The organism is Ruegeria spongiae (assembly GCF_023502395.1).
GTDB classification, from domain to species: domain Bacteria; phylum Pseudomonadota; class Alphaproteobacteria; order Rhodobacterales; family Rhodobacteraceae; genus Ruegeria_C; species Ruegeria_C spongiae.
This window is the reverse complement of record NZ_JAMFMB010000001.1, coordinates 56,432-111,741: the sequence shown is the minus strand read 5'-3', so window position 1 is coordinate 111,741 and position 55,310 is coordinate 56,432. Positions and strand designations below refer to the sequence as shown.

Sequence of the window (55,310 nt, the reverse complement as noted above, 5' to 3'; positions counted from 1 at the left end):
TCACGCCGTTGATCAGGAAAATTGTGACTGGAACTTTGGTTTTTCTTACATGGTTCAGGAAGGCATCCTGAAGATTCTGTCTGTCCGAAGCCATTAACTTTGTTCTCGCCTTTGTTCTTGCGACGCGCTGCGGACCAACGCGCTCCCTCTGGGTCAAGTATGGAGTGCCGGGAAGGGATATTCCAGACGAAAAATCAACAATGAGTGAGCCGTTGCAAAACTGTTCAATTGCGCCACAGGTCGGGTGTGATCAGCGCGATGATCGCCAGCGTCTCAAGCCGGCCAACCACCATGGCCAGACACATGATCAGCTTGGCCCAGCCGTTCAGTTCCACCAGCCGGATCGAGATTTCGCCGGACATGTCGATCAGCGGTCCAGTGGTGGACAGCGTGGCGATGCTCAGCACCAGCGCCTGATCGAAGCTGAGGCCAAAGGCCGCCAGCAAGGCGCTGACAACCGCCAGTGAGATGGCAAACAGCATGAAGAAAATCCAGGCGATAAACGCGCCATCGCGCCGGATACGACGGTTTCCCTTGTCGCCTGAATCGACCGAGGATGGATGAACCAGCTTCTCCATCTCTCTGTAACCATTGAGATAAAGTGCGTATACCCGCAACAGTTTCACGCCGCCTGCGGTGGTGGCCACGCCGCCCCCGATCAGGGCAAGGCCCAGCAGGATCAGCCCGGGATTGCCCAAGCCTGACCATTGCCGCGCCTCTTCCCAGTCGGCGCTGACAAATCCGGTTGTGGTCAGGTAGGACAGGACGGTAAACATCGACCCCCACAGCGAGCGCAGGGCAAATTCGAAGCTCTCGACCGCGTCGACCTCAAACGCCGCCAGCCAGTGCCGGACGAACAGCAGCAGCGGCAGGCCGATGACGATGGCCACGCCGATGCGGAACTCCGGGTCCTGATCCAGCCGCGCATACCCGCTGGTGGCGGTGTCGCTTGAAAAAGTCAGGCGTGACAGCGCAAAGAACATGAACAGGAATAGGATCGCCTCACCGGTGATGCCCGAGGTCGACCCGGCGATTCCCCCGACCGGAGATATCCCCGAAGTCGCCAGGATCGACATGGCGTGGCAGATGGCGGTCAGTTCGGCCTCGCCCGCGATCAGCAACAGCACGCAGACCACCGCCGTCAGACCCAGATAAACCGGCGCCAGCGTGCGGCAGATCCGCAGCAGCCGACCACGCGGATCGGCGCGTTCGGATTGCGCGGCGCCGGGCACGGCGCGGCCCGGCTGTCCCCGCGCGGTCACCTCGAAACCGCCCAGCGACAGCGGTGCCAGGATGGCAGCGGCGGAAATCCACATGACCAGCCCGCCCATCCACGCCACCAGCGCCCGCCACAAATGCAGCGAGGGCGCCAGCCGTCCGGGCTCGGTGAACAGGTTCGCGCCGGTGGTTGTGATCGCGCTGACCATGTCGAAATAAGCGTTCAGAAAACTCGTGGTGCGCAGCGCGTCGTGAAACGGCACCGCCAGAAACAGCGGCAGCAGGGCAAATGTCGCCATCAATGCCAGCAACTGCCCCAAGGTGCCACGCCGCGACCTACGGCCCTGCATCGCCAGCGAGATCATCGTGACCACCGTCAGACCAACGATGCCCGAATAGAAAAACGACCGCGAAACATCGTGATCATTTTGCACCAGAGCCATCACCGCCGGGACCCACATCAACAGCGAAGCAATGCCCCAGATCAGCAGAAACAGCGGCAATTGCCGCGCCAGGCTGATCTTCTGAGCGGTGCGCGCCATCAGAAAAAGTCGATCGAGACCTGCATCAGGCGTTCGACCTCCGGCACGTCCTTGGCCATGGCAAACAGCGCGATCGTGTCGCCCTCGTCAATGCGCATCCCGCCCGACGGGCGTACCACCTTGTCGCCCTTGCGCAGCGCACCCACAAGAACTCCTTCGGGAAAGTCGATGTCGCGCAGCTTCTGGCCCGCCATGGGCGAGGTCGACAGCACCTCGGCCTCGATCACTTCGGCCTCGGCATCGCCGATGGAATAGACCTGCCGCACCCGCCCGTGACGGATATGGCGCAGGATCGAGCTGACCGTTGTGGCGCGCGGGTTGATATAGGCGTCGATCCCCAGCGGCCCCATCAGCGGCACCAGCGTGGGGTCGTTGATCAGTGCGATGGCCAGCGGGCAGCCCTCGGCCTTGGCGCGCACGGCGGCCAGCAGGTTGGTCTTGTCATCATCGGTTACTGCCAGCATCGCGTCGGCACGGGCAATCCCGGCCTCGGCCAGCAGCGAGGCATCCAGCCCGTCACCGTTCAGAACGATGGTGCGCTCCAGCGCCTCGGCGGCCACTTCGGCGCATTTGCGGTCGCGCTCGATCACCTTGGCGCGGATGCGGGTCTTGTGCTGTTCCAGCGTGCTGGCGACCTCCAGCCCGACATTGCCACCGCCAACGATGACCACCCGGTCCTGCTTGCCATGGGTCTTGCCGAACACCTCCATCGTGCGTTCGACATCATCCACATGGGTAAAGACGTAGCACTCGTCGCCGGTAAAGATCTGGTCGCCCGGTTCCGGAGCAAACAGCGTGCCCTCACGCCGGATCCCGACCACCAGCGTGCGCAGGGTCGAAAACAGATCGGTCAACTGCCGCAGCGGCGTGTTCACGATCGGGCAGTCTTCGTCGATTGCAATGCCCAGCAACTGCGCGTCGCCTTCCATGAACAGTTCGGTATCGAAGGCGGCGGGAGCCGAGAGGCGGCGCATCGCGGCGGCAGCCACTTCGCGTTCGGGGCTGATCACCACGTCGATCGGCAGATGGTCGCGGCGATAAAGATCGGAATAGATCGCAGTCAGATAGGATTGCGACCGCAATCGCGCAATCTTGCGCTGGATGCCAAAGACCGAATGGGCCACCTGACAGGTCACCATGTTGACCTCGTCGGAATGGGTGGCGGCGATGATCATGTCTGCATCCCCGGCCCCGGCCCGATCCAGCACGTCCGGATAGCTGGCAAAGCCCGAGATACCCTGAACGTCCAGCGTTTCGGTGGCGCGCCGGACCAGATCGGGATTGTTGTCGACGACGGTCACGTCGTTCAACTCGCCTGACAGATGGCGGGCGATCTGCCAGCCCACCTGCCCGGCCCCACAAATGATGACCTTCATCGCACTGGTCCCTTGATGCCGGATTTCTGAATGACAGAAGCCCAAATCAGGGTCAATTGAATTGTCAGGCCCGCCACGCTGCGGCACAGTAAGCCTATGAAAACGCTGATCCGGATTACGCTGTTTGGGATGATGCTTGCAGGATGCGGGCCATTGTCACTCTACTACCAGCCCGGCGTTTCGGTCACCCGCCAGCAGAATGACACCACCCGTTGCGAAGTGCAGGCGCTGGAGGAGGTTCCCGTCAACACGCAGATCCGTCAGGGTCCACCGGTCTATTATCCCGGAAACCGCTACTGCAATCGCGGCCAGTGCTGGCGCGGAAACAGTTACTGGGCGCCCGGCCCGGTCTATAGCGTTGACGCGAACAAGCCGCTGCGGTCGAAGGTTCTGGATCTGTGCATGGCCAACAAGGGCTATCAGCTTGTCAGCATACCAGCCTGCAGCCAGTCGGTGACATCGCAGATTCCGCCGGGGCGCACGACGACCTTGCCGCAGCTATCCGGCAATTCCTGCTTCATCCGCAACGAGGATCAAACCTATCAGATCGTCACGCCCCAGATCGCCAGTACGGGCGGCTGAGTCCGGGCTGCAGCTTATTCCGCAGCCTCGGTCACCTCCTCATCCACATGGGCCACCCGGCTGCCTGCCTTGTTCGAGGTCACAACACCCAGTGATTTCAGCTTGCGGTGCAGCGCGCTGCGTTCCATGCCGACAAACGAGGCGGTGCGGCTGATATTGCCACCGAAACGGTTGATCTGGGTCAGCAGATATTCGCGTTCGAACGCCTCGCGCGCCTCGCGCAGGGGCAAGGTTGCCAGCGCACCGGACAGAACCACGCGGCCCTCTTCGCTTTCGCGTTCTTCCTCGTTGGGCAGTTCGCGCGCCTCGATGGGACCGGTGCTGTCGCCCAGGATCAGCACCCGTTCGATCAGGTTCTTGAGCTGGCGCACATTGCCGGGCCAGGCCATTGTCTGCATCAGCGCAATGGCTTCATCGCTGAGCGCACGCGGGGTCAGGCCTTGCGTCTCGTGGCACATTTCGATGAAATGCTCGGCCAGCAACGGAATATCCTCGCGCCGCTCTTCCAAAGGCGGCACGTCGATCGGAACCACGTTGAGACGGTGGAACAGCTCTTCGCGGAAGCGGTCGGCGCGGATTTCCTCTTCGAGGTCCTTGTTGGTCGACGAAATCACCCGCAGATCGACCCGCACCTTGTCCGATCCACCGACCCGTTGAAACTGCTGATCGACAAGCACCCGCAGAATCTTGGACTGGGTGCCCAGCGGCATGTCCGCCACCTCGTCGAAATAGACCACCCCGCCATGCGCCTCTTCCAGCAGACCCGGTTCAACCCCGCGCTCGGCGGTTTCGCGGCCGAACAGCACTTCTTCGACCCGCTCAGGCTCGACCCCGGCACAATTCACGGTCACGAAGGGGCCATTGGCGCGGTTCGACTGCGCATGTATGAAGCGCGCGGCGATCTCTTTACCCGATCCCGCCGGGCCGCTCAGCATCACGCGACCGTTGGACCGGGTGACCTTTTCAAGCTGTCCCAGCATCGACCGGAAGGCCGCCGAATTGCCGATCAAGTCGGCATTGGTCACTTCGCGGCGTTTGAGCGCGCTGTTCTCGCGGCGCAGGCGCGAGGTTTCCATCGCGCGCCGGATCACCACCATCAGCTGGTCGATGTTGAAGGGTTTCTCGATGAAGTCATAAGCACCCTGTTTGATGGCGGCGACCGCAATTTCGATATTGCCGTGGCCCGAGATGATGACCACCGGGATATCGGGGTTGTCGCGCTTGACCGCCTTGAGGATGTCGATCCCGTCCATCCGGCTGTCCTTGAGCCAGATATCCAGGATCAGCAGGCCCGGCGGTTCGGCATTGATGGCCGCCATGCAGTCATCCGAGTTGCCCGCCAGCCGGGTCGCATAGCCCTCATCCTCGAGAATATCGGACACCAGTTCGCGAATGTCGCGCTCGTCGTCAACGATCAGAATATCACTCATCTTGCTCCGCCTTCGTTTTTTGTGCTGTTTGTCTGGATGGCGCGGTATTGCGGACCGCCTCGGGCCCGGGAAGTCGGATCACGGCCATTGCGCCATAATGGTCCTGTCCTTGAAAGAGCGGCGCATCTTCCAGCGCCAGTGTGCCGCCATGTTCCTCGATGATCTTCTTGACGATGGGCAGGCCCAGCCCGGTGCCCTCGTCCCGGGTGGTCACGTAAGGTTCAAACAGCTGCGCGCGGTCTTCCGGCAGACCAATGCCATTGTCGGCAATGGTGATCTGATAGCCATCGCCCATATCGTCCAGCGTGACCTGAATTTCCGGCGCAAGGTTTTCTGGTGCGCCTTTTTTCTTCAGTGTTTCAATCGCTTCGCCCGCGTTCTTGATCAGATTTGTCAAGGCCTGACTCAGCATCGTGGAGTCCACATCGCTCATCACCGGTCCATCGGGCAGCGTCGCTGACACTTTCACATCCGGCTGACCGGTCTGTTGCAGCAGAACCGCGTCGCGCACGATCTGGGTCAGATCCTCTTCGCGGCGCACCGGTTCGGGCATCCGCGCGAATTTCGAAAACTCGTCGACGATGCGGCGCAGATCGTTGGTCTGGCGGACAATCACATCGGTCATCGACACCAGCGTGTCAGCATCGGCCTCGTCCAACTGCCGCGAGAATTTGCGCTTGATGCGCTCGGCGCTCAACTGGATCGGGGTCAGCGGGTTCTTGATCTCATGCGCGATACGCCGCGCCACGTCACCCCAGGCCGCCATTCTCTGGGCGCTGACCAGATCGGTGACATCATCAAAGGCGACCACATAGCCTTCCAGCCGGCCATCTTCGCCGCGCCGCGTTGCCATGCGCACCAGCAGGTTTTCGGCCCGGCCCTTTCGGGTGACCTTGACGGCGCCCTGCGCGGTCTCGTTGCCGCCATCCCTGAGCGCTTCGAACAGCGGCAGAAATTCGGGCACGGCCACGCCGATGGCCGGTTTCTGATCATCGCCCGACCAGTCCAGCAACCGTTCGGCGGACCGGTTCACGAAGGTCACGCAGCCATCGGGGTCCAGCCCGACAACACCCGAGGTCACCGAACTGAGCACCGAGTCAAACAGCCTGCGGCGGCTTTCGATCTGGCGGGTGTTTTCCAGCAACGTGTCGCGCTGGCCCTTGAGCTGCCGGGTCATCTGGTTGAAATAGCGCCCCAGCATGGCGATTTCGTCATCGCCCTTTTCCTCGACCACCTGCACGCCCAGATCACCTGCGCCGACCCGCTGCGCCGCCGTCGTCAACCGCCCCACCGGGCGCGACAGACGTTCGGCGAACCACAGTCCCAGCCAGACCGCCGCCAGGATCAGGATCAACGCAAAGCCCAGATAAAGCAGGCCAAACTCGAACAGCACCCTGCCCCGCTCACTCTCCAATTGCTGGTAAAGCCGCACGGTTTCCTTGGTGTCGTCCAGCAGGTTCAGAATCTCGCCATCCACAACGCGGCTGACATAGAGATAGCGGTCGAGATAGGCATAAAGCGGCACGATGGCGCGGAACTCGTTATTGTCCCAGTCCTGCACGATCACTTCGCCGTCGGTTTCGGATTGCGCCACCTGTTCGGGCGTTGGGCTCTCGAAATCGAACAGATACGAACGGTCGCCCCGCACCCGGATCTCGCCGGTGCCGTCGATGATATAGGCCTCTTTCAACCCGCGCTGAATCTGCGCCTGACCCTGCGCCAGCACTTCGCGCAATTCGCCATCATTGATGTAGAAATCGATCGAGCGGGCCTGATCCAGAAACCGCCCCAGCGCCTGCGCGTCCTGGGTCAGGTCTTCGCGATGCTCGGCCTCATAGGCTTCGGCTGCGGCGAGAGAATTGCCGACCACCTGCCGCACCCGGTCCGAGAACCAACCCTCAAGCCCGATATTCACCGTAAGCCCGGCAAAGATCGCCACCGTCACAGTGGGCACCAGCGCCAGAAAGGTAAACACGCCGATCAGCCGCAAATGCAGCCGTGAGCCTGCCGATTTCGCCCGCCGTGCCGCCACCAGCCGTCCGACCTGTGCCAGCACAAGGGCGGCCAGCACCAGAATATACACAAGATCGGTCAGTAGAATCAGCCGCAGGGTCGGCGCCGAGACATCCAACTCGAACGGGCCGATCACCAGATAGGTGGCAAGCGTCAGAACCGGGCCAAGCACAACAAGACCCAAGGTCCCGAAATTCCGGGCCCTTCGGGACTTTCTCCACTGACTCAGGGATGGAATTGGCCCGTGCTGTGACCAGGTTGCCACCTGCTACCCTCATTCTGATGTGCCGCCGAAGCGACGTACCGCCATATCTCGTGGTCGTTCCCAGGCCGAAACCCGATTGCCACGGTTTGTGTGGCGATATTACATCAGTTTGCGTCTGCGTGTCACCTTTATATCGAGATCCGAGATCTTTTTTCTCAGCGTATTCCGGTTGATTCCCAGGAGATCGGCGCATTTCGCCTGATTCCCACCGGTGGCATCCAGTGCGATTTCTATAAGCGGGCCCTCAACTTCGCGCAGAATCCTCTGGTAGAGGCCGGGTGGTGGCAGCATCCCGCCATGCAGGTCGAAATAACGCCGCAAATGCCGCCCGACCGAGGTCGAAAGCTTCTCGGAATCACCACCACCAAGGGCTGGCTCGGCCTCAGGCTGGCTGCCCAGCACCGACTCAACCTCGATACGGGTGATTTCATCGGCGCGGCTGGTCAGACCCAGCCGGCGCACCGCATTTTCCAATTGGCGCACGTTGCCGGGCCAGGAATAGACCCGGACCAGATCTTGGGCGTCTTCGCTCAGCCAGCGTTTGGGTGCGCCTTCGCGTTCGGCCCGACCCAGAAAATGCGCGGCCAGCAGCGGGATGTCATCGACCCGTTCGCGCAGCGCGGGCACCTGCACCGTCGCTCCGCTGAGCCGGTAATAGAGATCCTGCCGCACCCGCCCGCTCTCCATCGCCGAGGCCAGATCATCCTGGCTGGTCGCCATGAAGCGCGGCACATGATCGCCCGGCGCATCCATCATCCGTACGATCCTTGCCTGAATCTCATCCTCGATATCCGAGACCTCGTCGATCAGCAGCGTGCCGCCCTTGACCCGCGCCAGCACGCGGGCGGGACCTTCCAGATTCTGCAGGTCGGCGGCGGTGACCGTCACAAAGGGCAGCGTCCGCCGGTCCGAGAAATCGTGAATGGCCCGCGCGATCAGGGATTTGCCGGTACCGCTTTCGCCCGAGATCAGCACCGGCAGATCGGTGTTCATCACCCGCGCCACCAACCGGTACAGCGCCTGCATCGCCGGGGTCCGCCCGACCAGCGGCAATTCCTCGGGGCGCGCGCTGTCTTCGGTCGGAGCCTCAGAGGGACTGCGGCGACGCTCTTCCAGCGCCCGCGCGGTGCGTTTCATCAGGTCCGGCAGGTCGAACGGTTTGGGCAGGTAGTCGTACGCGTCGGCCTCGGCCGCCTGAATGGCCGTCATGATGGTGTTCTGCGCCGAGATCACGATCACCGGCAGGCCGGGCCGGTCCGCACTGATCTTGGGCAGCATCTCAAGCCCGTTGCCATCGGGCATGACCACATCCGAGATCACCAGATCGCCCTTGCCCTCGCCCACCCAGCGCATCAGCGTGGTCAGCGACGAGGTGGCATGCACCTTGCACCCCGCCCGGGTCAGTGCCTGGGTCAGAACCGTGCGGATCGTGCGGTCGTCGTCGGCGACAAGAACGGTGCCATCCATCAGGTCTTCTCCTCTAGGTCATAGCCGCGCGGCACCCGGGGCAGCGACAGCCTAAACACTGTCCGTCCCGGAACCGAGGTGACCGTAATCCATCCATTGTGGTCCGAGACGATCTTGCTCACCAGCGCCAGCCCCAGACCGGTGCCATTCTCGCGCCCCGACACAAACGGGTCGAACACATCGTTGCGGATGTCTTCAGGCAGGCCCGGACCGTCATCAATGATCTCGACCTGCAGCGGCAGGGATTGCCCGGTGCCATCGCTGCGGCGCAAGCGGAAGGAATGTTCGAAATAGCTGCGCAGCCGGATCGTGCCGCCCGAGGGCTCTGCCACCTCGGAAGCATTGCGCAACAGGTTCAGCACCACCTGCAACAATTGATCCGGGTCGCCAAAGGCCAGAGGCAGCGAGGGGTCGTAATCCTCGATGATCTTCATCTGCGCGCCAAACCCCAGCAGCGCCGAACGCCGCGCCCGATCCAGCACATCGTGGATGTTGACAGGGCGGAAGTCGGGCGGGCTGAGATTGCCGAACTGTTCCACCTGCTCCAGCAGTTTCACGATGCGGCGGCTTTCGGCGACGATCAGGTCGGTCAGTTCCAGATCCTCGGGCGCGAGGTTCATGCTGAGCAACTGCGCCGCGCCGGTGATCCCCGCCAGCGGGTTCTTGATTTCATGGGCCAGCATCTCGGCCATGCCGATGGCCGATTGCGCGGCGGATTTCACCGTATGGCTCTGGGTCATGCGCCCGGCCAGTTCGCGCGGCGAGATCAGCATCAGCATCTTGCCGGGCTGGCCCTGCACCGGCGCAATCTGCAGCGCGCATTGCAGCGGCGCGCGGCTGCCGGTGCCCACGTCGATATCGTTGACGAAAAGCGGCGTGCCATTGCTGCGGGCGCGATCGAAGGCCTCTTCTATGGGCGCGTCGATGGCAATCTGATCCCAGACCGGCACGCCCGCCACCGATTTGACCGAGGCATTCAGAAAGCCTTCACCGGCGGAATTGGCATCTTCGATCCGGTCGCGCGCGTCGATGACAAAAGCGGGTACCGGCAAAGAGGCCCAGATGGCTTGATCCATGCTCATGCGGCCTGTTCCCCCTGCCCGTCCAGCGCCGATGGCAGCAAGCGCAGCACCTCGCCCGGATCGCGGCTTGTCAGGGCCTGACGACGCAGCGCGGGCGGTGTGCCGGCCCGGTCCATGTACCAGCCCAGATGTTTGCGGGCGACGCGCAGGCCTAATTCAGCGCCGTAAAAGCCCAGCATCGCCTCGTAATGGGCGCAGACCATATCAGCCAGCGCATGGTCGGTTGGAATATCCGGATATGCCGACGCCCCAAGCGAGGCCGCGATTTCCGCCAGCAGCCAGGGCCGTCCCTGCGCGCCGCGCCCGACCATGACCCCGTCCGCACCAGACTGCTCAAGCGCGGTTCGGGCCGAGGCCAGGTCGACGATATCCCCGTTGGCGATCACCGGGATCGAGACCGCCTCTTTCACCGCGCGGATCGCCTGCCAATCGGCATGGCCCTTGTAGAACTGGCAGCGGGTGCGGCCATGGATGGTGATCATCCGCACCCCCGCCGCCTCGGCCCGCCGCGCGATCTCGGGTGCGTTCAGCAGAGCATCATCCCAGCCCAATCGGGTCTTGAGCGTCACCGGCACGTCGACCGCGCCCACCACCGCTTCGATCAGGGAAAGCGCATGATCCGGCGTCTTCATCAGGGCCGAGCCGGAATAGCCGCTGGTCACCTTCTTGGCCGGGCAGCCCATGTTGATGTCGATGATCCGCGCGCCGCGATCGGCCACCTGCCGCGCCGCCTCGGCCATCCAATCGGCGTCACGCCCCGCCAGCTGCACAGCGGTGTTTTCCACATCTGCGCCGATCTCGGCGCGTTCACGGACACCGGGCTTGGCCTGCACCATCTCCTGACTGGCGACCATCTCGCTAACCACCAGCCCGGCGCCAAAGCGCATGACCAGATCGCGGAAAGGGCGATCGGTGATTCCGGCCATCGGGGCCAGGATCACCGCGGGTGATATCTGTTTGTCCGCAAGATGCAGGGTCACTTTGCCCAATCCTTGTGCAGTTTCCTTCGTGGTATCGAAACCCTGTGAAATGCACAAGAAAACCGGGGTGTATTTGACCTGCTGCAATCGCGTCTGCACAATTTTTAGGCAGATGATCGGAGTGATTGCCCTTGGCCCTCTCTGGTCCTAAACAGAGCCCGACCCCAGCAGGAGCACATCGCCCATGACAATAGCCGCCATCATCGTTGCCGCCGGACGCGGACGCCGGGCCGGTGGCGGGTTGCCCAAGCAATGGCGACCGCTGGCGGGTCGGCGTGTGGTCGACTGGACACTGGATCGCTTCCGCCTGCCCGAGATCGCGCATCTGGTACTGGTCCTGCCGCCGGACAATGCCGAGGCCTGGGCCGAGTTCGGCGCCACCGATCTGCTGCTTGCCAAGGGGGGCGCCGAACGCGCCGACTCGGTGCGCAACGGGTTGCGGGCGCTGGAGGGGCGCGGCGTGACGCGGGTGCTGATCCATGATGTGGCGCGCCCTTGTGTGAGCGCAGCGCTTATTCGTGCGGTGCTGGAGTCGCTCGACAGTCACGATGCCGCCGCACCGGGGCTGGCGGTAAGTGATGCGCTTTGGTCAGGGACCGACGGAATTGTCGAGGGCACGCGCGACCGCATGGGGCTTTATGCGGCACAGACGCCGCAGGGATTCCACTATGACCTGATCCGCGCCGCGCATGAGGCCCGCACCGGTGAGGCCGCCGACGATGTCGAAGTGGCGCGCGCGGCAGGCATGAAGGTTGCCATCGTTCCGGGCGCGGCAGACAATCTGAAAATCACGCGAGCCGAGGATTTCGCCCGCGCAGAAAGGATATTGGGACACGACATGGATGTGAGACTGGGCAATGGCTATGACGTGCATCGCTTCGGGCCGGGCGATCATGTGATCCTGTGCGGCTGCCGCGTCCCGCATGGGCGCGGGCTGCAGGGGCATTCGGATGCCGATGTGGGTATGCATGCGGTCACCGACGCGATTTATGGCGCGCTGGCGCAAGGGGATATCGGGCGGCACTTTCCGCCCTCGGACCCGCAATGGAAAGGCGCGGCAAGCGAGATTTTCCTGGCCCATGCGGTGAAATTGGCCCGGGAACAGGGCTACCGGATCTCCAATATCGATTGTACGCTGGTCTGCGAGCACCCAAAGATCGGGCCGCATGCCGCTGATATGCAAGCGGAAATGGCGCGGATCATGGGGCTGGAACCCGATCAGGTCTCGATCAAGGCTACCACCTCGGAGCGGCTGGGCTTCATCGGGCGCGAGGAAGGCATCGCCGCCATTGCCACTGCCTGTCTGGTGCGGACATGAGGCTGGCGCAGATCATCGCCACGGTGGGCGGCGTCGGCTACCTGCGGCCTGCGCCGGGCACCTGGGGGTCGCTGGCGGCGCTGCCAATGGCCTGGGTGCTGCATCAATTGGGCGGCTTTCCCCTGCTGTTTCTGGCGACGTTGCTGGTGGCTCTGGTCGGAAACTGGGCGACGCATGTGATGACCAGGGACAGCGACGACCACGACCCCTCCGAGATCGTGATCGACGAGGTCGCCGGGCAGTTCGTGGCGCTCTGGGCGGTTTCGGCTCCGGCCTGGGCCCATGGGCTGGATATCTCGGCGCTTTGGCCCGGTTGGATCGCGGCGTTTCTGCTGTTTCGCCTGTTCGATATCGCCAAACCGGGCCCCATCGGTTGGGCCGACCGGCGCGGTGATCCGCTGGGCGTGATGCTGGACGACCTGATCGCCGGTATTTTTGCCGCCATCGGGGTCGTTGCGCTGGCCTTCCTGTCGCATGGGGTGCTGGGGCTGTGACCCCCGAGGCGCTTCTGGCCCTGGCCCGCGCGCGAGGCTTGCGCATCTGCACCGCCGAAAGCTGCACCGGTGGCATGGTGGCTGCGGCGCTGACCGACATTGCGGGCAGCTCGGACGTGGTCGATTGCGGCTTCGTCACCTATTCCAACACCGCCAAACAGCGGATGCTGGGCGTCAACGCCGAAACGCTCGCCGTCCATGGCGCGGTGTCCGAAGAGGTTGCGGCAGAGATGGCTGAGGGGGCACTGGCGCACAGCGCGGCGGACATCGCCGTCTCGATCACCGGTATCGCAGGCCCCGGCGGGTCCGAGTTCAAGCCCGAGGGGCGGGTTTGCTTCGCAATCGCCACCAAAACCGCGCGGACCTGCGCCGAAACCATCGAATTCGGCGCGCTGGGGCGCGACAAGGTGCGCGAGGCCGCCCGCGATCACGCGTTGGCCTGTCTGGTCAAGGCCGCTTCGCGCAGCGATCAATAAGTGACCCGCCCGCGCCGAAAACCGCCCAATTTTTAGCCGCTGTACAAAAAGCGTGCAAAATGGGCTGGTTTTCTGGCCTCTGCCTCTTTTTTCCCCACCGTTCCTCCGATTGAACCGCCTGCAACTTCACTCACCCGCGATGCACCTGCATCGCGCGCAGGCAGAAAAGGAGATCGGTTCATGAACGGAGCCGACACAGCCTGGATCATCGTGGCAACCGCGCTGGTCCTTTTCATGACATTGCCGGGACTGGCGCTGTTTTACGGCGGGCTCGTGCGCGCCCGAAATGTGCTCAGCGTCTTCATGCATTGTTTCTCGATTGCCTGTCTGATGAGCATTCTGTGGCTCGTCGCGGGCTATTCCATCGCCTTTGGTGGCGGCGCCAGCGGCTATTGGGGCGGGCTGGACAAGATCTTCCTGCTGGGCATCACGCCCGAGACGCTGGCAGGCACCCTGCCCGAGGTACTGTTCTTTGCCTTCCAGATGACCTTTGCGATCATCACGCCCGCGCTGATCGTCGGCGCTTATGTGGAACGCATCGGCTTTGGCTTTGTGCTGACCTTCTCGGGCCTGTGGATGCTGCTGGTCTATGCGCCCGTGGTGCATTGGATTTGGGGCGGCGGGTTCCTGTCGGACGGCGGCATTTTCGGTGAGATCGGCGTGCGCGACTTTGCCGGTGGCATCGTGGTGCATGAAACCGCCGGTCTGGCGGCGCTGGTGATTGCCGTCTTCCTCGGCCCGCGCCGCAACCACACCACGCCGCCGCACAACCCGGGCTTTGTGATGATCGGGGCAGCGATGCTCTGGGTCGGCTGGTTCGGCTTCAACGGTGGCTCGCAACTGGCGGCCGATGGCGGCGCGGCGATGGCGCTGACCGTCACCCATCTCTCGGCGGCAACCGCTTCGCTCAGCTGGGCGCTGTGGGAGAAGATCAAATACGGCAAGGCCTCGATGGTGGGTCTGGTCACCGGCACCATCGCCGGTCTGGCCTCGATCACCCCGGCAAGTGGCTTTGTTGGTCCGATCGAGGCGCTGATCATCGGATTTGTCGCCGGTATCCTGTGTCAGGAAGCGGTCAATCTGGTCCGCAACATGCTGAAAATAGATGACACGCTGGATGTCTTTGCCGTGCATGGTGTTGGTGGCATCTTCGGCACCATCATGATCGCCGTCTTCGGTCAGGGCACCTGGACCGCGCAGCTTGGCGGGCTGGCGATTGTCGGGCTGTTCACCGTGGTGGCGACCGTGATTCTGGTGAAACTGGTTGCGCTGGTCACACCTCTGCGGGTAGACGCCGAGACGGAAACCAACGGGCTCGACCTCTCGGTGCATGGAGAGCGCGCCTACGACATGACCAGCTGAGCCCACCTTGTGCTGCGTCAGGCCGGAAACGGCCGGAAAGCGGGTCTCGACCGAGGCCCGCTTTTGCTATTCCGCCATCCGCGCGGCAAGTTCGGCCGCCGAGCCACCGGTGCGCAGCAGCGACCAGATCTCATCGCTCAATTGCCCCCCGATCAGTGTGGCCGACTTGGCGCGCACGCGATCCTCGCGCGCGGCCAGCGACAGCGGTTCCTTCAGGTCGTGGCTGGCCTCCAGCCGTTGCCCGTCGCGGCGCAGCACGCTCAGATGCGCTTGTGTTTCGGACAGGGTCTCGTCGGCCTCGACGGAGATGTGATCGCGCAGGCGTTGCAGCCTTGGGTCGGCACAAACCTTCTCGGAGTAACTATCCAGACGCGCCGTGTCATATCCCAGCGCCCGCATCGCCAGCACGGTGCGATAGGAAAATTTCGCGCCCAGCCCGGTGGTGAGCGCGGGCTGATTGCACACGCTCATCCAGCGCGGATGGGTTTTGACCGTCATCTCGGCCACTTCCGGTTCAGCAATGTCGAGGCTGCGCGCCGCCTCAAGCACCGCATGCAGCCCGTGACAGCAGGCGTGGAACTTGTGGCTGACGCTTTCGAAGAGCCAGGTCTCGCCAATTCCCTCCAGCGCCGCGTCGCGATCATCTGCGCCGTGATGGGTGGCACCGAACCCCGCCGCCCCCTCCATCGCGTCGGGGTTGGCGATGAATCCCCTCTGCACCAATTGCACGGCCTCAACCCCGCAGCTTGCGGCGATACCGGCGTTATAAGGCTTGCCCATGGTGCCGAACTGCGCCTTGAGCCCCGCCGCGCGGGTGGCGGTCAGCCCGAACACCTGCGCCATCTGATCCGGTGTCAGCCCAACAAGCCGCCCCGCTGCCGCCGCCGCGCCAAAGGCCCCGGCGGTGGCGGTCTGGTGAAAGCCAGTCTGATAATGGGCGCGACCCAGCCAGAGGCCGACGCGAATCGAGACTTCCATGCCGACCAGCGCGGCCTCCTGCAGATCGACCAGCGGCACCTCGCGCAGCTCGGCCAGTGCCAGCGCTGCCGGAATCACCGCGACCGAGGGATGGCCGATATGGGCAAAATGTGTATCGTCATAATCCAGCGCATGAGAGATGGTGCCATTGGCCAGCGCCGCCGCCCGCACGGGCGCGGCAGAGCCACCAAAGAGATGCGCCTGCCCCGCCCCACCCTCGGACAACACCGTGTCGCGGATGATGTGCGCCACCGGTTCATCGGCGCCTGCGCGGCCGACCGAAAACCAGTCGAGCACCGACAGGGCGGTGATCAGGCGCGCGGCAGCAGTGGTGGTGATGGGACCGGTGGCAAAGCGGGCAAGCTGAGATGTCAGATTGGTCATGGGCGCAGTCTAGCGCCCGCCCGCGCGTGGTAAAGCCTATCCGTAGAGCACCTTCGCGCGCTCTTCAAAGGCGCGCACGATCTGGTGCATCGCCTCGTTGAACACCATGCCGATAACCGTTTGCAGCATAATGTTCCTGAATTCGAACTTCACATGGAAGGAAACGTCGCAGCCGCCATCAGGCACATCCGCAAAACCCCAGTTGGATTTCATGTATTTGAACGGGCCGTCCAGATATTCGGTGTCGATCCGGTGGTCGGCGTCATAAAGCGTCACACGGCTGCCGAATTTCTCGCGGAACACCTGAAAGGAAACAACCAGGTCTGCCTCCATCACCCGCGCCCGGCCATCATCATAGGTCCGCCGCACACGCGCCGCCGCGCACCAGGGCAGGAATTCGGGGTATTTGCCCACATCCGCCACCAGATCATACATCTGCTGGGCACTATATGGCAGGCGTCTGGTCTCGGAGTGTTTTGGCATCGGGTGTGGCGTCTTCTCACATGACAATGGCGCGTGATGTCGTATGTTGGGCGCAAAAGATCAAGGGGGCAGCGATGAGCGACCGCGCATATGTGATAGATGAGATGATCTCGGCCAAGGCCATCGCCGCCCGGATCGAGGAGCTTTGCCGCAATATCACTGACGAGTTCGGCAATACCGACAAGCTTGTCGTGGTTGGCCTGCTGCGCGGCAGTTTCGTCTTTATCGCCGATCTGGTGCGCGAGCTGGACCTGCCCATCGAGGTCGACTTCCTTGAGGCGTCCTCTTATGGGGACGCCATGGAAAGCAGCCGCGAAGTGCGCATTCTCAAGGACCTGCGCGGCGCCATCGAAGGGCGCGACGTGCTGGTGGTCGAGGATATCGTCGACACCGGCCACACGCTGAACCATGTCACCCACCTGCTGCGCAGCCGCCAGCCGAAGCGGTTGAAATCCATCGCCCTGCTCGACAAGCCCAGCCGCCGCGAGGTGGATTTCCGGTCCGACTGGATCGGGTTCGAGATTCCCGATGAATTTGTCGTGGGCTATGGCATCGACTATGCGCAGCGCAATCGCAACCTGCCCTTCATCGGCAAGGTGCGGTTCACCGGGTGATCATTCTGCCCGCCGGAAACTGGTGATCAGAATATCAAATCCGGTGTCCAGCAGCGCCGCCCGGTCTGCCTCGGGCGCGGCCAGGGCCGCCTCGACCAGTGTGCGGGACATGACCATCGCCAGATAGATCCGCTGGGTGAATTGCGCCTCGCTCCATTGTGGGAACAAATGCCCAGTGATTTCGGTGATCTTCTGCGCGTGATCCATCGAAGCCTCCATGCTGCGCTGCATCAGGGTCTGTTCCGACGAGATGCACAGGAAAATGCCCAATGAGTGCTCATCGCTCAGATGCGCCTTGGCATAGCCCTCAAAAATCTCGCGAAACAGGGCCTCGAACCCTGCAGCATCCTCGGGGACTTCGGTCAGATCAGCGAAGATCAACGCGCCGACCCAGTCATTGTAGCGATCCGCGATTTCCTGAACGATGGCCTCCTTGGACGGGAAATACTGATAAATCCCGCCAACGCTGACACCTGATCGTGCCGAGATATCCTGAATGCGCAGCCCGACGCTGCCGCTTTCGACCATCATGGACTTGGTCGCGTCTAGAATCGCTTCAAACTTGGCCTTGCCGCGCTTTTGCTGCGGTCGGCGGGTGATCTGCTGCACGGTGTCGGTCACTGATCCTGATCTCATGATGAATTCGAATCCCTGCTTTCCAATGCCTTGTGTCAGGCAATCCCTGCCAAATCCAGTATACCGCAACGTCAAAACAAGAGCATTATTTTTATTTGTTGACAGAATATGCGCGCTCCGTATTTTCCGAATAATATTCCCGTTTCGAATCCACCCATGCTACGGAGACACCAAATGAAGAACGCCATCCTCAGATTTGCGGCCCGCACAACCTGCAAGCTGCCCACCCCGATCCTGCGTATGCTGAGCGGCCCGCCGATTGAAATCGACGGCCAGAAGCTGGACCCGCTGGTCAATTTCATGGTCAAGAACTTCACCGACCCGCCCGGTGTCATTCCGCCAATCAAGCAGAAGCGCGAAGACTATGACACCAAGGCCCACTGGCTGGCCTATCCGCTCAGCCGTGACGTGCCCATCACAACACATGTGTTTGATGGGCCAAACGGGCCGATCAATTGCGAAATCCATCGTCCCAAGGACCTGCCGGAAAAGGCTCCTGTCTTTGTCTTTTATCATGGTGGCGGCCACGCCATGGGATCGCTCGTCACGCATCGTGAAGTCTGCAACAAGATCGCCCTGGACGTCGGCTGCGCCGTCCTCGCGGTGGACTACCGTATGTCACCCGAACACCAGTTCCCTGTTGGCATCAACGATTGTCTGGCCGCCTATGACGGGGTCGCCGCGCAGGCGGCAAAGTTGGGCTTCGATCCCGACCGGATCTCGGTAGGAGGCGACAGCGCCGGGGGCAACATCTCCGCAGTCGTCGCACAGCAGCGCAAGAACGCAAACCATCCGCCCAAGTTCCAGATGCTCTGGGTGCCATGGGTCGATCTGAGCAAACAGGCCCGTTCCTACGAGTTGTTCGATCTGGGTTTCCTTCTCGAAAAACCAGAGATGGAATGGTACACAGAACACTATCTGCGCACCGAAGCAGATGCGCTGGACCCGATGGCCTCACCGCTGCTTGGAAACGTCGAGGGGGTCTGCCCTGCCGCGCTGATGATTGCCGGGTTTGACCCGTTGCGCGACGAAGGTCTGGCCTATGGTGAAAAGCTGAAAAAGGCTGGCGTGAGGGCGGATGTTCGCCTGAAGAAGGACCTCGTTCACCCGTTCATTCACTTTGCCAAGAACGTCCCTGCGGCTCAGCGCGCATATGAAGAAGTGGTGCAGATCCTGCGCGAAAACATTCTTTAGAAGCGTTTATGCCCTGCCCAGTTGCGCGTCCCGAGCAGCGCGCAGCCGGGCGAAATCATCGCCCGCATGATACGACGAGCGGGTCAGCGGCGTGGCCGAGACCATCAGGAAGCCCTTGCCAAAGGCCGCCTTTTCATAGGTCGCAAACTCATCCGGGGTGACAAAGCGATCCACCGTGTGGTGTTTCGGCGTCGGTTGCAGATACTGGCCGATGGTCAGGAAATCGATATCGGCGGCGCGCATGTCGTCCATCACCTGCCGCACCGCCTGCGCATCCTCGCCCAGGCCGACCATGATACCGGATTTGGTGAAGATCGACGGGTCCAGCTCCTTGACCCGCTGCAACAGACGCAAGCTGTGGAAATAGCGCGCACCCGGGCGGACCTCGGGGTAAAGGCCGGGGACCGTTTCCAGATTGTGGTTGAACACATCCGGCTTGGCCTCGGCCACTATCTCAAGCGCGCTGTCATCGCATTTGATGAAATCCGGCGTCAGAATCTCGATCGTGGTCGCAGGCGAACGGTGGCGGATCGCGCGAATGGTCTGGGCGAAATGATCGGCCCCGCCATCCTCCAGATCGTCGCGGTCAACCGAGGTGATCACCACATGGTTCAGCCCCAGTTTCTGCACCGCATGGGCCACCCGGCCAGGCTCGAACGCATCCAGCGTGTCGGGCTTGCCGGTGGCGATGTTGCAGAAAGTGCAGCCGCGGGTACAGATCTCGCCCATGATCATCATGGTGGCGTGGCCCTGCGACCAGCATTCGCCCACATTGGGGCAGCCCGCCTCTTCGCAGACCGTGGTCAAGTTGTTGTCACGCATGATCTTGCGGGTGTCGGCATAGCCTTTGCCACCCGGTGCCTTGACCCGGATCCAGCTTGGCTTCTTGGGCTGGGCATTATCCGGGCGATGCGCCTTTTCGGGGTGGCGTTGCTCGGGGATTTTCAGATCGCGCACGGGTTTGCGTCCTCACCTAGGGTCAGCTTGCTTGTGCATACCATAATTCGCCCAGAGGCAAACAGCCAGTGCTGCATGGCCGCTATGCGCGGCAATTTCGCAAGCGCAGCATACCCGGCAAGCAGACAGATCGAACATGCTGGTATTATACCCGAATTTATTATCGAGCATTTGCAGCAAGACCGCCTTGCGACCGGTTTGGAATCATTTTAACCCATGCCGCGAAAACAGTTCCGATGAGGAGATCTCAGATGAAAACCGGCACCCGACTGCCCGACGTCACCTTTCACACCCGTGTCCGCGATGAGGCGATCGAAGGGCCGAACCCGTTCCGCTGGCAGGATGTGACCACCGGTGATTACTTCGCCGGCAAACGCGTTGTTCTGTTCTCGCTGCCCGGCGCATTCACCCCCACCTGTTCGACCTATCAACTGCCCGGCTTTGAAAACGGCCACGCCGATTTCGCGGCGCAGGGCATTGATGAAATCTACTGCCTGTCGGTCAATGACAGCTTTGTCATGAACAAATGGGCCGAAGCGCAGGGCCTGAAAAACGTCAAGGTCATCCCTGATGGCTCGGGCGAATTTACCCGCAAGATGGGCATGCTGGTCGACAAGGACAATCTGGGTTTCGGCATGCGCTCGTGGCGCTACGCCGCCATCGTCACGGACGGCGTGGTCGAGGCGTGGTTCGAGGAGCCCGGCCTGATGGATAACTGCCCCGAAGACCCCTATGGCGTCTCGTCGCCCGAGACGGTCCTGGCCCATCTGGCAGAACAGAAAGAGCCGGAACTGGCGTAACGCCTGACATAAGGCAAAAATTCACCATGCTGGGGGAAAGTCTTACCGCGAAGTGGTACGAGGTCCCGGCCTTGCCGCTGTTTTCCTGACTTTCCGCGCGAGACTGCCATGCCGCAAGGCTATGGTGGTCCTTCGAACGAGATGGTCTCAAGGACAGAGGTGTTTTTGTTGCGATGGTAGTATTGGTAAATCTGCTCAGCATCCTTGGTTTCAACGAGGTCAATTATCGTTCTTTCTGAAAAAATCATGACCGGATAACTCTCAATGTAATTTGGCAGATCAAGCGCAGGACGAAGGCCGCAATCCACCATCGAAGCGAACCCGAACGGAGCTTAGTCATGATAGATCGCAAAATGGTAGGTTCGAGCTGAGGGTGTGTGGAGACTTGCCTGGTTGCTCTGCGTTGAGAGTGTCTCTCTGGCTTGCTCTGGGCGCCCTGGTTTCCGGGGCGCGTCGGTGCCCTACGGGCCGGAAAAGCGTGGGAAACAGGGTTTCTTGTTGCTTTGCGGGGGTAATTTGAGCCAAGCGCCCTTGGGTCAGGCCGGAATGGCGGCCAGAAGTCTGCGAACTCCCGCCCTGTTGATCATGCGTTTGATGTTTTGGGCGAGAACATGGAATGCCATTTCGGTGCGGACGCGTCTCAACCGTCGCATCCGGAAGTGCGTTGCCCCCATCCAGGCCTTGAGCATGGCGAACGGATGCTCGACTGTGCTCCGCCTGAGCGCCGTCACCTCGGGATCGCAGCTCATGCGGTCGCGCATGTCGTCGATCAGATGCTCGTGCTCCCATCGGGTGAGCCGGCGCTCTTTGCCGGTGGTGCAGCGTGCCTTGATCGGACAGGCCTGACAGCCATTGGTCCAGTAACGCTGCACCGCCAGGCCGCCTTCCTCGGTGGTGTATCGGTATGTCAGCGTTTCGCCTGCTGGGCACCGGCAGACATTCGCATCTGCGTCATCGGCAAAGTCGGCCTGCACATACATACCCTTGCGCCGGTTGCCCGAGGTCTCGGGCCGGGGAAGGATCGGCGTGATGCCATCTTCGTGACAGGCCAGGAATTCACGGTCGCTGAAATCATTTTTATCCACTGCCCGACAGTGTATGCGCAGCATGCACGAGAGAGGCGATTGCGCTCATCTCGTTGTGCCCGAGCGTAGATCTCGCTCCGCTGGCCACCGGCGACAGTTGCTCGCGCTCGTGTCCGGCATTGATCACGCCGATCCGGCGGAAGAGCTCCACGAACTGCGCGCGGGTCTTCCGGATCGCAGCACCGTTGTCGCGCCGGAAATCGGCAATCGTCTTGTGGTCCGGGGCCAATCGCTCCACCAGTCACATCACCTCGACATTGCGCCCGGCCTCCCGCTCCAGCGCCCGGGGCTGGATGGCACCCGATTCAGAAAGCCCTAGATGAAGAGCTTCAGCAGAAGCGGCGGATGAAACCCCGGACGCCCATCTGCGCCGGGGACGTGCGCGCGAAGTCGATTTCCGCAAGATTGATCTCAGCCACGAAAAGGTCGATGATGCGGACAGGGTTTTCTTTGCTGATCCAGCCTTCCACCCGGTCTGGAAACAGCGTCTTCTGCCCCCGATCCGAACCCTCGAAATAGCCCGACATGCCTGCCTCCGGTCATTGTCTACAGACATGTCTCATCAGGAATTTTTACACAGCCTCGGGCCATAGCAGACCTCTTGTTCAGTCGCAGCATTCGTCACTACGGGCGTATATGCGTCTTTTGGCCCAGCCATTGGCCAAAATGCGACACAGGGAACTGGCAGAATCCCGCCGGAGAACTGCCAGGCATCCTTTCATTTTCGATCAGATCACCGTAAAAACCCGTGAATCTTCGAACCGGCAATAAAGCTTCTTGCAAAACAAAGCACGCAATACGAATACGATCTGGCCGCGCCTGTCCGGCTTCGCCCGAACGGCGTTTGCGGTGGGGCTTTTCAGCCTTGTCTCTGCCTGCGCCCAAAGCTCAGCCGATGCGGATCTCGATCCGGAACGTCAGTCAATGGCGCTGCGCGAGGTCGCCCAAAAGCGGGCCCGGGGACAAAGGGTGTGGTGCGTGCCTTACGCACGAAACCTCAGCGGCATCGAAATTCGCGGCAACGCCAAGGACTGGTGGGGCAAGGCGCGCACTACTTTTGAGCGGGGCACCGAACCGGTTGTCGGCGCGGTGATGTCGTTTCGCGCGACCCGCGGGATGCCGCTGGGCCATGTGGCTGTCGTGTCCGACGTTGTCACCGACCGGGAAGTCGTCGTGAACCACGCTAACTGGCACCGCAATAAGGTATCTTTGAAAATGGGCGTCAAGGACGTGTCCAAAAACAACGATTGGACGCTGGTCCGGGTCGAAAGCCAGCCGGGCCGGTATGGCAGTTTCTACCCGGTAAACGGGTTCATATATCCGAATGTCGACGGGTAGCCTGACCCAAACTTTCTTCGCGTCTGCGGCGACCCCGCGGAATAGGCCACTGGTGGTTCTCACCTCGGTCGCGAAACGCAGACACCAACCGTCTGCGCCGGGAAGTCGAACGGCAGAATCGTCCGCTCTTCCGACATCAAGCCACCGATGAACTACCTGACGCGAGCGCCCAAGGAATGCGGACGCAAACGGGGCGCATTTTTTTGGTTTTCCCCACTGGACGCCCTGAATCGGGGTTGCTATACGGCGCGAACCGTTCCGGCGTAGCTCAGCGGTAGAGCAGTTGACTGTTAATCAATTGGTCGTAGGTTCGATCCCTACCGCCGGAGCCAAAAATCCCACAAGGGATTGGTAATAAACGTAAAAGCGCTCCACCTTGGGGCGCTTTCGTCGTTCTGGGCACATTCTCTAACACATCCGATGACACACGTCGCTTGCGGGAGTCGGAGCATTGAGAAGAAAAAACAACATCCTGCATTTGGAAAGTCGGGCTTCGTCTTTTTATTGGCGTCGTCGTTTGCCGATTTATTTTCGAAAATGGCTTCAAACCCGTTTCTCGTTTTTTCCTTGCGAACCGACGTGGTCCGTGAGGCCGAGGTGCTGGCCCGCCGTTTGACGTGGCTCAGCACCCTTGCCCTTGACTATGCGAGTGGCGTCGGGAACATGGAAACAGGTTTGATGGAACGGGTTTTGTCCGAATTGGTGCGATTTGAAATCGCAGCGTCGGATCTGGCCCGACATAGATGGGCCGATCCTCAACGGCGGCGGCGAACCGCAAAATCCGTGTTGCTTACTTAACCATGCTGGAAACTCCTGGGGTTGGAAAACCCCGGCATCGCAGCATTCAGCGGCGACACCGTCCAGTATGGTATTTTTCTCGCGGCGGGCTCCGGTGTTTCTCTGCCCGCACCCCTTGTCAAAACACGCTATCGGTTCCGAGGGTGTGATTTCGCCTGACGCTCGTTGCCCCGGCGATAATTGCCGGTGATCCGGGCCATCTCCTGCTGCTGGGAATTGAAGTTCAGGGTCTCCATATCCTCCAGAAACCACTCGGCCTTGTCCCCGCGCAGCGTTGTTGCGGGCCTGCCATGATGGGCGATCCTGACGTCGCCGCCTTTGAGCCGTTGATAGGTGAACCCGAGGTCTGCTGACGTCATATCCGGTCTCTGTTTGGCAAGGTGAATCTTGAGTGGCGGGGGTCGCCCGGATCGTTGTGGGCTTCCATCGGCAATACTGCCCAATCGCCGTCAGGTACAGCCCGGTCAGGCTGCTGAATCGTCGAGCGGATTGAGCCCGTTTTCAGGGAGATCGCCTGTTCCTCCCGGCAGACCTGTGTCTGCCTTTGCGATCCACGCGGTTAGAACAGGCTAAGCTGATCTCCTGCCTGTGGCGGCACCGCAAACAGATCGGTTCTGAGCGGCGGGGCCTCTTGCGACAGGCCCAACCGGCGACAGGCGGTCTTGAACCGTTGTGCCACCATCTCGGCATACGGTCCCTGCCCTTGCATCCGATGCCCCCAACGCGCGTCATAGTCCTTGCCGCCGTGCATCTCGCGCAGCCGTGCCATCACCCGCGCAGCGCGATCCGGGTAGTGCTCGGCCAGCCATTCCTGCCACAGGTCCGACACCTCGCGCGGCAGGCGCAGCATGATCCAGCTTGCGGTTGTGGCCCCGGCCTCGGCCCCCGCCGCAAGCAGCGCCTCAAGCTCATGATCGCTCAACCCTGGCACAAGCGGCGAGGTCATCACCCGCACCGGCACGCCCGATTCGGCCAACCGCCGGATCATTTTCAGCCGCCGCGCCGGTGACGGCGCCCGAGGTTCCATCCGGCGCGACAGGTCGGTGTCCAGCGTGGTCAAAGAGATCCCGACCCGCACCAGCCCCTTGGCGGCCATCGGTGCCAGAATGTCCAGGTCCCGCTCGATCAGCGCACCTTTGGTGACAATCGCAACCGGGTGGTTGAAGTCTGCCAGCGCTTCCAGGCAGGCGCGCGCAATACCGTGATCGCGTTCGACCGGCTGATACGGGTCGGTATTGGTGCCGATCGCGATGGTCGCGACCTTATACCGCCGAGCTGACAATTCCCGCCGCAACACATCCGCGGCATTGGGCCGGGCGACCAGAACGCTCTCGAAATCCAACCCCGGCGACAGGCCGAGATAGGCGTGTGTCGGACGGGCAAAACAATATACGCACCCATGCTCGCACCCTCGGTAAGGGTTGATCGACCGGTCGAAGGGCAAGTCCGGCGAACGGTTGTAGGTGATCAGGCTGCGCGCATGTTCGATCCGCAATTCGGTGCGCAGCAATCTGGCCTCTTCGGCAATCTCCCACCCGTCCCAGACCTCAACGCGTGCCAGATCGAACCGCCCCGACGCATTGGACACAGCCCCCCGTCCCGGCCTGCACTGTGTGGATATGTCGGCGGATTGATCCATACATCGAAACTAGAACATAAGAGGAACATTCGCAACAAACACATCATCTTCCTGCAAATTTCTCATTTTCAGTATTTCGAATTCATCTCTATAGGTCGGTTGTAGCGCCGCCAGTGTCGCAATTAACGCAGTCCATTTGCGGCCTTTTGAGCAAAAAGAAGCAAGAAATAACCTAGGGTCACAAACCCGTAACACCGAGGAATCGCGCGCATGTCGGAAGAAGATGACATCATCCTGTCGGAACTCGACGACGAAGAACTTGTGCAACAGATGTTCGACGACCTCTATGACGGTCTCAAGGAAGAGATCGAAGAGGGCGTGAACATTCTGCTGGAGCGCAAATGGATGCCCTATGACATCCTGACCAAGGCGCTGGTCGGCGGGATGACCATCGTGGGTGCCGATTTCCGTGACGGTATCCTCTTTGTGCCCGAGGTGCTGCTGGCCGCCAATGCGATGAAGGGCGGCATGTTCATCCTCAAACCGTTGCTGGCCGAAACCGGCGCGCCGCGCGTCGGCAAGATGGTGATCGGTACCGTCAAGGGCGACATTCACGATATCGGCAAGAACCTGGTGTCGATGATGATGGAGGGCGCGGGCTTCGAAGTGGTCGATCTGGGCATCAACAACCCGGTCGAAAACTATCTGGAGGCGCTGGAAACAGAAGCGCCCGACATTCTGGGGATGTCCGCCCTTCTGACCACCACAATGCCTTACATGAAGGTGGTGATCGACACGCTGGTCGAACAGGGCATTCGTGAGGACTATATCGTGCTGGTCGGTGGCGCGCCGCTGAACGAAGAATTCGGCAAGGCCATCGGTGCCGACGCCTATTGCCGCGATGCCGCCGTGGCGGTCGAAACCGCCAAGGATTTCGTCAGCCGCAAACACAATCAACTCTCCGCCTGACGGCACGTTTCCGAACACTGAAACGGGGCGGGCCGCAATCGGCGCCGCCCTTTTCTTTTGCCCGACCCAACCCCAGATAAACCCAAAGGAGACATGACCATGCAACCGAACGTCGTAATTATCCTGCTCGCCGCTGTTGTTGCGATTGGCCTGACGGTCTGGGTTGGGGCCTGAGCCCGCAATACCGGGGGAACCAGCCATGATCAGTGATACGGAACTGACCCAGAAAGGCCTGCAAGCGCGCGGCGAGGGCCGGATTCTGCTCATCGCCTGCGGTGCGCTGGCGCGCGAGATTCTGGCCCTGATCAAGGCCAATGGCTGGTCGCATATGACCCTGACCTGCCTGCCCGCGATCTATCATCTCCACCCTGAGAAGATCCCGCAGGCCGTCGAAGACACGGTGCTGAAAAACCGCGACGATTATGACGACATTTTCGTGGTCTATGCCGATTGTGGCACCGGGGGCCTGTTGCAATCGCTCTGCGACCGGCTGGGTGTCCAGATGGTCGCAGGGCCGCATTGCTATTCCTTCTTCGAAGGCAACGACCGCTTTGCCGAGCTTGCCGAAGACGAGTTCACCGCCTTCTACCTGACCGATTTTCTGGTGCGCCAATTCGACGCCTTCATCTGGAAGCCCATGGGGCTAGACCGCCACCCCGAACTGCGCGACATGTATTTCGGCAATTACACCAAGCTGGTCTATCAGGCCCAGATCGACGACCCGGCCCTCACCGAAAAGGCCCGCGCCTGCGCCGACCGCATGGGCCTTGAATTCGAACGCCGGTTCACCGGCTATGGCGATCTGAAAACCGCGCTTGGCACCCTGGCGCAGGAGTAGTCGTCTTCATCCGACTGAAAATGCCACGGCGAGCGCGAGGACCAGCCGCTCGCCTGCACGACCTGATCAAGCGTGCTCGGATGCCACGTCGCGGATACGATCAATCATCGAGCGCAACCCGTTCGAGCGCTGGGCCGACAGATGGTCGTTCAGACCCAGCCGCTCCAACTCGGCCCGCGCGTCGATTCCGGGCACTTCGGCCACCGGCGAACCGTTGTAAAGCGCGCGCAGAACCGCGATCAGGCCGCGCACGATCAGCGCGTCGCTGTCGCCGTCGAACCGGAACACCCCGTTCTCGATCATCGGATGCAGCCAGACCTGACTGGCACAGCCATGCACCTTAGTGGCGGGCACTTTCAGCGCGTCATTCAACGGCGCCATCGCTTTGCCCTGTTCGATCACATGGCGATAGCGGTCTTCCCAGTCGTCGAGAAACTCGAAATCCTCGACAATGTCTTCGAAGGCTGGGCTGGCCATTGGCATGCTCCGTCATCTGGCAGGTCACACCCGTCACCTAAGCGCGCCCTGCCCGCCTGTCCAGACCCGCGATGGGTTTTCAAGCGCCGCCGGATAGGCTAACCGGTTTCTAGGCAAGACGAATTGACCGGGGCGGTTGCAGATGCGGGTTTCATTGACGGTTCTTCTGATCGGATCACTGACGCTGGGTGCGTGCAGTTCATGGCGCGACTCGCGCGTGAACCCATCGAACTGGTTCAACAAGTCAGAGCCCGCGGCGGTCAATGTGGATAGCGACGGCACCGTCAACCCGCTGTTGCCGCCGGAAGAGACCAGCAAAGGCATCTTCTCCCGGCCCGAACCGGTGGATGGTTCTGTGCCGATATCCAAACTGACTGCAATGCGGGTCGAAAAGACCAATGCCGGCGCGATCATCTACGCCACCGGTGTGGCGCAGCGCCAAGGCGCGTTCGACGCGGTTCTGCGCCGTGACAGGTCCGAGGAGAACACCAAGAACGGCGTGCTCAGCTATACGTTCCGCGTGGTCTATCCGACGGATGCAACGCCGCAGGGCGACGAAGACTCGCGCACCATCCACGATGCGGTCACCGTCTCGCACGAGACGCTTGAGGGTATCCGCCTGATCCGGGTGACATCGGAGCGCAACGCGTTGGAATCGCGCCGCCGTTAAACGTCTTCTGTGTTCAGATCAGAGCGCGACGACCCTGACACTCTGGCCTTTGGCGGAAAGGGCTATCTGGCCGTCGCACAGCCGCAGCGCATCTTCACCGAAGACCTCATAGCGCCAGCCGGACAAGGCCGGCACGTCGCGCTCGCCCGCCGCGATCTGGTCGAGATCGGCACTGGGCGCGATCAGCTTGGCGGCGACGCCCGCGCTTTCGGTCTTGGCCTTCAACAGCACCCGCAGCAGATCGGCCAGCGCCGGGTTCACCTGCAGCTTGTCGCGGCTGCGGTCGGGTTTCGGCATCTCATCGGGCGGACAGTTCACACCGCGCTTTACGGCAGCCAGGATCCCATCGGCAATCGGCCCCTTGCGCGCCTCGCGCAGCAGCAGGCGCGACCCGCCCAGATCCGCCGGATTGCGCGGCTTGGTCGAGGCCAGCTCGATCAGGGCGTCATCCTTGAACACCCGGTTGCGCGGCACGTCGTTGGTCTGGGCGTGGGTTTCGCGAAACTTGGCCAACTCCCGCACCACCGCCAGGAACTTGCCGGAATTGGTGCGCGTCTTGACCCGCTGCCAGGCCTGATCGGGCTGCACCAGATAGGTGGCGGGATCGGTCAAAACCTGCAGTTCTTCGGTCACCCAATGGCTGCGCCCGGATTTCTCAAGCTCTGCCGCCAGAAATTCGTAGATCAACCGCAGATGGGTCACATCCGCCAGCGCATAGGTCTTTTGCGCTTCGCTCAGCGGGCGGCGCGACCAGTCGGTAAAGCGCGAGGATTTGTCGACGCCTTCTTTTGCGATCTTGCGCACCAGCGTCTCATACCCCACCTGATCGCCAAAGCCGCAGACCATCGCCGCGACCTGGGTGTCAAAAAGCGGCTTGGGAAAGACCTGCGCGTTGATCCAGAAAATCTCCAGATCCTGGCGCGCGGCGTGAAAGACCTTGACCACGTCCTCGTTGCGGAAGAGGTCGTAGAGCGGCTCAAGCGACATGCCGTCCGCCATCGGATCGACCAGCACGGCATTGTCGTCACCCTCACCGGGAAAGGCCATCTGCACCAGACACAGGCGCGAATAATAGGTCCGCTCGCGCATGAATTCGGTGTCTATGGTCACATAGGGATGTTGGGCGGCAGCGGTGCAGAAGGCGGCCAGCTCTTGGGTCGTTGTCAGTGTTTTCATTCGGCTCGGATGCCCTGTTCTTCTTGTTGTCGCACTCGCCCCTGTTCCGGCATGCCGGAACCCCAAGGCTAAGCATACGCAGAACACGGCCCGACTGCAATTGTTCGCGTAACGGTGGTTTTCAGGCGGTCAGCCCAGCAGAACCGGGCTGCGGTCGCCGCCCGCATAGCGACGCAGCACCGCCGGGTAGAGGCGGTGTTCCTGCACCAGAACCCGCGCCGCCAGCGTCTCGGGCGTATCGCCGGGCTCGACCGGCACCTGCGCCTGTCCCAGAATGGGGCCGTCATCCAGCGCGGCGGTGACCTCATGCACGGTGCAGCCATGCGCGCGCTCGCCTGCCGCAAGCGCGCGGGAATGGGTGTGCAGGCCCTTGTATTTGGGCAGAAGTGACGGGTGAATGTTCAGCATCCGCCCTTCGAAGCGGGCAACGAAATCTCCGGTCAGCACCCGCATGAAGCCGGCCAGACAGACAATGTCGGGCTTGTGCTCCTGCAGCGGCTCAATCAGCGCCGCCTCGAACGCAGCGCGGTCGCCTTTGAAAGGTCGGTGATCGACATGGGCCACCGGCACGCCGCGCGCCGCGGCCTTTGCCAGCCCGCCCGCCTGTGGATCGTTGGACAGAACCAGACAGGGTCGGCCTGGGTGATCGCCGGTCATGCTGTCGAGCAGTGTCAGCATGTTCGACCCGCCGCCCGAGATCAGGATCGCGACCCGTTTGGTGCTCACAGCAGCTTGCCCGAATAGGCGATCCCACTTTCACCGGTCACATGACCCAGAACGGTGACGCTTTCGCCCTGTTCGCGCAGCAATTCGGCAATGGCCTCGGCGCGATCTGCGGCGCAGGCCACAACCATGCCGATGCCGCAATTGAAGGTCTTGAGCATTTCCGCCTCGGAGATCCCGCCCGTCTGCGCCATCCAGCCGAAGACCGGGGGCAGTTCCCAAGCGCCGAGGTCAATCGCTCCGCCCATACCTTCGGGCAGCACACGCGGCAGGTTCTCGGTCAGACCGCCGCCGGTGATATGGGCCAGCGCATGCACGCCACCAGCGCGGATCGCCGCCAGCACCTGCCGCACGTAAAGCCGCGTCGGAGCCAGCAGCGCGGCCCCCAACGAGCCGTCAGCCCAGGGGCAATCGGCCTCCCAATCGAGGCCGGACATCTCGACCAGCCGCCGCACCAGCGAATAACCGTTGGAATGCACCCCGTCCGAGGCGAGGCCCAGCAGCACATCGCCCTCCTGCACGCCTTCGGGCAGCGCGGTACCACGCTCCATCGCACCGACGGAAAAGCCCGCCAGATCGAAATCACCTGCGGGATACATGCCGGGCATCTCGGCGGTTTCGCCCCCGATCAACGCGCAGCCGGAGCGTTCGCAGCCGGTCGCGATGCCTTCGATGATGCGCGCTGCCTGTTCGGTTTCCAGCTTGCCGGTGGCGAAATAGTCTAGGAAAAACAGCGGCTCGGCACCCTGACAGACCAGATCGTTGACGCACATGGCGACCAGATCGATGCCGACGCCATCCACCAGACCGGTATCAATGGCGATGCGCAGCTTGGTGCCCACCCCATCGGTTGCGGCCACCAGAACCGGGTCGTCATAGCCCGCCGCCTTGAGGTCAAACAGCGCGCCGAAGCCCCCCAGCCCGCTCATCACGCCGGGGCGATTGGTGCGTTTGGCCGCCGGCTTGATCCTGTCGACCAGAGCGTTGCCCGCATCGATATCCACGCCCGCATCCGCATAGGTGATGCCGTTCTTGCCCGCCGTCATGATCGCGTCCTCGTCATTGCCTGCGCGCGGGTTAGTCCATTGCGCGCGCGCATGCAACGGTCAGGCTTGACGCGACCCGCGATCCTGCTAGGCATGGCCTCAGGCGGGCCTGTAGCTCAACGGTTAGAGCAGAGCGCTCATAACGCTTTGGTTGGGGGTTCAAATCCCTCCGGGCCTACCAAACACTTTCCCCGCACGACACCGATTGCAACGCCCGGCCACACCTGACCTCACCCGCATGTTACAGGCATCGGCAAGAATCCGCAGACCGGGCTGTCCGAAATTGTTTAATTTTCTCAATTATCCGGCGTGCTGCATACTCATTTGAGCACGCAGGGGCGGCAAGCGGGGCCAGAGAATGAAACATTCAGAACATCTATCCGATAGACGGCTTCGGCCCGCACCGCAGCCACATCCGATGCTCGACCCCTCTGATGTGCTCTCCGAGCAGCCCCGCGACACTGGCAGAGCCGCACGCGCGGAACAGGCACTGGCCGAGATGCGCACGGATGCACGGACCTATCGCGTTGTCCAGGCGGTCTTGTCGATGAAGGCGCTGGCGCGCGAGGAGCAGGTGATCGTTTTGAACGAATTGCTGCAGCACCGGCGCACCCCTGCGCTGGCCAGCCTGCTTGAACTGCTTCAGGCCGATATGTCGGACATATCGCGCGCCGAGCAATTCCTGACTCCGCTTGAAATCATCGCGCGCCATGATTGTCTGCACGATCTGGCGGGATGCCTGCGCAAGACCGGCCATCCGCCCTCGGATGAGCTGTGTTTCCGGGCTTTCGAGGTCGGCCTGACCCTGAACACCTACAAGGGCATCGTCGAGGCCGCAGAACTGGCCGCCTGACGCCTGTTGCGTTTCCTCGCCAGCCGATGCGCTAGCGCCCGATCACGATGTCGGCGCAGAGCCCGCCCAGCCGCTCGCTTTGTCCCAGCCTGAGCGTGCCGCCATGGGCGCGGGCGATGTCGGCCACGATGGCAAGCCCCAAGCCAACACCGGTGCCTTTGTTCTGATTGCGCGACGGGTCAAGCCGGGCGAAGGGTTTCAACGCCTCGCCGCGCTGATCGGGCGGGATGCCCGGCCCGTCATCCTCGACCCGCAGACGCAGCGATTTGGGCGTGAAAGCCACGCTGACCTCGGCACGGCTGCCATAGCGGACCGCATTGTCGATCAGGTTCTGCAATGCACGGCGAATCGAATCGGGGCGCAGTTTGGCGCTGCCCTCGCCCTCGGGCGGCAGAAGGGTGACAGGCTTGCCAGCGCGCTGGGCATCCTCGACGATGCGCGTGATCAGGGATTGCGGGTCCAGCTTCTCGACCTCGCCCTCGGAGGCACCGCGAGAGAAATCCAGAAAGGAATCCACCAGCCGCTGCATCTCGTTGACGTCTTCCAGCAACGGCTCGGCATCCTGTTCGTCCAGCATGGACAGGCCCAGCTTCAGCCGGGTGAGCGGCGTGCGCAGATCGTGGCTGACCCCCGACAGCATCAGGGTGCGCTGTTCGATCTGCCGTTCGATCCGGGCCCGCATGTCAATGAAGGCATTGCCCGCCTCGCGCACTTCGGTTGCGCCACCGGGGTGGTAGGTAACGTTCTGGCCGCGCCCGAACGCCTTGGCGGCACGGGCCAGACGGGTGATCGGACGCAGCTGGTTGCGCATGTAAAGCGAGGCGATCGCCGTCATCAGAATGCCGCAGAACACCATGGTGACGATCAGTTGATGCGGTGCTGTTGGTGTCAGGCGCCGCCGGCTTATGGTCAGTTCAATCGGTCCAAGATCGCTGTCGAGATAGATCAGCGCCGTCTTGTCCGGCAACAGCTCGATCGCCCGAACCGCCATCAGGCTTTGCTTCAGCGTATCCCGCGCAACCCCGCCGGTGTAATCGAAGAACCTGACACCATCCGCCTCGGGCACCTCGCGTGGCGACGGGAACCGGACCTTCATGTTCAGCGATGTCAGGAACGGGCGGACACGCGCGATCAACTCCTGCTGGGTCTCGGCCCCGACCACCTGATCGCCCACCATCCGGACCTCGCGCACGACGGTGCCGGTCATCTGCTGGGTCACGTCCTCAAGGTGCCGCTGGATGAAGGTGAAGGACATGATCGCCAGCAGCATCGCCACCGGCAGAACCAGAATCAGCGCAGCGCGCCCATAAAGGCCACGCGGCATATAATGTTTGAGCCAATCGAAGGACATGCGCTAAGGGTAACCGCGCAGGAATCCAAGAGAAAGAGCCGATGCGTCCTCCCCCCGACGATTTCGATCCGCCCGCAGGCGTTGCGGTCACGCTGTCGCCCGGCCTGCGCCGCGTGTTGGCGCCCAACCCCTCGCCGATGACCTATCGCGGCACAAACACCTATCTGATCGGCCAGAGCGATCTGGCGGTGATCGACCCCGGCCCGCTCAACGATGCGCATCTGGAGGCCATTCTGGCCGCTGTAGAACCCGGGCAGCGCATTTCGCATATCATCGTGACCCACAGCCACCTGGATCATTCGCCACTGGCACGTCCCTTGTCAGAACGTACCGGCGCGCCGGTTCATGGCTTTGGCGGTCCCAAGGCCGGTCGCAGCGCGGTCATGGCCGGACTGGCTGACGCCGGGTTGGGCGGTGGAGGAGAAGGCATCGACCACGACTTCCGCCCCGATATCGAGATTGCCGACAGCGAGACCCTGCAAGGCCCGGACTGGACGCTCGAAGTGATTCATACGCCGGGCCATCTGGGCAATCACGTCGCGCTGGGCTGGGGCGACATCTGCTTCACCGCCGATCATGTGATGGGATGGGCCAGTTCGCTGGTGTCGCCGCCCGATGGCGACCTGACGGATTTCATGGCCTCCTGCGCCAAACTGCGCGCGCGCAACTGGTCGGTTTTCCACCCGGGCCACGGTGCGCCGGTCGAGGACCCTGCCGGACGGCTCGACTGGCTCATCGCGCATCGTCAGGGTCGCGAGGCGGCGATCCTGACCGCTCTGGAGAGCGGCTCCGCCACCGCCCGCCAGATCGCAGAGCAGGTCTATACCGACACGCCCCCGGCCCTGCTGCCTGCCGCTGAACGCAATGTCTTTGCGCACCTTGTTGATCTTCTGGGCCGCGAGCGGGTCACCCCGACCGGTCCGCTTACTTCAGAAGCGGCATTCCATCGGCAGTAGCAAGGCGCGAAGGCAGCGTGAGAAAAGCGCGCAATCCCTCTGGACGCCGTAAAACGGGATTGCTATATGGCGCGAACCGTTCCGGCGTAGCTCAGCGGTAGAGCAGTTGACTGTTAATCAATTGGTCGTAGGTTCGATCCCTACCGCCGGAGCCAAAAGTTTCCTTCAATATCAATGGTTTCGACGCCATCGATGTTGCCAAAGGATGGGTGTTTCAGGGGTCGTTGCAAGTTTATTGCAACTTTCGTTTCCAGAATCACTCTTCCGCCTTTCTCTGCCGCCTCAGACCCTCCAACTTCTCAGCCGCCACCCGTCCGGTCTCATCGCTGTGGATGTAGACCCGCTGGATATAACGGTACTGCCCAGCGACCACCGGCCAGTGGCGACAATGTCAGAGGCCGGCATGCCCAGCTTGTTGTGCAAGTTGGTGGCGAAGGTGTGACGCATGACCTCATGCGGCGTGATGTATTCCACCCCAGCCTCACGGCAAATGTCCTTCCAGTATCCATACAGGTTCTCTCTGGAATGCCAGCCGAACACGCGATCTTGCCCCTGGTGAAGTTCTTGTCGCGATTGTTGATCGCCTTGAACTTGCTGCCGTCGCGCGCGACACAGTCGCCCTTGAGCACGCCGATCCGGCGGCAGAGCTCCACGAACTGCGCGCGGGTCTTCCGGATCGCAGCACCGTTGTCGCGCCGGAAATCGGCAATCGTCTTGTGGTCCGGGGCCAATCGCTCCGCCAGTCACATCACCTCGACATTGCGCCCGACCTCCCGCTCCAGCGCCCGGGGCTGGGTGGCACTCGATTCAGAAAGCCCTAGATGAAGAGCTTCAGCAGAAGCGGCGGATGAAACCCCGGACGCCCATCTGCGCCGGGGACGTGCGCGCGAAGTCGATTTCCGCAAGATTGATCTCAGCCACGAAAAGGTCGATGATGCGGACAGGGTTTTCTTTGCTGATCCAGCCTTCCACCCGGTCTGGAAACAGCGTCTTCTGCCCCCGATCCGAACCCTCGAAATAGCCCGACATGCCTGCCTCCGATCCTTGTCGGCAAACGTTTCTCATCAGGAATTTTTACACAGCCTCGGCTGGAATCTGCCATTGCCTTGCTAAATGAGCCACCGCAGCGTCAGTCGTTGCGCTTGACAGTCCTCCACATAAGAAGGACCCGCCATCTGGCGGGCCTTAACAATAATGCGCAAGGCGTGGGCCTCAGCCGATCATGGCGTCCGCCTCACACGCCATTTCGTAATGCCGTTTGAGCCGCTGCAAGGCGATGCGCAGCACGATCTTGCCCGACCGCGCCGACCAGCTCAGACGCTTTTCCGCCAGTTCCAGCCCTTCGAGATAGCAGCAGCAGCGCAGCGCCACCTCGCTCAGCCCCGGCCCCAGATCGCTGAGCGCGCGCGCCACCCGGTCCCGCGCCGTCGAAGACCCGCCGCTGACCGGATCGCCCGGCCGATTGCCGCCGCATTTTCCCGTCAAAAACCCCTCCCAGCTTTGGGCGACATTGGGACCGATCTGCGCCAATTCGAAATCCTCGCGCAACCGCTCACCGGCGCGCACCAGATCCTCGGCCAGAAACGGTTTGCCGTCGCGATCCTTGCGGCGCGCCAGCGCGGCCAGCGGGCTTTCGGCCAGACCATAACGCATCTTGCGGCGCGCATTCTCATGCCCTGGTATCTCTGTTGCGGGTCCGGCGAAACTGGCCTGCGCCTCGGCCATGCCGTCTTCGCGGGCGCGGCGGGCGCGGTTTTCAGCCTCGGCCAGCAACTGACCAAGGGCGGCCCGCCCGGCGGCGGTGATCCGATAGCGGCAGATCCGCCCCGGCTTGTCACAGGAAATCCACTCGTTCAGCGCCAGCGCCTGCGCAATCGCGGCGGCCACCACGGCCGTGCGGGTATTGGCCGCGCCGCTGTCGCGCACCACGACCGCCTTGTCCATATCCTCGGCCACCGCCAGAACCGCACCGGTTTCGCAAAGCCGCCGCAGCACCCGTGCCGCTTCGTGATCGAACATCGCCTTGTCGACGGGTTGCTCCTCGACCGGGTCGCTTTCCCACTGCGCATCGGTTGGTTGCGGTTTCGTCCGCGACGGGAAATGTGACGTGGCGAGGTTCTGCAGCGCCGCATCCACCAGCGGATCGTCCCGGCGCATCTCAACCTTGCGAATCTGTCTCAGAACCGTCGAGGCGTGGCACCCTGCCCCACGTGCCAGTTCTCGGATGGAATGTCCTGCTTCGGTATGCGCCAGGTAGCGCCGGGCGCCTTCAGGAACCCATGCCGGAACAATAAAGCCGGACCCGTCATTCATCATATCGTACCCTTATTTTGTCATCCCTTGGTGCCCCCGCGAGTCCCCTGACAAACAGAAACAACCTATGGGAGCATTTGTTACCTGTTTGTTAAGGGCGAACCCCTGGGGAAACTATTGTTTAAAATTGATAAACAGGACTGAACCCAGAGAACGGTGCGAGTGCCGACCCGGCAACACCCGCCAAGGTTGTGCAGCAAAAGGAGAAAGACGCAAAAAACCACGAGGGACAGACCATGCAAGACCTGACCACCATGCTTTCCACGCTCCGCCGCCCGCGCCTGCTGATCCGGGCGGCCCGCCATGGCGTGCAGGAATACCGCCGCGACCGTCACCTGCCGCGCATCCTGGGTTATGGCACGCTGCCGCGCCCGGCTGCATCGCTGATGCGCCTTATGGAATTGGAACGCGAACTGGACGAACGCCGCCGCAGCGACGATGCGGGCTATTCCGTCATCCGTCACCTTGATCTGCTGATCGCAATGATGGGCGAGGCGCAGCTGCTCAAGGCCAGCCGCGCCCCGGATTGCCTTACATGAAAGCGTCGGGCATCGAGGCCTTCTTGTCGGCGACATAGGCCAGAAGCGCCTCGGCGATGGCCGGGTCGAGGGTGGGCTGCTGGTAATTGGCCAGCAGGAATTCGACCCGCTCGCTTGCCAGCATCCGCGTGTCGCGGCCGCCCTCTTCCTCCCAGGTTTCGAACGGTTTGTAATCCAGCAGTTCCGACTTCCAGAACGCAGACTTGAAATTGGCCTGGGTATGGGCGCAGCCCAGATAATGCCCGCCGGGACCGACCTCGCGGATCGCATCCATGGCCTGCGATTCTTCGTCGACGGGCACGCCCTTGGCCAGCCCGTGCAGAACGCCCAACTGGTCGGCATCCATCACGAATTTCTCGAAATCCGCGACCAGACCGCCTTCCAGCCAACCGCAGGAATGCAGCATGAAGTTCACACCTGCCAGCAGCCCCATATTCAGCGAATTCGCGGTTTCATAAGCCGCTTGCGCATCGGGCAGTTTCGAGCCGCAGAACGAGCCTGCCGAGCGGAACGGCAGCCCCAGGCGCCGGGCCAGCTGGCCTGCGCCATAGGTGACCATGGATGCCTCGGGCGTGCCAAAGGTGGGGGCGCCGGAATTCATGTCGATCGAGGACACAAACGCCCCGAAGATCACCGGCGCACCGTGACGGATCAACTGGCTATAGGCAATGCCCGCCATGACCTCGGCCAACACCTGCGTCAGCGTGCCCGCCACCGAGACCGGCGCCATCGCGCCGCCCACGATGAAGGGCGAGATGATGCAGCCCTGATTGCTGGCGGCATAGACCTCGAGCGCGCCCATCATCACATCGTCGAAAGTCATTGGCGAGTTGATGTTGATGAGCGAGGTCATCACGGTGTTGTCCTGCACGAACTCCTTTCCGAACAGAACCTCGCACATCTCGACCGAATCGCGCGCCCGGCTGGGATCGGTGACCGAGCCCATGAAGGGCTTGTCGCTGAGCGTCATATGGGCGTGCAGCATGTCCAGATGACGTTTGTTCACCGGCACATCCGTGGGCTCGCAGACCGTGCCGCCGGAATGGTGCAGCCATTTCGACATGTAGCCCAGCTTCACGAACTTGCTGAAATCCTCCATCGTGGCATAGCGGCGGCCGCCCTCGGCATCGCGCACGAAAGGTGGACCATAGACCGGGGCCAGCACCAGGTTGCGCCCGCCGATCACCACCGACTTCTCGGGGTTGCGAGCGTGCTGGGTGAACTCTTTCGGGGCAGTGGCGCATAGCTTTCTGGCCAGCCCCTTTGGCAGGCGCACACGTTCGCCGTCCACATCGGCCCCCGCCTCGCGCCAACGCTCGAGCGCTTTGGGGTTATCGACGAAATTGACGCCGATCTCTTCCAGCACGGTTTCGGCGTTGGCCTCGATGATATCGAGCGCCTCTTCCGTAAGCACTTCGAAATTCGGAATGTTCCGCTCGATATACTTCGCGGTTTCGATCCTGACCGCCGACCGTTCGGCCCGGCGCGCGGCCCCGCCGCCGCCCCGGCCCCTGCGGCGCGCTGCTGCTTCTGCCATGGGTATTTCCCCTACACTGCGTGTTCGAGTCGTTTCTATCGGGTGAAGCGACCCGCACGCCGAAAGATTGCGGCGCAATAGGGGGAAAAGCGACATGGACGCACAACCGGGCAGTCAAATTGCGACGGAATGCGGAAAACTGGGGCCGTCTGCGGCGCGTGCGTTACTCTATCTGCTTCAGAAACTTCTGCCGTCCCTTTTCACCCATGCGGTTGAGCGTCGGATAAAGCAGCCGCATCAGCCCGGGAAAAGCGGTCAGCAATCTTGCGGTCACCACATCCGAGCGCGGCACGAAATATTCCAGCTTCTTGCCCTTTTGCGCCCGTTTCAAGGCGGCAACCACATCATCGGTGGTTGAGGGCGTGGACAGGAAGTTCAGCGCGCTGCCGCCATTGGCTGCCTCATATCGCAACATCGGCGTGTCGATCGCATTGGGATAGATCGACGTCACGGCAATACCATGCGCGCGCAGTTCCTCGGCCAAGGACAGGTAATAGCCGCGAATGCCGAACTTGCTGGCGGTGTAAGCGGCGCTGCCCGGCAAGGCGACAAAGCTGGCCGCGGATTGCGTACCGATGATGTGGCCGTCACCGTGCTGCTTCATATGCTGCGCCAGCGCCTGGCTCAGATGCGTGGCGGCGCGCAGGTTGATATCGAGATGGCGACAAATCTCTGCGCGTTCCAGATCAACGGCGTGGCCGGGTTTGACGATCCCTGCATTCACCAACCCCACGGAAATCCGCTCGGATGAGGCGGCAACCTCGGCGCAGAGTGCCTCGAGCGAGTGCGGATCAGCCAGGTCGGACTTGCTGATCCGGGCGGTCGGGTAGCGCGCGGCCAATTCGCCCAGAATGGTCTCGTCCCGACCACAGAGCCAGAGCCGGTAACCGCTGTCGTGAAAATGCGCGGCGGCGGCTTGTCCGATGCCTCCGGTCGCGCCGGTGATGAATGCAATCCTGTCCGTGGTCATGCGCTGTCTCCCTGTCGCCGTGGGCGGGGGTGCTCTCAAGGCATCTGCTCGCAGATCACCCCCAATGCGTGGTCTCGGTTACTAGGCGATGAACAGTCACCGGTCCAACACGACCTTACGTTCCGAAGGGTTCCGCGATCACCGGACCTGTATGCCCGCGCGGTCAGAGGGTCTTTTGCATGGACACCACCTGCCCGCTCACGCCTGTCTCGTCCCAGCCCAAGGCGACATAGAAACGGCGGGTCCCCGACAGGCCCACATGGGTGCGCAGGGTCATCCGGGCATATCCCATCTCACGCGCAGCATCTTCGGCCATCTGCATCAGGCGGCCACCGATGCCGGTGCCCTGCGCCTCGGCAGAGACCGCGAGATTGGCGACCAGCAGGGCCGCCTCCTTTCGGATCAGAACGATGACGCCAAGAACCCGGCCCGCCCGTTCAGCAAGATGCACGATGTCGTCGCGGATATGCGCATCCAACCCATCGGTAACATCCGGGATACCGCTCAGCCGGGCACGTTCGGCGGCATAGGCGGATGTGATGACCCGCTCCAGCTCGGGCAGATCAGCAGGCTCGGCGGATCGCAGTCTAATGTCGGACATGGCGGCATCCTCCTTTTGCACGGGCCTTATTCTGCCTGAAATCCCTTGCGCTTGCCACCTCTGCGACCTAGTAGCTGGGCCATGAGCCAGACATCCCATGACCGCCTCCTTATCATCGACTTCGGCAGCCAGGTCACGCAGCTGATCGCCCGGCGCCTGCGCGAGCTGAACGTCTATTGCGAGATCCACCCCTATCAGAAGGTGACAATGGATTTCGTGCGCCAGATGGCCCCGAAAGCCGTGATCTTTTCGGGCGGCCCCGACAGCGTCACCCGCGAGGGATCGCCCCGTGCCCCGCAAGAGATCTTTGACTATGGCGTGCCGATTCTTGGCATCTGCTACGGCCAGCAGGTGATGATGCAGCAACTGGGCGGCCAGGTCGACGGAGGCAAGATCTCGGGCGGTGGCGGCACGGCGGAGTTTGGCCGCGCCTTTGTCACCCCTGAGGGCACGCTGCCGCTGCTGGAGGGCTGGTTCTGCGACGGCGATGAACAGGTCTGGATGAGCCATGGCGACCATGTCAGCCAATTGGCACCCGGCTTTGCGGTCTATGGCACCTCGCCCAACGCGCCCTATGCGATCACCGCTGATACCAGCCGCAATTTCTATGCGGTGCAATTCCACCCCGAGGTGCACCACACCCCGCGCGGTGCCAAGCTGTATGAGAATTTCGTGCGCCTCGCCGGGTTCAGCGGCGACTGGACAATGGGCGCCTATCGCGAACAGATGATCGAACAGATCCGCGCTCAGGTCGGTGACAAGCAGGTGATCTGCGGCCTCTCGGGCGGCGTCGACAGCTCGGTCGCCGCGATCCTGATCCACGAGGCCATCGGCGACCAACTGACCTGCGTGTTCGTCGACCATGGCCTGCTGCGCAAGAACGAGGCGCAGGAAGTGGTCGCCATGTTCCGCGACAATTACAACATCCGGCTGATCCACGCCGATGAAAGCGAGCTGTTCCTGGGTGAGTTGGACGGGCAATCCGACCCCGAGACCAAGCGCAAGATCATCGGCAAGCTGTTCATCGACGTGTTCCAGAAACATGCCGACACCATCGACGGTGCCGAGTTTCTGGCGCAGGGCACGCTCTATCCCGATGTCATTGAATCCGTGAGTTTTTCCGGCGGTCCGTCAGTGACAATCAAATCCCACCACAATGTGGGTGGCCTGCCCGAGAAAATGGGCCTGAAACTGGTCGAGCCGCTGCGCGAGTTGTTCAAGGACGAGGTCCGTGCTTTGGGCCGCGAGTTGGGCCTGCCGCAGAGCTTCATCGGTCGCCACCCCTTCCCCGGCCCCGGCCTGGCCATCCGCTGCCCCGGCGAGATCACCCGCGAGAAGCTGGAGATCCTGCGCGAAGCAGATGCGATCTATATCGACCAGATCCGCAAGCACGGACTCTATGACGAGATCTGGCAGGCCTTTGTCGCCATCCTGCCGGTGCGTACCGTGGGGGTGATGGGCGACGGGCGCACCTATGATTATGCCTGTGCCCTGCGCGCGGTTACGTCTGTCGATGGCATGACCGCCGACTATTACCCGTTCACCCACGACTTCCTGGGCGAGACCGCCACACGGATCATCAACGAGGTCGGCGGCATCAACCGCTGCACCTATGACATCACCTCGAAACCGCCTGGAACCATTGAGTGGGAATAAGTGACACGCAAAGCCGAATCGGGGCCGCTGATCCGGTAAAATAAGGACCAAGTGACGATGAACAGCAGGCATTTCTGGATTCTAAGGAAAGTACTGAAGCGCGCAACCGATACCTCGCGAGAACAGGTCAAAACCTACCGGATATTGGGCGATGCTTACGGTCAGTACGACTCGATGGAGAAATGGGACTGCCGCGACGGCTCTGGCAGAGAGATACCCTGGTATACCTACCCGGCCATTGAGTACCTCAACAATTTCGACCTAGGTGGCGCGCGCGTTCTCGAGTATGGCAGCGGAAACTCGTCGATTTACTACCTGAACGCGGGCGCGGTCGTCACATCAATCGAACACGATCCAATCTGGTCAGAGAAGGTCCGTGCCTCGGTCGCCAACAATGCAAATTTCACCTATGTCTTTGAGCAGAGTGAATCGGGTTACGCTGAACGTGCCGAAGTATCAGATGCCGATATCATCGTCATCGACGGGAAATTCAGAAATACTTGTGCCCGCCATGTTATCAAAAACATTGTGGCGCAGAACGCGGACCCTGCGTTGATCATCTTTGACAACTCCGACAGGAATCCGGTGGTCATGGCGCTGCTGGATGAAGGCATCGGCTGGCATCGGTGCGATTTCAATGGTTTCGGCCCGATAAACGCCTATACATGGACAACCTCCATTTATTTGAACCCAAGTCGTGCACTCAAACGTAAAGGACCGCTGGACCCGGTCGGCGGGCTCAAAGAGATCAGCCCCGAAGACCATTAATCTGACACGAAGCCTGAAAACCCGGCGTTGGTATGCCCACCAAAGGCCAACTGCGCAGAATTGGACCCCAGTCTGGCATGCATGGCCAGATGAAATAAAGAATAAACACACGGCCTCGGGCCTGGTCTGAAGACCGGTCTGATCGAGATCGTGCAGTAGCTGCAAATCGAGGTACAAATCATGGTCAAACCGGGCTGGCTCCGCCGCAGACAGGAAAAACAAAGGAAAAAGAAGTACTTTGGCCTAAACTACTTAGACGAGAAAATTGAACCTTACCTGAATTTCGATGGCGGGTTTTATGTCGAACTGGGCGCCAATGACGGAATAAATCAGTCGAATACGTACCGACTGGAACGCTCACGCGGCTGGCGCGGCGTTCTGGTGGAACCGGCGCCACATAACTACCTGAAATGCCTCGCTCTACGTGGCGAGAACAACTCCGTGTTTTGCGGTGCCTGTGTCGATTTCGACTATTCGGATCGGTTTGTTGAAATGGTGTACTCCAACCTCATGAGCGTCAGTCTTGGCATGGAGAGCGCCATTGACGACCCGCTGGAGCATATCGAACGCTCAAAGGTTCATTTGCCAAAATCCGAAACGAACTTTCGTTTTGGCGCGATTGCGCGAACTCTTGACGCAATCCTCACTGAAGCAGGTGCTCCCGAGCGGATTGATTTTCTTTCCCTGGACGTCGAAGGGGTTGAGATCCCTGTGCTGAAGGGTATCAACCATCAAAAGTACCGCTTCAGTTACATGCTGATCGAACACAAAGATTTTGATGAATTGTCCGCGTATCTCGGGCAGCACGATTATGTCTTTGAAGCGCAATTGTCCCACCATGACTACCTTTTCAAAGACGCAACCCAAACCAGCGAAACCCCACTTGCGTCAGGTGCCTGATCCGATGTGTTTCGGCGAAGCATGCACTCAGGAAGGACGGTCTGTTGGCTGCAGCTAATGTGTTGCACGCTGCGTTCTGGATGACAGGAGCAATCGCATCGTTCACACTCATGGCGGTGTCGGGTCGCGCTGCGGCCAGCACCCATGATACGTTCGAGATAATGATGTATCGCAGCCTGATCGGTGTGATCATCGTCTGCGCCGTGCTCACCTGGACACGAACCTGGCACCGGGTCAGCCGCGACCGGCTTGGACTGAACATGGCGCGCAACCTGGCGCATTTCACCGGTCAGAATCTGTGGCTCTATTCGCTCAGCCTGATCCCGCTGGCGCAACTCTTCGCGCTTGAATTCACCACCCCGCTTTGGGTGATCCTTCTGGCACCACTGCTGCTGGGAGAACGGATCACCGTCGCAAAGATGGTTGCCGTCGGGCTGGGTTTTCTCGGCATCCTCGTTGTTGCGCGCCCTGGTGCGGCGCCGCTAGGCGCAGGTGTGATTACCGCCGCGAGCTGCGCCATTTTCTTTGCGCTCACCATGATTGCGACCAAGCGGCTGACCCGGAGCGAAGGCATCGGCAGCATCCTGTTCTGGCTCACCACGATGCAGCTGATTCTGGGCCTGCTGGCCTCGGGGTATGACGCCGAGATCGCCCTGCCCACAACAGCGACCGCGCCCTGGCTGATTCTGATCGGAATCTGCGGCTTGTCGGCGCATTTCTGCCTTACCAACGCGCTCAGCATTGCCCCCGCGACAATCGTCGTTCCGTTCGACTTCGCGCGGCTGCCCGTTATCGCTATCGTCGGTGCACTGTTCTATCACGAACCCGTTGATATCTGGATTTTTATCGGCGGAGGCCTGATCCTTGCCGCGAACTACATAAACGTTAGAGCTTCCCTTACGTAACTGACGCAGATACGTCACATATCTGAAAACTTTGCCGTTAGGTAAGAGTTGACCGCGAATTTTCAGTTCTGTTAGCGACGCCCACACGCAATAATAGTACCCAGAGCAACAGGGACTCAGAGGACAATGAAAAAATCACTTATGGCGCTGGCGACGGCTGCGCTGTCACCTTCTGTTTTGTTTGCTGGCGGCGTCGATCGCAGCGGACAGGGCATCAACCTGATCTTTGAACCGGGCACGGTCATACAGGCCGGTCTGTCCTGGACCAGCCCGCGCATCAGCGGTTCTATTGCCGCGGATGCGCCGAACAACGCCACTGGCGAATATCGGCCGTCTGGAAACGTCGCAAGAAATTTCTGGATCCCGCAAGGTGGGTACAAAACTGCCATCAACGACCAGATCGATGTGGCTCTGATCTATGATGAGCCTTATGGCGCAGATATCCTCTATCCGGTCAAATGGCCATTCTCGGGCGAAACAGGCGGAAACACCCAGCAGCTGAGCGCCAAGGCCAAGGCAGAATCCCTAACCGGGATCTTGCGTTACAAGTTCGACAACGGGTTCAGCGCCATTGGGGGTATCCGCGCCCAGCGGCTGCACGCAGATGTTCGGGTTCCAGGCATACCGGCTCCTGGCGTTGATATGTACAACATTAACACCGACAAGCCGATCGATTTTGGCTATGTTGTTGGTGTCGCTTGGGAAAAGCCGGAAATCGCAGCACGCGTGTCGCTGACTTACAACTCGGCGATCAAGCATGATCTGGATCAAACGGAAACGACGAGTGCTTTGGACGTCAAAAGCACGTCCGAAGTGAAGTCACCACAATCGGTCAACCTTGATTTCCAGACTGGTGTCGCGGCGGACACGCTTGTCTTTGGTCGGATTCGCTGGGTGGATTGGCGCCAACTAGTTTGGAACGCCCCGGTGTATGATTCGATTTTCCAAGAACCTATCGTCAAGTTTGGCGGTTCCACCACGACGTATACGCTGGGTGTTGCGCGTCAGATCACTCCGGAATTCGCAGGCGCGATCGAAATCCAGTACGAAGATGCGCTGGACACGATCCAGACCGATCTTGGCCCGAATGACGGGTTCTGGGCCATCGGCATTGGCGGCACCTATGATTTCGGCGACACCAAGTTGTCGGGCGGTATCCAGTATACCGATGTTGGCGATGCGACCACCGATATCGGCGGCAAATTCAAGAACAACCACGCCTGGAGCGTTGGTATTCAGGTCACCCATTACCTGAACAAGAACTGATCTGAACGAAACAAAAACACGAGAACCCCGCCGGAGCCATCGGCGGGGTTTTTTGATTCCGCGCCCATGCACATGATTGACCAGGCTCCCACAGCGCTCTAGCTAGGGGCAAAAATCGGGACTGCGGGACATGCTCTATTCATCAGCTCAGGACTGGCGCGATGCGCCGCGCAAGAAAGTGCTGTTTTTCGGCATGTCCGGTCTGGGCAAGACCCATCTCAGCAATATTCTGCGCGCGGGCGGCGACTGGTTCCATTACTCGATCGATTACCGCATCGGCACCCGCTACATGGGCGAATACATCACCGACAACGCCAAGGCGCAGGCGATGAAGGTGCCCTTCCTGCGCGACCTGCTGCTGTCGGATTCGATCTATATCGGGTCGAACATCTCGTTCCAGAACCTCACCCCGGTCTCGGCCTATCTGGGCAAACCCGGCAATCCCGATCTGGGCGGTCTGGCCATCGCCGAGTACCGCCGCCGGCAGGAGCAGTTTCGCCAGGCCGAGATCCACGCGCTGCTGGACACGCCCTATTTCATCGACCGCGCCGAGCGGCTTTATGGCTATCCGAATTTCATCTGCGACACCGGCGGTTCGATCTGCGAATGGGTCGACCCCGAGGATCCGAAGGATCACGTGCTGTCTGAGCTTGCCAAGGACACGCTGATGATCTGGCTCAAGGGTGACGCCGCCCACACTGACGAGTTGATCCGCCGCTTCGACAAGGACCCCAAGCCGATGTCCTATCAGGCCGAGTTCCTGACCGAGATGTGGGAGGGCTACCTGTCCGAACAGGGCTGCGCCCCCGATGAGGTCGATCCCGATGCCTTCGTGCGCTGGACCTATGCGCGGGCACTGGCCCACCGGCAGCCGCGCTACGCGGCGATGGCGCGGAACTGGGGCCTCACCCTGACCGCCGATCAGGTGTCGACGGTGCGGGATGCTGTGGATTTCGACGCGTTGATTGGCGACGCGCTTGGGCGCTGACTAAGTGCCACAGGCCGCTCGCACCTGCCAGATCGCCCCGTGCGCGTTCAGCAGGCCGTAGCTCGCTCTGTACGCCCCGTCAGGGTCCACAATAGCAATCACGCGCCCCTGCCCCAGCAGGTTCAGAAACGGCGCCGAGGCGGGCAGATCGCTGGTCAACTCCCCGCGTCTGCCGTGAAAGACCAAGGGATAGGCACGGCCATCAATGCTGATCTGGAACACGCCTTCACGCGCCTTCAGCCCGTATAGCATCAAATAGCTGTCACGCCCCGGAATGCACTGGAAATACAGTCCCTGCCCGCTGCCATCTGCGGCAGCCAACCCCGCCGACCAAGTCTTGCCATCCGCCGCCATCCCCGCCGACCAGCCCTGCGCCACCGGCGCGGGTGTCACCGCCTGCGGTTGATATTGCGGCCCGGTGCAGTGCCTGCTCACGCATTGGTGATAGATCGCGCTCTGTGCGCCCGGAGAGTTTGCCAGACAGCTCCAGACACAGCGCTGCAGGTCCCATTCAGAGCCGTCCTGTGCCATGGCAGGCAGCGCCCACAGCATCAGCGCCAAAAAACCCAGTCTTTTCATTCCGGTCCCCTCCCGCCGGTCTGCACCTGATTGAGAGGCCACAGTCCCGCGCTGTCAAGCGTAACGAGGCTTGGCACCACCGCCTGCCCGGACTATCTAGCCCAGACACGTTCGCAAAAGAGCCCCCATCATGCCCATCAAGATCCCCGCTGACCTGCCCGCCTTCGACGTCCTCAGCCGTGAAGGTGTCATGGTCATGTCCGAGGATCAGGCGGCGCGTCAGGATATCCGCCCGCTGCGCATTGGCCTGCTGAACCTGATGCCCAAGAAGATCCAGACCGAGAACCAGTTTGCCCGGTTGATCGGTGCCACGCCGCTGCAGATCGAACTCAGCCTGATCCGCATGTCCGAACACCGCACCAAGACCACCGCCTCCGAGCATATGGCCGAATTCTATCGCCCGTTTCAGAAAGTCAGGGACGAGAAATTCGACGGTCTGATCATCACCGGCGCGCCGATCGAACATCTGGAGTTCACCGACGTCACCTATTGGGACGAGTTGGTCGAAGTGATGAACTGGACCCAGACCAATGTGCATTCCACCTTCGGTGTCTGCTGGGGCGGGATGGCGATGATCAACCATTTCCACGGTGTCAAGAAACACATGCTGGACGCCAAGGCGTTCGGCTGTTTCCGGCAACGGAACATGGACCCCGCCTCGTCCTTCCTGCGCGGGTTCTCGGATGAGTGTTTCATCCCGGTCAGCCGCTGGACCGAAATGAAGCAGGACGAGATCGACGCGGCGGACGGGTTGCGCACCCTGCTGGGCAGCGATGAGGTCGGCCCCTGTCTGGTGCGCGACCGGGCCCATCGCGCGCTCTATATCTTCAACCATTTCGAGTATGACAGCGACACGCTGAAACAGGAATATGACCGCGATGTCGCCAATGGCACGCCGATCAATGTGCCGCTGAACTACTACCCCGACAACGACCCCTCGAAAGAGCCGCAGAACCGCTGGCGCAGCCACGCGCATCTGCTTTATGGCAACTGGATCAGCGAAATCTACGAAACGACGCCCTTTGACATCAGCCGTATCGGTCATAGCTCCACCGATCTGAGGGCCTGACCGGAGATGCGCGCGCTGGTGATCATCCTGCTTGTTCTGGGTGCCTTCTGGGCGCTGACGCTCTGGCTCGCCAACCGCAACGAGGCGCGCGCCGAAGCCAGCCATCCAGCCAGGGGTGAGTTGCTGCAGGTGGACGGTCATCAGGTCCATGCCGAGGTGATGGGCGAAGGCCCGGATGTGGTGCTGATCCACGGCTCGAACGGCAATACCAACGACATGACCTATCGCCTCGCCCCGGCGCTGGCCAAAAACTACCGGGTCATCGTCTTTGACCGCCCCGGACTGGGTTATTCCGACCCGCTCAACCCCAACGGCGCGACGATCACGGAACAGGCCACGCAACTGATGAAGGCCGCGCAACAGCTTGGCGCCGACAAACCCATCGTGGTTGGCCAAAGCTATGGTGGCGCGGTGGCGCTGGCTTGGGCAGTCGCACATCCTGACGCTCTGGCCGCTTTGGTGCCGATTGCGGGCGCGTCGAACCCCTGGGACACCGAGCTGGAACTTTTCTACAAGCTCACCGCCAATCCAATCGGGGCGGCGGTGGTGAACCCGCTGATCACAGCCTATGTGCCGCAATCGGTGGTCGAGGATACCTTTGTCGATGTCTTCGCCCCGAACCCGATGCCCGAGGATTATGCCGATCATTTCGGCCCCGGTCTCAGCCTGCGGCGTGACTCGCTGCGCGCCAACGCGCGGCAACGCTATAATCTGCTGGGCGAGATCGAGGAATTGGCCCCGCGGTATCATGAAATCTCGGTCCCGACCGAGATCGTGCATGGCACCGACGACACGGTAGTGGGGCTGGAAATCCACTCGCAGACCCTTGTCGAACAAATACCCGATGCGGTCCTCACCAGTCTGGAAGGCGTGGGCCACATGCCGCAGCATGTTTCGGTCCCCGAAGTGGTGGACGCCATTGACCGGGCGGCGGAACGGGCGGGTTTGCGTTAATCCCCTTAACATTCCATAGTGCGTGTACGAGCAAACAGGGAGGCCCGGAATGTCTCGCAAAAACAAGGGCGAAATCGCCAGGTTCATCGCTGAGGACGCGCCGGGCCATCTGCGCAAAGCGTTGGAAAAGGCGGCCAAGGACGACATCATCACCGACAGTTACCCTTACGCCGAACGGATGGGCCGCAAAGCCTATGAGGCGCAGATGGAGGCGCTGCAGATCGAGCTGGTCAAGCTGCAATCCTGGGTCAAGGAAAGCGGGCAGCGCGTCGCGGTAATCTTCGAAGGGCGCGATGCCGCTGGCAAGGGGGGCACCATCAAGCGGCTGCGCGAAAACCTCAACCCGCGCGGCGCGCGGGTGGTGGCGCTGACCAAACCCTCGGATACCGAAAGCAGCCAATGGTATTTCCAGCGCTATGTCGAACATCTGCCCTCGGCCGGGGAAATCGTGTTCTTTGACCGCAGCTGGTACAATCGTGGCGTGGTCGAGCATGTGTTCGGCTTCTGCATCAACGACGAACGCGAGCGGTTTTTCCGTCAGGTCCTGCCACTGGAAGAGGGCCTGGTGAATGACGGCATCAAGCTGTTCAAGTTCTGGCTCAATGTCGGGCGCGGCGAACAGCTGCGCCGGTTCCGGGATCGCGAGACCTCACCTTTGAAGCAGTGGAAACTCAGCCCCATCGACGTGCAGGGCCTGGCCAAATGGCAGGAATATTCCAGCGCCATCAGCGAAACCCTGACCCGCAGCCATTCCGGCTTTTCGCCCTGGACCATCGTGCGTTCGGACGACAAGCGCCGGGCAAGGATCGCGGCGATCCAGACGGTGCTGCACGGGCTGGAATACGACGACAAGGACGCCGACGCGCTTGGCACCGTCGACGGCAAGATCTGCGGGGGCCCCGATATCTGGGATGGCTAAACGCGGCTATCATCACGGCAACCTGAAACAGGCGCTGATCGAAGGCGCGCTGGTGTTGATCGAGGCGCGGGGCCCCACCGGTTTCACCCTGTCCGAGGCGGCCAAGACCGCGGGCGTGACCCCTGCGGCGGTCTATCGCCATTTCGAAGGCCGAGAGGACCTGATCGCCGAGGCCGCCCGTCAGGGCTTCGAGATGTTCGCCGACCTGATGCAGTTCGCCTATGACAAGGGCCAGCCCTCGGCGCTGGCCGCGTTCGAGGCGACGGGCCGCGCCTATCTGGCCTTTGCCCGCAAGCATCCCGGCCACTATATCGCGATGTTCGAAAGCGGCATCTCGGTCAACCGCACGCCCGCGCTGGCCGACGCCGCCGCCCGCGCCAAGGCGGTGCTGGAAAAGGCCGCGCAAGAGCTGTCGGAACACATCCCGCCGGAAAAACGCCCCCCCGCCTCGATGGTCAGTGCCCATATCTGGGCGATGAGCCACGGCGTGGTCGAGCTTTACGCCCGCAATACCGGCACCGCCTCACCCTTCCCGCCCGAGGACCTGCTGGAATCGGGTGTGGGGATTTACCTGCGGGGTCTGGGACTGATCTCGCCCGACGGTTAAGGCTGGAACCGCGAGCGGACCTGCCCGGCGCGCAGATCGGCGCTGACATTGATCAGCTCCATCTCGCCCATGCCCTTGATGTCATAAGCCCCGATATCGGAGACCTGAAATTCGTCGATCAGGTCATATTTCATCGACTCAGGTGCGACGATCTTCATCGGGTGGGCGAAGATCTGCAGCCGTGACGCCATATTCACCGCCGGACCAAAGACGTCATACACGTATTTCTGAATTCCCACGACAGACCCAACAGCCGCCCCTGATCCCAGGCCGATCCGGGCGCGCCATTTATGCGGGTGGCTTTCATTGCGCCGTTCCAGATAGCGCAGGAAGCGGATGGCGCAATGGGCCACCGCTGTGGCGTGATCGGGGGTTTCGTCCGGCATGCCAGAGACCGCCAGATAGGCATCGCCAATGGTCTTGATCCGCTCGCAGCCATATTGCTCGACGATCCGGTCGAAAGCGGTGAAAATGTCGTTCAGCTCACCCAGCGTGATCGTCGGATCGGTTTTGGCGGCGAAATCGGTGAAATCGACAAAATCCAGCATCACCACCGAAACGTTCTTGTAGAGCTGCGGGGTGACCACGCCGAAGGTCTTGAACTCTTCATAGACCGAGCGCGGCATCAGGTTGAGAAGCAGCCGTTCGACCCGCTCTTTCTCGCGCTCCAACTCGCGGGTGTTGCGCTCGACCATGGTCGAATAGCTGTCGATCATGGTCTCCAGCTCGCGGATGCGGGTGATGTTCTGACATTCCACGATCAGCAGCGGTTCCTCGGTGCCGCTGGACAGCGAGATATTGACCGCAAAGATCAGTGTCCGGCGGCGCGGCTTGATCTCCAGCTCTGCCGAATAGCGCTGGCCGGTTTCGCAGACCTGCTCCAACGCCTCAGCGTCAAGTTCGCCCAGAACCGCCGTCAGCGTTGCGTCCGGGTCCGGCGTGCCAAACCATTCGGCAAAAGGTTCGTTGTGAAAGACCAATTGCAGGTCTGAGGCGCGCGCCAGCGCCACGCCCACACCTATGGCCCGCAGCAGGTGCTCGTTGATGGCGGAAATGCTCATCCTGCCTCGCGCGTTACGATGATCGACCGTTTGGCTTCGACAGCGGCAATTGCGGTATCAACATCTTCGGGCGACATTCCATGGTCCAGCACGGCCTGCCCCAAGAGCCGCGCCACCTCGTCGAAATGGTCATGGGTGATGCCCAGCGGCCGGTGCACCACCTCGAGCCGGTCGTCGCTGAACGAGGCGGGCCCGCCCAGAAGCGACGAAATGAACTTGGTCTGGTGATCAATCAGACGTGGCATGTCGACATCGTCGAAGTGATGGCCGATTTCTTCGGAATCGAGTACCATTTCATAAAATTGCAGCACCACCCGGCTCACGGTTTTGAAGCCGCCATGCTTTTCATAGAGTGACTGCGCCATCGTTGATGCCTTGATCCGCCCGCCCGGAATGGAGTCTCAACGATAGGTCACTTCGTGCAAAATGTTAAACAATTTGCACATTTGCCGGATTTTCACCCTCCGGTTGCGCCCAGCGGGCACCCCGTTTTGACAACAAAAAAGGCCGCGCATCTCTGCACGGCCTTTCGAAATTGTCGGATTGTTCCGGCTTAACGCTTGGAGAACTGGAAGCTCTTACGCGCTTTGGCCTTGCCGTATTTCTTACGCTCGACGACGCGGCTGTCGCGGGTCAGGAAGCCAGCGGCTTTCAGAGCGCCACGCAAGGACGGATCGTAGAGTTGCAGCGCTTTCGAGATGCCGTGCTTGACCGCACCGGCCTGACCGGTCAGGCCGCCGCCCTTGACGGTTGCGACAACGTCGAACTCGCCTTCGACACCGGCCACCTGGAACGGCTGGCGCAGGATCAGCTGCAGAACGGGGCGTGCGAAATACACGTCCTGGTCCTTGCCGTTCACGGTCACCTTGCCGGAACCGGGCTTGATCCAGACACGGGCAACCGCGTCCTTCCGCTTGCCGGTGGCATATGAGCGGCCCAGCTCGTCACGCACGGGTTCGCGCGCAACGATTTCTTCGGCCACGGTTTCAACGCCTGCAACGGCGCTCAGCTCTTCGAGAGTATTGATCTGATCAGCCATCGGTCATTAGCTCCGGGTGTTTTTCTTGTTCATGGATGCAACATCCAGAACTTCGGGGCTTTGCGCCTCGTGGGGATGCTCGGCACCGGCATAGACGCGCAGGTTGGTCATCTGCGTGCGCGCCAGACGGTTGCCCGGCAGCATGCGCTTGACCGCCTGGGTCACGACGCGCTCGGGGTGGGCACCCTCGAGGATCTGCTGTTTGGTGCGCGACTTGATGCCGCCCGGGTGGCCGGTGTGCCAGTAGAAGTTTTCTTCGCGCTTCTTGCCGGTCATCTGGATCTTTTCAGCGTTGATCACGATGACATTGTCGCCCATGTCCATGTTCGGAGTGAACGACGCTTTGTGCTTGCCACGCAGGCGCATGGCGACGATCGAGGCAAGACGGCCCAGAACAACGCCCTCGGCGTCGATCAGGATCCACTTCTTGTCGATGTCTGCAGGTGTTGCAGAAAAGGTTTTCATGGCAGGTCTAGGTCCTGTTTGAAGTGAAAGACCGCCCCAAGCCAGAGCGGTCCGAATTCGATGGATGCGTATCTAGACATCCAAAGTTGTCTCGTCAAGCAACCCGATGTTAATAAAATCTCACAATAACAAATGGTTACAAAATAGGTATCATTTTACCCCACACTCCAACCAGGATTCCTCGGTCAACACCCACCGCATCCACTGCGTTGTAACCCCGTCGAGATCAATCAGCCGGTTATCGACATGTCGTGCGCCCAGCTTGGCGGTGCCCTTCTGCGAGCGCAGATTGCCGGGATCGATATGGAACCACACCTCTTTGCGCTCCTGAAATGCACGCTCCAGCATCAGCCCCTTGATGGCCCGGTTGCTTGTCCCGCCCCAATGATCGCGGGTGATGAAACTATATCCAATGCCGATCCCGCCGGGCACCTCGGGCGGCTCATAAAAGCGCGAACATCCGATCACCCGATCGGTTCCCTCTTCGCGTACCGTCACGGCCCCGCCTGCCCCAAGCAGAAAGTCGAAATACGGGCCAAAGACCTCTTTCTGAGCGCGCGTCGTGGCGGGATGGCCTGCCCAGATCAACGGATCGCTGGCGGCCAGATACAACGCGTCAAAATCATCTCTGACCATGGGGACGATGACAAAGCCATCGCCGCGCATTTCGGAAACATTCATTTGTGCGTCTTCCTTAAACCGATATCCGTTCGGGTGGGTTGTCCAGCAAATGCCGCAGGCGGGTCATGGCGGCCTCAAACGTTGCCAGGCTGACACCGGCATTTATCGCCAGCCGGACCGCATGGGGTGTCCGCGTGGTACGGCAGGCGAATTCCTCGGCCGACCGGATCTGGATTCCCTCGGCCTCGGCCGCCCGGCAGAAGGACGCCGCGCGCCAGCCTTCCGGCAGCGTCAGCCAAAGAAACGGTACCGGAGACCGCCAGTTCAGTTGATAGGTCCCCAGGATATTCACAGCCGCCTTGATGTAGTCACCGGTCACACGCTGCAATTCCTCCAGCATGGCGTCCAGTTGCGGATGAGACAGCAGTTTTTCGGTCAGATCGACCAGCGGCGTGGCCAGTCCGAAGAAGCCGTGTTCAACCGCCCGGCGCAGATCGGCGATATGCCCGTCCGGAGCAACCGCGACCCCGATGCGCAGCGCGGGCGTGATGGATTTGGAGATCGAGGTCACGAACCAGGACCGCTCCGGCGCCAGCACGCGATAGCCCGGCGCATCGGCAGGCATGTGGCGGTAACAGTCATCTTCGAGAATGAAAAGATCGCGTTGCCGGGCAACACGAACCAGCGCCTCGCGTCGCTCAAGGGGTGTGAACAGGCAGGTGGGGTTGTGGACTTCGGGCGAGGTGCAGAAGATTTGCGCATCATGGGCGCGTGCGGCGGCTTCAAGCGCCTCGGGGATCACGCCCTGCTCGTCCATGGCGACCGGAACCACCTCGGCGCGCAGCAGATCGGCGGCCCGGCGGAAACCCGGATAGGACAGTTCCTCGACCAGCACCGCCGGGCGCCTGCCCCGCAGCACCGCCTGCATGATCAGGGAAATGGCGTTCTGGCCGCCATTGGTCAGAACCACATCATTTTCCCGAATGCGCCCGATCGGCGCGCGCGACAGCCATTGTACAGCCGCCTGCCGCGCCGGGCGGGAA

General features: G+C 61.4%; 56 protein-coding genes, 3 tRNA genes and 2 pseudogenes (2 of these 61 running past the window's edge). 29 read left to right on the top strand and 32 right to left on the bottom strand.

Features of this window, described 5'->3' with window-relative positions; translation table 11 throughout:
• The 3 genes from hfq to trkA all read right to left on the bottom strand — a co-directional run.
• A protein-coding gene (gene hfq / locus M3P21_RS00585; RefSeq protein WP_138660701.1) for an RNA chaperone Hfq crosses the window boundary here: on the bottom strand, positions 1-94 show its 5' end (the start). It extends 146 nt beyond the left edge of the window; only the first 94 of its 240 coding nucleotides appear in the window; the start codon lies at positions 92-94; its stop codon lies off the left edge, out of view.
• A 130-nt stretch (positions 95-224) separates the two neighbouring features.
• A complete protein-coding gene (locus M3P21_RS00580; RefSeq protein ID WP_249705949.1) occupies positions 225-1,760 on the bottom strand; it encodes a TrkH family potassium uptake protein in 1,536 nt (511 codons plus the stop codon).
• A complete protein-coding gene (trkA, locus tag M3P21_RS00575) occupies positions 1,760-3,136 on the bottom strand; it encodes a Trk system potassium transporter TrkA (RefSeq protein ID WP_249705947.1) in 1,377 nt (458 codons plus the stop codon). Before trkA ends, M3P21_RS00580 begins: the two co-directional genes overlap by 1 nt.
• Before the next feature lie 96 nt (positions 3,137-3,232).
• Between trkA and M3P21_RS00570 the strand changes: the two genes are divergently transcribed.
• Positions 3,233-3,718 (top strand): hypothetical protein, encoded by a 486-nt coding sequence (locus M3P21_RS00570; RefSeq protein ID WP_249705945.1) that lies wholly within the window; start codon positions 3,233-3,235, stop codon positions 3,716-3,718.
• 14 nt (positions 3,719-3,732) lie between these two features.
• Here the strand turns inward: M3P21_RS00570 and ntrX are convergent, their stop codons facing one another.
• From ntrX to dusB, 5 genes are all read right to left on the bottom strand, one after another.
• Positions 3,733-5,148 carry a nitrogen assimilation response regulator NtrX gene (gene ntrX, locus M3P21_RS00565; protein ID WP_249705943.1) on the bottom strand — a complete coding sequence of 472 codons (1,416 nt, stop codon included), beginning with the start codon at positions 5,146-5,148 and terminating at the stop codon, positions 3,733-3,735.
• A complete protein-coding gene (locus M3P21_RS00560) occupies positions 5,141-7,426 on the bottom strand; it encodes a sensor histidine kinase NtrY-like (protein ID WP_249705940.1) in 2,286 nt (761 codons plus the stop codon). The genes ntrX and M3P21_RS00560 overlap by 8 nt, the downstream gene beginning before the upstream one ends.
• A gap of 99 nt (positions 7,427-7,525) precedes the next feature.
• Positions 7,526-8,893: a response regulator gene (locus tag M3P21_RS00555; RefSeq protein ID WP_249705938.1), complete on the bottom strand. Its 1,368-nt coding sequence runs from the start codon at positions 8,891-8,893 to the stop codon at positions 7,526-7,528.
• A complete protein-coding gene (locus tag M3P21_RS00550; protein ID WP_249705936.1) occupies positions 8,893-9,975 on the bottom strand; it encodes a two-component system sensor histidine kinase NtrB in 1,083 nt (360 codons plus the stop codon). The genes M3P21_RS00555 and M3P21_RS00550 overlap by 1 nt, the downstream gene beginning before the upstream one ends.
• Positions 9,972-10,901, bottom strand: coding sequence for a tRNA dihydrouridine synthase DusB (dusB, locus tag M3P21_RS00545; RefSeq protein WP_249706330.1), 930 nt, complete (start codon positions 10,899-10,901; stop codon positions 9,972-9,974). Before dusB ends, M3P21_RS00550 begins: the two co-directional genes overlap by 4 nt.
• A gap of 238 nt (positions 10,902-11,139) precedes the next feature.
• On the opposite strand from dusB, the gene M3P21_RS00540 reads away from it, so the two are divergent.
• From M3P21_RS00540 to M3P21_RS00525, 4 genes are all read left to right on the top strand, one after another.
• Positions 11,140-12,273, top strand: coding sequence for a bifunctional 2-C-methyl-D-erythritol 4-phosphate cytidylyltransferase/2-C-methyl-D-erythritol 2,4-cyclodiphosphate synthase (locus M3P21_RS00540; RefSeq protein ID WP_249705934.1), 1,134 nt, complete (start codon positions 11,140-11,142; stop codon positions 12,271-12,273).
• Positions 12,270-12,767, top strand: coding sequence for a phosphatidylglycerophosphatase A family protein (locus M3P21_RS00535; protein WP_249705933.1), 498 nt, complete (start codon positions 12,270-12,272; stop codon positions 12,765-12,767). The genes M3P21_RS00540 and M3P21_RS00535 overlap by 4 nt, the downstream gene beginning before the upstream one ends.
• Positions 12,764-13,243: a CinA family protein gene (locus M3P21_RS00530; protein ID WP_249705932.1), complete on the top strand. Its 480-nt coding sequence runs from the start codon at positions 12,764-12,766 to the stop codon at positions 13,241-13,243. The genes M3P21_RS00535 and M3P21_RS00530 overlap by 4 nt, the downstream gene beginning before the upstream one ends.
• Positions 13,244-13,423: 180 nt before the next feature.
• Entirely contained in the window at positions 13,424-14,605 is a 1,182-nt protein-coding gene (locus M3P21_RS00525; RefSeq protein WP_249705931.1) for an ammonium transporter, read from the top strand.
• Between the two features lie 66 nt (positions 14,606-14,671).
• Here M3P21_RS00525 and M3P21_RS00520 read toward each other — a convergent pair whose 3' ends face one another.
• Positions 14,672-15,967 carry an MmgE/PrpD family protein gene (locus M3P21_RS00520; protein WP_249705930.1) on the bottom strand — a complete coding sequence of 432 codons (1,296 nt, stop codon included), beginning with the start codon at positions 15,965-15,967 and terminating at the stop codon, positions 14,672-14,674.
• Between the two features lie 36 nt (positions 15,968-16,003).
• The gene (locus M3P21_RS00515; RefSeq protein WP_249705929.1) at positions 16,004-16,450 is read right to left on the bottom strand and encodes a type II toxin-antitoxin system RatA family toxin; all 447 of its coding nucleotides are present in this window, start codon (positions 16,448-16,450) and stop codon (positions 16,004-16,006) included.
• 74 nt (positions 16,451-16,524) lie between these two features.
• Here M3P21_RS00515 and hpt point away from each other — a divergent pair, with 74 nt between their 5' ends.
• Positions 16,525-17,064 (top strand): hypoxanthine phosphoribosyltransferase, encoded by a 540-nt coding sequence (gene hpt, locus M3P21_RS00510; RefSeq protein WP_249705928.1) that lies wholly within the window; start codon positions 16,525-16,527, stop codon positions 17,062-17,064.
• Here the strand turns inward: hpt and M3P21_RS00505 are convergent, their stop codons facing one another.
• Positions 17,065-17,700, bottom strand: a complete 636-nt coding sequence (locus M3P21_RS00505; protein ID WP_249705927.1) for a TetR/AcrR family transcriptional regulator — start codon at positions 17,698-17,700, stop codon at positions 17,065-17,067.
• 174 nt (positions 17,701-17,874) lie between these two features.
• On the opposite strand from M3P21_RS00505, the gene M3P21_RS00500 reads away from it, so the two are divergent.
• On the top strand, positions 17,875-18,894 hold the full coding sequence (locus M3P21_RS00500) for an alpha/beta hydrolase (protein ID WP_249705925.1): 1,020 nt from the start codon (positions 17,875-17,877) through the stop codon (positions 18,892-18,894).
• A gap of 6 nt (positions 18,895-18,900) precedes the next feature.
• Here M3P21_RS00500 and lipA read toward each other — a convergent pair whose 3' ends face one another.
• The gene (gene lipA, locus M3P21_RS00495) at positions 18,901-19,851 is read right to left on the bottom strand and encodes a lipoyl synthase (RefSeq protein WP_249705923.1); all 951 of its coding nucleotides are present in this window, start codon (positions 19,849-19,851) and stop codon (positions 18,901-18,903) included.
• Between the two features lie 251 nt (positions 19,852-20,102).
• Between lipA and M3P21_RS00490 the strand changes: the two genes are divergently transcribed.
• Entirely contained in the window at positions 20,103-20,651 is a 549-nt protein-coding gene (locus tag M3P21_RS00490) for a peroxiredoxin (protein ID WP_249705921.1), read from the top strand.
• 536 nt (positions 20,652-21,187) lie between these two features.
• Here the strand turns inward: M3P21_RS00490 and M3P21_RS22705 are convergent.
• Positions 21,188-22,263 (bottom strand): annotated as a pseudogene (locus M3P21_RS22705) (transposase).
• Positions 22,264-22,714: 451 nt separating this feature from the next.
• Here M3P21_RS22705 and M3P21_RS22630 point away from each other — a divergent pair.
• The 3 genes from M3P21_RS22630 (at position 22,715) to M3P21_RS00465 (ending at position 23,872) form a co-directional block, all read left to right on the top strand.
• Positions 22,715-23,074, top strand: coding sequence for a CHAP domain-containing protein (locus M3P21_RS22630; protein WP_308445899.1), 360 nt, complete (start codon positions 22,715-22,717; stop codon positions 23,072-23,074).
• Between the two features lie 257 nt (positions 23,075-23,331).
• Positions 23,332-23,406 (top strand) — tRNA-Asn (locus tag M3P21_RS00470).
• Between the two features lie 88 nt (positions 23,407-23,494).
• On the top strand, positions 23,495-23,872 hold the full coding sequence (locus M3P21_RS00465; RefSeq protein WP_249705919.1) for a hypothetical protein: 378 nt from the start codon (positions 23,495-23,497) through the stop codon (positions 23,870-23,872).
• 128 nt (positions 23,873-24,000) lie between these two features.
• On the opposite strand, the gene M3P21_RS00460 is transcribed toward M3P21_RS00465, so the two are convergent.
• Together M3P21_RS00460 and M3P21_RS00455 are read right to left on the bottom strand one after the other, a co-directional pair.
• A complete protein-coding gene (locus M3P21_RS00460; protein ID WP_249705917.1) occupies positions 24,001-24,231 on the bottom strand; it encodes a hypothetical protein in 231 nt (76 codons plus the stop codon).
• 200 nt (positions 24,232-24,431) lie between these two features.
• Positions 24,432-25,511, bottom strand: coding sequence for a PA0069 family radical SAM protein (locus tag M3P21_RS00455; RefSeq protein ID WP_249705915.1), 1,080 nt, complete (start codon positions 25,509-25,511; stop codon positions 24,432-24,434).
• Positions 25,512-25,721: 210 nt separating this feature from the next.
• Here M3P21_RS00455 and M3P21_RS00450 point away from each other — a divergent pair, with 210 nt between their 5' ends.
• On the top strand, positions 25,722-26,420 hold the full coding sequence (locus M3P21_RS00450; protein ID WP_249705913.1) for a cobalamin B12-binding domain-containing protein: 699 nt from the start codon (positions 25,722-25,724) through the stop codon (positions 26,418-26,420).
• A 199-nt stretch (positions 26,421-26,619) separates the two neighbouring features.
• Complete coding sequence (locus tag M3P21_RS00445) at positions 26,620-27,258, top strand: DUF1638 domain-containing protein (protein WP_249705911.1); 639 nt, start codon at positions 26,620-26,622, stop codon at positions 27,256-27,258.
• A gap of 66 nt (positions 27,259-27,324) precedes the next feature.
• On the opposite strand, the gene M3P21_RS00440 is transcribed toward M3P21_RS00445, so the two are convergent.
• A complete protein-coding gene (locus M3P21_RS00440) occupies positions 27,325-27,735 on the bottom strand; it encodes a SufE family protein (RefSeq protein WP_249705909.1) in 411 nt (136 codons plus the stop codon).
• A 142-nt stretch (positions 27,736-27,877) separates the two neighbouring features.
• Between M3P21_RS00440 and M3P21_RS00435 the strand changes: the two genes are divergently transcribed.
• A complete protein-coding gene (locus M3P21_RS00435) occupies positions 27,878-28,405 on the top strand; it encodes a hypothetical protein (RefSeq protein WP_249705907.1) in 528 nt (175 codons plus the stop codon).
• An 18-nt stretch (positions 28,406-28,423) separates the two neighbouring features.
• Here M3P21_RS00435 and rnd read toward each other — a convergent pair whose 3' ends face one another.
• The 3 genes from rnd to purM form a co-directional block, all read right to left on the bottom strand.
• Complete coding sequence (rnd, locus tag M3P21_RS00430; protein ID WP_249705905.1) at positions 28,424-29,581, bottom strand: ribonuclease D; 1,158 nt, start codon at positions 29,579-29,581, stop codon at positions 28,424-28,426.
• Between the two features lie 129 nt (positions 29,582-29,710).
• Entirely contained in the window at positions 29,711-30,307 is a 597-nt protein-coding gene (gene purN, locus M3P21_RS00425) for a phosphoribosylglycinamide formyltransferase (RefSeq protein WP_249705904.1), read from the bottom strand.
• Positions 30,304-31,350: a phosphoribosylformylglycinamidine cyclo-ligase gene (gene purM, locus M3P21_RS00420; RefSeq protein ID WP_249705902.1), complete on the bottom strand. Its 1,047-nt coding sequence runs from the start codon at positions 31,348-31,350 to the stop codon at positions 30,304-30,306. The genes purN and purM overlap by 4 nt, the downstream gene beginning before the upstream one ends.
• Before the next feature lie 105 nt (positions 31,351-31,455).
• Here purM and M3P21_RS00415 point away from each other — a divergent pair.
• Positions 31,456-31,531 (top strand) — tRNA-Ile (locus tag M3P21_RS00415).
• Between the two features lie 177 nt (positions 31,532-31,708).
• Entirely contained in the window at positions 31,709-32,203 is a 495-nt protein-coding gene (locus M3P21_RS00410; RefSeq protein WP_249705901.1) for a hypothetical protein, read from the top strand.
• 31 nt (positions 32,204-32,234) lie between these two features.
• On the opposite strand, the gene M3P21_RS00405 is transcribed toward M3P21_RS00410, so the two are convergent.
• A complete protein-coding gene (locus M3P21_RS00405) occupies positions 32,235-33,554 on the bottom strand; it encodes an ATP-binding protein (protein ID WP_249705899.1) in 1,320 nt (439 codons plus the stop codon).
• Positions 33,555-33,595: 41 nt separating this feature from the next.
• Here M3P21_RS00405 and M3P21_RS00400 point away from each other — a divergent pair, with 41 nt between their 5' ends.
• Together M3P21_RS00400 and M3P21_RS00395 are read left to right on the top strand one after the other, a co-directional pair.
• The gene (locus M3P21_RS00400) at positions 33,596-34,510 is read left to right on the top strand and encodes an MBL fold metallo-hydrolase (RefSeq protein ID WP_249705897.1); all 915 of its coding nucleotides are present in this window, start codon (positions 33,596-33,598) and stop codon (positions 34,508-34,510) included.
• Positions 34,511-34,590: 80 nt separating this feature from the next.
• Positions 34,591-34,665, top strand: a tRNA-Asn gene (locus M3P21_RS00395).
• 384 nt (positions 34,666-35,049) lie between these two features.
• On the opposite strand, the pseudogene M3P21_RS00390 reads toward M3P21_RS00395, so the two are convergent.
• Positions 35,050-35,539: pseudogene (locus M3P21_RS00390) on the bottom strand (transposase); the annotation flags it as partial.
• A 183-nt stretch (positions 35,540-35,722) separates the two neighbouring features.
• Positions 35,723-36,823, bottom strand: coding sequence for a DUF6456 domain-containing protein (locus M3P21_RS00385; RefSeq protein WP_249705896.1), 1,101 nt, complete (start codon positions 36,821-36,823; stop codon positions 35,723-35,725).
• A gap of 236 nt (positions 36,824-37,059) precedes the next feature.
• Here M3P21_RS00385 and M3P21_RS00380 point away from each other — a divergent pair, with 236 nt between their 5' ends.
• The gene (locus M3P21_RS00380; RefSeq protein ID WP_249705895.1) at positions 37,060-37,362 is read left to right on the top strand and encodes a DUF6477 family protein; all 303 of its coding nucleotides are present in this window, start codon (positions 37,060-37,062) and stop codon (positions 37,360-37,362) included.
• Here the strand turns inward: M3P21_RS00380 and M3P21_RS00375 are convergent.
• The 3 genes from M3P21_RS00375 to M3P21_RS00365 all read right to left on the bottom strand — a co-directional run bounded on the left by M3P21_RS00375 (position 37,355) and on the right by M3P21_RS00365 (position 40,470).
• The gene (locus tag M3P21_RS00375) at positions 37,355-38,899 is read right to left on the bottom strand and encodes a trimethylamine methyltransferase family protein (protein WP_249705894.1); all 1,545 of its coding nucleotides are present in this window, start codon (positions 38,897-38,899) and stop codon (positions 37,355-37,357) included. The genes M3P21_RS00380 and M3P21_RS00375 overlap by 8 nt on opposite strands.
• A 163-nt stretch (positions 38,900-39,062) precedes the next feature.
• Positions 39,063-39,869 (bottom strand): SDR family NAD(P)-dependent oxidoreductase, encoded by an 807-nt coding sequence (locus tag M3P21_RS00370; protein WP_249705893.1) that lies wholly within the window; start codon positions 39,867-39,869, stop codon positions 39,063-39,065.
• Positions 39,870-40,032: 163 nt separating this feature from the next.
• Entirely contained in the window at positions 40,033-40,470 is a 438-nt protein-coding gene (locus M3P21_RS00365) for a GNAT family N-acetyltransferase (RefSeq protein ID WP_249705892.1), read from the bottom strand.
• Positions 40,471-40,551: 81 nt separating this feature from the next.
• Between M3P21_RS00365 and guaA the strand changes: the two genes are divergently transcribed.
• From guaA to M3P21_RS00335, 6 genes are all read left to right on the top strand, one after another.
• On the top strand, positions 40,552-42,126 hold the full coding sequence (gene guaA / locus M3P21_RS00360) for a glutamine-hydrolyzing GMP synthase (protein WP_249705891.1): 1,575 nt from the start codon (positions 40,552-40,554) through the stop codon (positions 42,124-42,126).
• 57 nt (positions 42,127-42,183) lie between these two features.
• Positions 42,184-42,894, top strand: coding sequence for a hypothetical protein (locus tag M3P21_RS00355; protein WP_249705890.1), 711 nt, complete (start codon positions 42,184-42,186; stop codon positions 42,892-42,894).
• A gap of 180 nt (positions 42,895-43,074) precedes the next feature.
• Positions 43,075-43,794, top strand: a complete 720-nt coding sequence (locus M3P21_RS00350) for an FkbM family methyltransferase (RefSeq protein WP_249705888.1) — start codon at positions 43,075-43,077, stop codon at positions 43,792-43,794.
• Between the two features lie 80 nt (positions 43,795-43,874).
• Positions 43,875-44,699 (top strand): DMT family transporter, encoded by an 825-nt coding sequence (locus M3P21_RS00345; RefSeq protein ID WP_249706328.1) that lies wholly within the window; start codon positions 43,875-43,877, stop codon positions 44,697-44,699.
• 141 nt (positions 44,700-44,840) lie between these two features.
• A complete protein-coding gene (locus M3P21_RS00340; protein WP_249705886.1) occupies positions 44,841-45,965 on the top strand; it encodes an outer membrane protein transport protein in 1,125 nt (374 codons plus the stop codon).
• Between the two features lie 130 nt (positions 45,966-46,095).
• Complete coding sequence (locus M3P21_RS00335; protein ID WP_249705884.1) at positions 46,096-46,953, top strand: ATPase; 858 nt, start codon at positions 46,096-46,098, stop codon at positions 46,951-46,953.
• On the opposite strand, the gene M3P21_RS00330 is transcribed toward M3P21_RS00335, so the two are convergent.
• A complete protein-coding gene (locus M3P21_RS00330) occupies positions 46,954-47,532 on the bottom strand; it encodes a hypothetical protein (protein WP_249705882.1) in 579 nt (192 codons plus the stop codon).
• A gap of 130 nt (positions 47,533-47,662) precedes the next feature.
• Between M3P21_RS00330 and metA the strand changes: the two genes are divergently transcribed.
• From metA to M3P21_RS00310, 4 genes are read left to right on the top strand one after another with little or no spacing between them, the layout of a single operon-like run.
• A complete protein-coding gene (gene metA / locus M3P21_RS00325) occupies positions 47,663-48,601 on the top strand; it encodes a homoserine O-acetyltransferase MetA (RefSeq protein WP_249705880.1) in 939 nt (312 codons plus the stop codon).
• Between the two features lie 6 nt (positions 48,602-48,607).
• Entirely contained in the window at positions 48,608-49,555 is a 948-nt protein-coding gene (locus M3P21_RS00320) for an alpha/beta fold hydrolase (protein ID WP_249705878.1), read from the top strand.
• A 49-nt stretch (positions 49,556-49,604) separates the two neighbouring features.
• Positions 49,605-50,474, top strand: a complete 870-nt coding sequence (gene ppk2, locus M3P21_RS00315; RefSeq protein WP_249705877.1) for a polyphosphate kinase 2 — start codon at positions 49,605-49,607, stop codon at positions 50,472-50,474.
• Positions 50,467-51,081 (top strand): TetR/AcrR family transcriptional regulator, encoded by a 615-nt coding sequence (locus tag M3P21_RS00310; protein WP_249705874.1) that lies wholly within the window; start codon positions 50,467-50,469, stop codon positions 51,079-51,081. The genes ppk2 and M3P21_RS00310 overlap by 8 nt, the downstream gene beginning before the upstream one ends.
• Here the strand turns inward: M3P21_RS00310 and M3P21_RS00305 are convergent.
• The 6 genes from M3P21_RS00305 to M3P21_RS00280 form a co-directional block, all read right to left on the bottom strand.
• Positions 51,078-52,142, bottom strand: coding sequence for an adenylate/guanylate cyclase domain-containing protein (locus tag M3P21_RS00305; protein WP_249705872.1), 1,065 nt, complete (start codon positions 52,140-52,142; stop codon positions 51,078-51,080). The two genes, M3P21_RS00310 and M3P21_RS00305, sit on opposite strands and share 4 nt — an antisense overlap.
• Positions 52,139-52,507 (bottom strand): group I truncated hemoglobin, encoded by a 369-nt coding sequence (locus M3P21_RS00300; RefSeq protein WP_249705870.1) that lies wholly within the window; start codon positions 52,505-52,507, stop codon positions 52,139-52,141. Before M3P21_RS00300 ends, M3P21_RS00305 begins: the two co-directional genes overlap by 4 nt.
• Positions 52,508-52,695: 188 nt before the next feature.
• Positions 52,696-53,181, bottom strand: a complete 486-nt coding sequence (gene rpsI / locus M3P21_RS00295; protein ID WP_249705868.1) for a 30S ribosomal protein S9 — start codon at positions 53,179-53,181, stop codon at positions 52,696-52,698.
• A gap of 6 nt (positions 53,182-53,187) precedes the next feature.
• Entirely contained in the window at positions 53,188-53,646 is a 459-nt protein-coding gene (gene rplM / locus M3P21_RS00290; RefSeq protein WP_249705867.1) for a 50S ribosomal protein L13, read from the bottom strand.
• A 150-nt stretch (positions 53,647-53,796) separates the two neighbouring features.
• The gene (locus M3P21_RS00285) at positions 53,797-54,327 is read right to left on the bottom strand and encodes a GNAT family N-acetyltransferase (RefSeq protein WP_249705866.1); all 531 of its coding nucleotides are present in this window, start codon (positions 54,325-54,327) and stop codon (positions 53,797-53,799) included.
• Positions 54,328-54,340: 13 nt separating this feature from the next.
• On the bottom strand, positions 54,341-55,310 hold the 3' portion of the coding sequence (locus M3P21_RS00280; protein ID WP_249705865.1) for an aminotransferase-like domain-containing protein. It continues 443 nt past the right edge of the window; 970 of the gene's 1,413 nt are visible here — the last part of the coding sequence; the start codon falls outside the window, past its right edge — the gene reads right to left on this strand; it ends in the stop codon at positions 54,341-54,343.

What these genes read in the sequence shown, in the direction of transcription:
- M3P21_RS00580 (WP_249705949.1), bottom strand. Translation starts at nt 1,760, where the DNA reads ATGGCGCGCACCGCTCAGAAGATCAGCCTGGCGCGGCAATTGCCGCTG.
- trkA (WP_249705947.1), bottom strand. Translation starts at nt 3,136, where the DNA reads ATGAAGGTCATCATTTGTGGGGCCGGGCAGGTGGGCTGGCAGATCGCC.
- M3P21_RS00570 (WP_249705945.1), top strand. Translation starts at nt 3,233, where the DNA reads ATGAAAACGCTGATCCGGATTACGCTGTTTGGGATGATGCTTGCAGGA.
- ntrX (WP_249705943.1), bottom strand. Translation starts at nt 5,148, where the DNA reads ATGAGTGATATTCTGATCGTTGACGACGAGCGCGACATTCGCGAACTG.
- M3P21_RS00555 (WP_249705938.1), bottom strand. Translation starts at nt 8,893, where the DNA reads ATGGATGGCACCGTTCTTGTCGCCGACGACGACCGCACGATCCGCACG.
- M3P21_RS00550 (WP_249705936.1), bottom strand. Translation starts at nt 9,975, where the DNA reads ATGAGCATGGATCAAGCCATCTGGGCCTCTTTGCCGGTACCCGCTTTT.
- dusB (WP_249706330.1), bottom strand. Translation starts at nt 10,901, where the DNA reads ATGGCCGGAATCACCGATCGCCCTTTCCGCGATCTGGTCATGCGCTTT.
- M3P21_RS00540 (WP_249705934.1), top strand. Translation starts at nt 11,140, where the DNA reads ATGACAATAGCCGCCATCATCGTTGCCGCCGGACGCGGACGCCGGGCC.
- M3P21_RS00535 (WP_249705933.1), top strand. Translation starts at nt 12,270, where the DNA reads ATGAGGCTGGCGCAGATCATCGCCACGGTGGGCGGCGTCGGCTACCTG.
- M3P21_RS00525 (WP_249705931.1), top strand. Translation starts at nt 13,424, where the DNA reads ATGAACGGAGCCGACACAGCCTGGATCATCGTGGCAACCGCGCTGGTC.
- M3P21_RS00520 (WP_249705930.1), bottom strand. Translation starts at nt 15,967, where the DNA reads ATGACCAATCTGACATCTCAGCTTGCCCGCTTTGCCACCGGTCCCATC.
- M3P21_RS00515 (WP_249705929.1), bottom strand. Translation starts at nt 16,450, where the DNA reads ATGCCAAAACACTCCGAGACCAGACGCCTGCCATATAGTGCCCAGCAG.
- hpt (WP_249705928.1), top strand. Translation starts at nt 16,525, where the DNA reads ATGAGCGACCGCGCATATGTGATAGATGAGATGATCTCGGCCAAGGCC.
- M3P21_RS00505 (WP_249705927.1), bottom strand. Translation starts at nt 17,700, where the DNA reads ATGAGATCAGGATCAGTGACCGACACCGTGCAGCAGATCACCCGCCGA.
- M3P21_RS00500 (WP_249705925.1), top strand. Translation starts at nt 17,875, where the DNA reads ATGAAGAACGCCATCCTCAGATTTGCGGCCCGCACAACCTGCAAGCTG.
- M3P21_RS00490 (WP_249705921.1), top strand. Translation starts at nt 20,103, where the DNA reads ATGAAAACCGGCACCCGACTGCCCGACGTCACCTTTCACACCCGTGTC.
- M3P21_RS00465 (WP_249705919.1), top strand. Translation starts at nt 23,495, where the DNA reads ATGACACACGTCGCTTGCGGGAGTCGGAGCATTGAGAAGAAAAAACAA.
- M3P21_RS00460 (WP_249705917.1), bottom strand. Translation starts at nt 24,231, where the DNA reads ATGACGTCAGCAGACCTCGGGTTCACCTATCAACGGCTCAAAGGCGGC.
- M3P21_RS00455 (WP_249705915.1), bottom strand. Translation starts at nt 25,511, where the DNA reads ATGGATCAATCCGCCGACATATCCACACAGTGCAGGCCGGGACGGGGG.
- M3P21_RS00450 (WP_249705913.1), top strand. Translation starts at nt 25,722, where the DNA reads ATGTCGGAAGAAGATGACATCATCCTGTCGGAACTCGACGACGAAGAA.
- M3P21_RS00445 (WP_249705911.1), top strand. Translation starts at nt 26,620, where the DNA reads ATGATCAGTGATACGGAACTGACCCAGAAAGGCCTGCAAGCGCGCGGC.
- M3P21_RS00440 (WP_249705909.1), bottom strand. Translation starts at nt 27,735, where the DNA reads ATGGCCAGCCCAGCCTTCGAAGACATTGTCGAGGATTTCGAGTTTCTC.
- M3P21_RS00435 (WP_249705907.1), top strand. Translation starts at nt 27,878, where the DNA reads ATGCGGGTTTCATTGACGGTTCTTCTGATCGGATCACTGACGCTGGGT.
- rnd (WP_249705905.1), bottom strand. Translation starts at nt 29,581, where the DNA reads ATGAAAACACTGACAACGACCCAAGAGCTGGCCGCCTTCTGCACCGCT.
- purM (WP_249705902.1), bottom strand. Translation starts at nt 31,350, where the DNA reads ATGACGGCGGGCAAGAACGGCATCACCTATGCGGATGCGGGCGTGGAT.
- M3P21_RS00410 (WP_249705901.1), top strand. Translation starts at nt 31,709, where the DNA reads ATGAAACATTCAGAACATCTATCCGATAGACGGCTTCGGCCCGCACCG.
- M3P21_RS00405 (WP_249705899.1), bottom strand. Translation starts at nt 33,554, where the DNA reads ATGTCCTTCGATTGGCTCAAACATTATATGCCGCGTGGCCTTTATGGG.
- M3P21_RS00400 (WP_249705897.1), top strand. Translation starts at nt 33,596, where the DNA reads ATGCGTCCTCCCCCCGACGATTTCGATCCGCCCGCAGGCGTTGCGGTC.
- M3P21_RS00385 (WP_249705896.1), bottom strand. Translation starts at nt 36,823, where the DNA reads ATGAATGACGGGTCCGGCTTTATTGTTCCGGCATGGGTTCCTGAAGGC.
- M3P21_RS00380 (WP_249705895.1), top strand. Translation starts at nt 37,060, where the DNA reads ATGCAAGACCTGACCACCATGCTTTCCACGCTCCGCCGCCCGCGCCTG.
- M3P21_RS00375 (WP_249705894.1), bottom strand. Translation starts at nt 38,899, where the DNA reads ATGGCAGAAGCAGCAGCGCGCCGCAGGGGCCGGGGCGGCGGCGGGGCC.
- M3P21_RS00370 (WP_249705893.1), bottom strand. Translation starts at nt 39,869, where the DNA reads ATGACCACGGACAGGATTGCATTCATCACCGGCGCGACCGGAGGCATC.
- M3P21_RS00365 (WP_249705892.1), bottom strand. Translation starts at nt 40,470, where the DNA reads ATGTCCGACATTAGACTGCGATCCGCCGAGCCTGCTGATCTGCCCGAG.
- guaA (WP_249705891.1), top strand. Translation starts at nt 40,552, where the DNA reads ATGAGCCAGACATCCCATGACCGCCTCCTTATCATCGACTTCGGCAGC.
- M3P21_RS00355 (WP_249705890.1), top strand. Translation starts at nt 42,184, where the DNA reads ATGAACAGCAGGCATTTCTGGATTCTAAGGAAAGTACTGAAGCGCGCA.
- M3P21_RS00350 (WP_249705888.1), top strand. Translation starts at nt 43,075, where the DNA reads ATGGTCAAACCGGGCTGGCTCCGCCGCAGACAGGAAAAACAAAGGAAA.
- M3P21_RS00345 (WP_249706328.1), top strand. Translation starts at nt 43,875, where the DNA reads ATGACAGGAGCAATCGCATCGTTCACACTCATGGCGGTGTCGGGTCGC.
- M3P21_RS00340 (WP_249705886.1), top strand. Translation starts at nt 44,841, where the DNA reads ATGGCGCTGGCGACGGCTGCGCTGTCACCTTCTGTTTTGTTTGCTGGC.
- M3P21_RS00335 (WP_249705884.1), top strand. Translation starts at nt 46,096, where the DNA reads ATGCTCTATTCATCAGCTCAGGACTGGCGCGATGCGCCGCGCAAGAAA.
- M3P21_RS00330 (WP_249705882.1), bottom strand. Translation starts at nt 47,532, where the DNA reads ATGAAAAGACTGGGTTTTTTGGCGCTGATGCTGTGGGCGCTGCCTGCC.
- metA (WP_249705880.1), top strand. Translation starts at nt 47,663, where the DNA reads ATGCCCATCAAGATCCCCGCTGACCTGCCCGCCTTCGACGTCCTCAGC.
- M3P21_RS00320 (WP_249705878.1), top strand. Translation starts at nt 48,608, where the DNA reads ATGCGCGCGCTGGTGATCATCCTGCTTGTTCTGGGTGCCTTCTGGGCG.
- ppk2 (WP_249705877.1), top strand. Translation starts at nt 49,605, where the DNA reads ATGTCTCGCAAAAACAAGGGCGAAATCGCCAGGTTCATCGCTGAGGAC.
- M3P21_RS00310 (WP_249705874.1), top strand. Translation starts at nt 50,467, where the DNA reads ATGGCTAAACGCGGCTATCATCACGGCAACCTGAAACAGGCGCTGATC.
- M3P21_RS00305 (WP_249705872.1), bottom strand. Translation starts at nt 52,142, where the DNA reads ATGAGCATTTCCGCCATCAACGAGCACCTGCTGCGGGCCATAGGTGTG.
- M3P21_RS00300 (WP_249705870.1), bottom strand. Translation starts at nt 52,507, where the DNA reads ATGGCGCAGTCACTCTATGAAAAGCATGGCGGCTTCAAAACCGTGAGC.
- rpsI (WP_249705868.1), bottom strand. Translation starts at nt 53,181, where the DNA reads ATGGCTGATCAGATCAATACTCTCGAAGAGCTGAGCGCCGTTGCAGGC.
- rplM (WP_249705867.1), bottom strand. Translation starts at nt 53,646, where the DNA reads ATGAAAACCTTTTCTGCAACACCTGCAGACATCGACAAGAAGTGGATC.
- M3P21_RS00285 (WP_249705866.1), bottom strand. Translation starts at nt 54,327, where the DNA reads ATGAATGTTTCCGAAATGCGCGGCGATGGCTTTGTCATCGTCCCCATG.